At 71.6% G+C, this 57671-nt stretch carries 44 protein-coding genes (2 of these 44 only partly in view); 24 read left to right on the forward strand and 20 right to left on the reverse strand.

Annotated elements, in window-relative coordinates; genetic code table 11:
• From OH768_RS01590 to OH768_RS01645, 12 genes are all read right to left on the reverse strand, one after another.
• Window positions 1–406: the 5' portion of a GNAT family N-acetyltransferase gene (locus OH768_RS01590; protein WP_406449201.1), read on the reverse strand. 95 nt of this gene lie to the left of the window's left edge; the window shows 406 of its 501 coding nt (coding positions 1–406); the start codon lies at window positions 404–406; its stop codon lies off the left edge, out of view.
• A gap of 43 nt (window positions 407–449) precedes the next feature.
• A complete protein-coding gene (locus OH768_RS01595) occupies window positions 450–1370 on the reverse strand; it encodes a DUF5829 family protein (RefSeq protein WP_406465101.1) in 921 nt (306 codons plus the stop codon).
• Window positions 1371–1504: 134 nt separating this feature from the next.
• Window positions 1505–3079 carry a DUF4038 domain-containing protein gene (locus OH768_RS01600; RefSeq protein ID WP_406449203.1) on the reverse strand — a complete coding sequence of 525 codons (1575 nt, stop codon included), beginning with the start codon at window positions 3077–3079 and terminating at the stop codon, window positions 1505–1507.
• Entirely contained in the window at window positions 3076–5616 is a 2541-nt protein-coding gene (locus OH768_RS01605; protein ID WP_406449205.1) for a beta-glucosidase, read from the reverse strand. The genes OH768_RS01600 and OH768_RS01605 overlap by 4 nt, the downstream gene beginning before the upstream one ends.
• Complete coding sequence (locus OH768_RS01610; RefSeq protein ID WP_406449207.1) at window positions 5613–7793, reverse strand: beta-galactosidase; 2181 nt, start codon at window positions 7791–7793, stop codon at window positions 5613–5615. The genes OH768_RS01605 and OH768_RS01610 overlap by 4 nt, the downstream gene beginning before the upstream one ends.
• A 56-nt stretch (window positions 7794–7849) precedes the next feature.
• Complete coding sequence (locus OH768_RS01615) at window positions 7850–9343, reverse strand: glycoside hydrolase family 43 protein (protein ID WP_406449209.1); 1494 nt, start codon at window positions 9341–9343, stop codon at window positions 7850–7852.
• Window positions 9340–10260 (reverse strand): ATP-binding cassette domain-containing protein, encoded by a 921-nt coding sequence (locus OH768_RS01620; RefSeq protein WP_406449211.1) that lies wholly within the window; start codon window positions 10258–10260, stop codon window positions 9340–9342. Before OH768_RS01620 ends, OH768_RS01615 begins: the two co-directional genes overlap by 4 nt.
• The gene (locus tag OH768_RS01625; RefSeq protein ID WP_406449213.1) at window positions 10257–12113 is read right to left on the reverse strand and encodes a dipeptide/oligopeptide/nickel ABC transporter permease/ATP-binding protein; all 1857 of its coding nucleotides are present in this window, start codon (window positions 12111–12113) and stop codon (window positions 10257–10259) included. The genes OH768_RS01620 and OH768_RS01625 overlap by 4 nt, the downstream gene beginning before the upstream one ends.
• Window positions 12110–13051 (reverse strand): ABC transporter permease, encoded by a 942-nt coding sequence (locus OH768_RS01630; RefSeq protein ID WP_406449215.1) that lies wholly within the window; start codon window positions 13049–13051, stop codon window positions 12110–12112. Before OH768_RS01630 ends, OH768_RS01625 begins: the two co-directional genes overlap by 4 nt.
• 93 nt (window positions 13052–13144) lie before the next feature.
• Window positions 13145–14674, reverse strand: a complete 1530-nt coding sequence (locus OH768_RS01635) for an ABC transporter substrate-binding protein (protein WP_406449217.1) — start codon at window positions 14672–14674, stop codon at window positions 13145–13147.
• Window positions 14675–15012: 338 nt separating this feature from the next.
• On the reverse strand, window positions 15013–16008 hold the full coding sequence (locus tag OH768_RS01640; RefSeq protein WP_406449219.1) for a LacI family DNA-binding transcriptional regulator: 996 nt from the start codon (window positions 16006–16008) through the stop codon (window positions 15013–15015).
• Window positions 16009–16164: 156 nt separating this feature from the next.
• Complete coding sequence (locus OH768_RS01645) at window positions 16165–16770, reverse strand: TetR/AcrR family transcriptional regulator (RefSeq protein WP_406449221.1); 606 nt, start codon at window positions 16768–16770, stop codon at window positions 16165–16167.
• A gap of 142 nt (window positions 16771–16912) precedes the next feature.
• Between OH768_RS01645 and OH768_RS01650 the strand changes: the two genes are divergently transcribed.
• Window positions 16913–17836, forward strand: a complete 924-nt coding sequence (locus OH768_RS01650; RefSeq protein WP_406449223.1) for an NAD(P)-dependent oxidoreductase — start codon at window positions 16913–16915, stop codon at window positions 17834–17836.
• Between the two features lie 63 nt (window positions 17837–17899).
• Here OH768_RS01650 and OH768_RS01655 read toward each other — a convergent pair whose 3' ends face one another.
• From OH768_RS01655 to OH768_RS01665, 3 genes are all read right to left on the reverse strand, one after another.
• On the reverse strand, window positions 17900–18751 hold the full coding sequence (locus OH768_RS01655; protein WP_406449225.1) for an MHYT domain-containing protein: 852 nt from the start codon (window positions 18749–18751) through the stop codon (window positions 17900–17902).
• Between the two features lie 422 nt (window positions 18752–19173).
• Complete coding sequence (locus OH768_RS01660) at window positions 19174–20556, reverse strand: dihydrolipoyl dehydrogenase family protein (protein ID WP_406449227.1); 1383 nt, start codon at window positions 20554–20556, stop codon at window positions 19174–19176.
• A gap of 41 nt (window positions 20557–20597) precedes the next feature.
• Window positions 20598–21215 (reverse strand): VOC family protein, encoded by a 618-nt coding sequence (locus tag OH768_RS01665; RefSeq protein WP_406449229.1) that lies wholly within the window; start codon window positions 21213–21215, stop codon window positions 20598–20600.
• Between the two features lie 291 nt (window positions 21216–21506).
• On the opposite strand from OH768_RS01665, the gene OH768_RS01670 reads away from it, so the two are divergent.
• The 3 genes from OH768_RS01670 to OH768_RS01680 are packed head-to-tail and all read left to right on the forward strand — an operon-like array spanning window position 21507 to window position 26674.
• Window positions 21507–22340 (forward strand): hypothetical protein, encoded by an 834-nt coding sequence (locus tag OH768_RS01670; protein WP_406449231.1) that lies wholly within the window; start codon window positions 21507–21509, stop codon window positions 22338–22340.
• Window positions 22337–24514, forward strand: a complete 2178-nt coding sequence (locus OH768_RS01675; protein WP_406449233.1) for a bifunctional serine/threonine-protein kinase/ABC transporter substrate-binding protein — start codon at window positions 22337–22339, stop codon at window positions 24512–24514. Before OH768_RS01670 ends, OH768_RS01675 begins: the two co-directional genes overlap by 4 nt.
• A 51-nt stretch (window positions 24515–24565) precedes the next feature.
• Complete coding sequence (locus OH768_RS01680) at window positions 24566–26674, forward strand: bifunctional serine/threonine-protein kinase/ABC transporter substrate-binding protein (RefSeq protein ID WP_406449235.1); 2109 nt, start codon at window positions 24566–24568, stop codon at window positions 26672–26674.
• A gap of 45 nt (window positions 26675–26719) precedes the next feature.
• Here OH768_RS01680 and OH768_RS01685 read toward each other — a convergent pair whose 3' ends face one another.
• Window positions 26720–29110, reverse strand: a complete 2391-nt coding sequence (locus tag OH768_RS01685) for an ATP-binding cassette domain-containing protein (RefSeq protein ID WP_406449237.1) — start codon at window positions 29108–29110, stop codon at window positions 26720–26722.
• Window positions 29111–29235: 125 nt separating this feature from the next.
• Window positions 29236–30468 carry an MFS transporter gene (locus OH768_RS01690; protein ID WP_406449239.1) on the reverse strand — a complete coding sequence of 411 codons (1233 nt, stop codon included), beginning with the start codon at window positions 30466–30468 and terminating at the stop codon, window positions 29236–29238.
• A gap of 100 nt (window positions 30469–30568) precedes the next feature.
• Between OH768_RS01690 and OH768_RS01695 the strand changes: the two genes are divergently transcribed.
• The 13 genes from OH768_RS01695 (at window position 30569) to solA (ending at window position 44594) form a co-directional block, all read left to right on the forward strand.
• The gene (locus OH768_RS01695) at window positions 30569–31117 is read left to right on the forward strand and encodes a CGNR zinc finger domain-containing protein (RefSeq protein ID WP_406449241.1); all 549 of its coding nucleotides are present in this window, start codon (window positions 30569–30571) and stop codon (window positions 31115–31117) included.
• Window positions 31118–31283: 166 nt separating this feature from the next.
• Window positions 31284–32087 (forward strand): N-acyl homoserine lactonase family protein, encoded by an 804-nt coding sequence (locus OH768_RS01700; protein ID WP_406449243.1) that lies wholly within the window; start codon window positions 31284–31286, stop codon window positions 32085–32087.
• A 152-nt stretch (window positions 32088–32239) separates the two neighbouring features.
• Window positions 32240–33895: an ABC transporter substrate-binding protein gene (locus OH768_RS01705; RefSeq protein ID WP_406449245.1), complete on the forward strand. Its 1656-nt coding sequence runs from the start codon at window positions 32240–32242 to the stop codon at window positions 33893–33895.
• Window positions 33888–34799: an ABC transporter permease gene (locus OH768_RS01710; protein ID WP_406449247.1), complete on the forward strand. Its 912-nt coding sequence runs from the start codon at window positions 33888–33890 to the stop codon at window positions 34797–34799. The genes OH768_RS01705 and OH768_RS01710 overlap by 8 nt, the downstream gene beginning before the upstream one ends.
• A complete protein-coding gene (locus OH768_RS01715) occupies window positions 34796–35866 on the forward strand; it encodes an ABC transporter permease (RefSeq protein ID WP_406449249.1) in 1071 nt (356 codons plus the stop codon). The genes OH768_RS01710 and OH768_RS01715 overlap by 4 nt, the downstream gene beginning before the upstream one ends.
• Before the next feature lie 5 nt (window positions 35867–35871).
• Complete coding sequence (locus tag OH768_RS01720) at window positions 35872–36561, forward strand: alpha/beta hydrolase (protein WP_406449251.1); 690 nt, start codon at window positions 35872–35874, stop codon at window positions 36559–36561.
• Window positions 36558–37571: an ABC transporter ATP-binding protein gene (locus OH768_RS01725; protein WP_406449253.1), complete on the forward strand. Its 1014-nt coding sequence runs from the start codon at window positions 36558–36560 to the stop codon at window positions 37569–37571. Before OH768_RS01720 ends, OH768_RS01725 begins: the two co-directional genes overlap by 4 nt.
• Entirely contained in the window at window positions 37568–38530 is a 963-nt protein-coding gene (locus tag OH768_RS01730; RefSeq protein ID WP_406449255.1) for an ABC transporter ATP-binding protein, read from the forward strand. Before OH768_RS01725 ends, OH768_RS01730 begins: the two co-directional genes overlap by 4 nt.
• A 26-nt stretch (window positions 38531–38556) precedes the next feature.
• The gene (locus tag OH768_RS01735; RefSeq protein WP_406449257.1) at window positions 38557–39321 is read left to right on the forward strand and encodes an amidohydrolase family protein; all 765 of its coding nucleotides are present in this window, start codon (window positions 38557–38559) and stop codon (window positions 39319–39321) included.
• Complete coding sequence (locus tag OH768_RS01740; protein ID WP_406449259.1) at window positions 39318–39776, forward strand: cytidine deaminase; 459 nt, start codon at window positions 39318–39320, stop codon at window positions 39774–39776. Before OH768_RS01735 ends, OH768_RS01740 begins: the two co-directional genes overlap by 4 nt.
• A 29-nt stretch (window positions 39777–39805) precedes the next feature.
• The gene (locus tag OH768_RS01745) at window positions 39806–40657 is read left to right on the forward strand and encodes a creatininase family protein (RefSeq protein WP_406449261.1); all 852 of its coding nucleotides are present in this window, start codon (window positions 39806–39808) and stop codon (window positions 40655–40657) included.
• 11 nt (window positions 40658–40668) lie between these two features.
• On the forward strand, window positions 40669–42126 hold the full coding sequence (locus OH768_RS01750) for an aldehyde dehydrogenase family protein (protein ID WP_406449263.1): 1458 nt from the start codon (window positions 40669–40671) through the stop codon (window positions 42124–42126).
• Complete coding sequence (solA, locus tag OH768_RS01755) at window positions 42123–44594, forward strand: N-methyl-L-tryptophan oxidase (RefSeq protein WP_406449265.1); 2472 nt, start codon at window positions 42123–42125, stop codon at window positions 44592–44594. The genes OH768_RS01750 and solA overlap by 4 nt, the downstream gene beginning before the upstream one ends.
• Window positions 44595–44614: 20 nt before the next feature.
• On the opposite strand, the gene OH768_RS01760 is transcribed toward solA, so the two are convergent.
• Window positions 44615–45319 (reverse strand): GntR family transcriptional regulator, encoded by a 705-nt coding sequence (locus OH768_RS01760; protein WP_406449267.1) that lies wholly within the window; start codon window positions 45317–45319, stop codon window positions 44615–44617.
• Between the two features lie 137 nt (window positions 45320–45456).
• Between OH768_RS01760 and OH768_RS01765 the strand changes: the two genes are divergently transcribed.
• The 6 genes from OH768_RS01765 to OH768_RS01790 are packed head-to-tail and all read left to right on the forward strand — an operon-like array spanning window position 45457 to window position 53398.
• The gene (locus OH768_RS01765) at window positions 45457–46110 is read left to right on the forward strand and encodes a cyclase family protein (protein WP_406449269.1); all 654 of its coding nucleotides are present in this window, start codon (window positions 45457–45459) and stop codon (window positions 46108–46110) included.
• A complete protein-coding gene (locus tag OH768_RS01770; RefSeq protein WP_406449271.1) occupies window positions 46107–47654 on the forward strand; it encodes a gamma-glutamyltransferase in 1548 nt (515 codons plus the stop codon). The genes OH768_RS01765 and OH768_RS01770 overlap by 4 nt, the downstream gene beginning before the upstream one ends.
• Window positions 47651–49597 carry a primary-amine oxidase gene (locus OH768_RS01775; RefSeq protein ID WP_406449273.1) on the forward strand — a complete coding sequence of 649 codons (1947 nt, stop codon included), beginning with the start codon at window positions 47651–47653 and terminating at the stop codon, window positions 49595–49597. Before OH768_RS01770 ends, OH768_RS01775 begins: the two co-directional genes overlap by 4 nt.
• A 30-nt stretch (window positions 49598–49627) precedes the next feature.
• The gene (locus OH768_RS01780; RefSeq protein ID WP_406449275.1) at window positions 49628–50980 is read left to right on the forward strand and encodes a Rieske 2Fe-2S domain-containing protein; all 1353 of its coding nucleotides are present in this window, start codon (window positions 49628–49630) and stop codon (window positions 50978–50980) included.
• Window positions 50981–50985: 5 nt separating this feature from the next.
• Window positions 50986–52422, forward strand: a complete 1437-nt coding sequence (locus OH768_RS01785) for a glutamine synthetase family protein (RefSeq protein ID WP_406449277.1) — start codon at window positions 50986–50988, stop codon at window positions 52420–52422.
• Window positions 52412–53398 carry a PDR/VanB family oxidoreductase gene (locus OH768_RS01790; RefSeq protein ID WP_406449279.1) on the forward strand — a complete coding sequence of 329 codons (987 nt, stop codon included), beginning with the start codon at window positions 52412–52414 and terminating at the stop codon, window positions 53396–53398. Before OH768_RS01785 ends, OH768_RS01790 begins: the two co-directional genes overlap by 11 nt.
• On the opposite strand, the gene OH768_RS01795 is transcribed toward OH768_RS01790, so the two are convergent.
• On the reverse strand, window positions 53395–53862 hold the full coding sequence (locus tag OH768_RS01795; protein WP_406449281.1) for an Lrp/AsnC family transcriptional regulator: 468 nt from the start codon (window positions 53860–53862) through the stop codon (window positions 53395–53397). The two genes, OH768_RS01790 and OH768_RS01795, sit on opposite strands and share 4 nt — an antisense overlap.
• A gap of 147 nt (window positions 53863–54009) precedes the next feature.
• Between OH768_RS01795 and OH768_RS01800 the strand changes: the two genes are divergently transcribed.
• Window positions 54010–55254: a CynX/NimT family MFS transporter gene (locus OH768_RS01800; RefSeq protein ID WP_406449283.1), complete on the forward strand. Its 1245-nt coding sequence runs from the start codon at window positions 54010–54012 to the stop codon at window positions 55252–55254.
• On the opposite strand, the gene OH768_RS01805 is transcribed toward OH768_RS01800, so the two are convergent.
• Window positions 55232–57671 carry the 3' portion of an AfsR/SARP family transcriptional regulator gene (locus OH768_RS01805; protein WP_406449284.1) on the reverse strand. Its footprint extends 404 nt past the window's final position, so 2440 of the gene's 2844 nt are visible here — the last part of the coding sequence; its start codon lies beyond the right edge, outside the window; it ends in the stop codon at window positions 55232–55234. The two genes, OH768_RS01800 and OH768_RS01805, sit on opposite strands and share 23 nt — an antisense overlap.

Raw genomic sequence — 57671 nt, forward strand, 5'->3', positions numbered from 1 at the left:
TCCGCCATTTCCACACCGACAGCCGCACGGTCCCCGCGTCGCTTTCCGCGGCATGCGCGAGTGCGGCACGGAGCAGGTCCGACGCGATGCCCCGGCCCCGGAATGCCGGGTCCGTCCAGAGCCTCTTGATCTCCGACCGTCCGTCGGCGGGGGCGGTCACCACCAGACAGCCCACCGGGGTGCTCCCGCTGAGCGCCAGGAGCACCACGTCGCCGGCGAACGCGGTCCGCGGGTCCGAGATCTCCGCGCGGTAGCGGTCCGGCAGGCCGTCCGCATCGGCGACGGCACGGCCCTTCTCGGCCTCCGTGCGCAGATGGTAGGCCGTCAGCAGCGCGGCGGTGCCGTCCTCGGCGGAGAGATCTCCTTCTGACCTGCGGACGACGGAAACCTGGTCTTGAGCAGTCATGACGTCAGCATCACACGCCACGAGCCGGGCTCCGTCCGAGCCCCTACCGGGTGCCGTTGCGGGCGAACGTCCACACGGCCCGGCTGCCGGGGCCGACGGTGAGGGTCGAGTGTCCGATCTGCTCCACATGCCGGTCTTTCACGGGCCGGTTGAGTGCGAAGTCGACCCGCTGCATCCCCGCGTTCTCGCGCGGTACGACGTCGAGGTGGATCGTGGTACCCCCGCCCTCCGCGACGACGCCACCGCCCGCGACGGTCCGGACGGTGAACCCGCCGGCCCGCAGCAGTGGCACGGTGTCGGCGAGATCGCCCTCGGTCACCGCGATGCGGACGGAGGTCACGTCACGCATCAGGTGGGTGCGGTAGTCGTCGGAGAGGTAGCGCTCCCGGCCGACGTCACCGGGATGACTCGGCGGTTCGGTGTTGCCGCGAGGGTCGGCGAAGTACTCCGGCCGGTACTCCATCGCCCACGCGCCGAAGGCGTCGTACTCGGTGGTGGTGAGAATGGCGTCGAACCAGGGCACGGGCACACCATCACCGAAGTCCCGGGTCTGGAGGAACGCGATCGGGTCGGCAACCCCTTCGTCCTTCAGCCGTGCGGTGACCGTCGCGAGGTCACCCGCCCGCTCGGTCGACAGGCCCAGTCCGGCGGAGCCGAGGGTGCCGTCCTGGCCGGCGACGTCACCGACTCCGAACAGTTCCAAGTAGGTCTCACGGCCCATCAGGTAGCGGCCCGTCCAGGTCTGTCCGCCGGTGCCGGTCGTGGTGCGGACCTGGAAGTTCGCGAAGTCGCGCAGGTAGTCGGAGTGTTCGACGGCGTCGGCGGTCTCCCGGTCGAAGACGCCGTAGGAGTGGTTGTAGAACAACAGCTGCCGATCGTACGAGGACCGGGCTCCCCCGGCCTGTGCCGTTCCCGCACCACCCCCGATCGCTCCGGCCAGGGCCACGGCGAGCACGATGATCAACCGAAATGTCCGACGCATCAGCATGCGCGCGATCGTAGGGCGGCGAGGGGACGGCTGCCGTGCTGTGTGAACGAGGTCGAAATGCTTGACACACGGCCTTCGACGGGATTCCGCACGGCAGCCTCCCCCAGGGGTCAACTCCCCCTAGGGTCATGGCAGATGTACACCCTGGGCGCACCTCCCTCGTCGGGCACGGGATCCCCGGCGGTGGCGCGCACGCCCTCGCGGACGGTGGCTCCGGTGCGGGGGTCCACGACGCGGTAGGGAAGCGGGACGTTCCGCGGGTCGGTGATGATCAGTGGGCCGCCCTCCTCCGCGTAGCAGAGGTACAGCTCGCCGGGGACGGACAGGCCCCGGGGTGCCAGGGTGGAGCGCCAGTCCGGGCGCATGTCCGTGAGCGGGAGGCCGTCGAGGATGCGGGAGATGCGGCCGACGTGGTGCGAGCCCTCGAAGTCGAGCGCCTCGCGCCAGCCCGCGTCCTTCGCGAGGAAGTAGTCCTCGTGGCCGGGTTCGTCGGCGTGCAGTCGCCACTGCCACAGACTCGCCGCGCCGTACACGACGCCCATCGTGCCGCCGGCGCAGAGGTTGCTCCAGGCCTCGTGTCCCTGCCACCAGCCCGCGGCACGGCCGGGGCGGCCGGTGTTCTCGTAGGTCGGTTCGCCGTTGGCGACCGCCTTGGGCGGGGTGTTGCGCCACATGTCGGCGACCCGTTCCTGGACGTGGCCGCCCATGTGGCCGGTCTGGCACCACTGGAAGTGCAGCCAACTCTCGCTCTGGTGGGCGCGGTTGGCGGAGTGCGGCCGGTAGTGGATGCCGCAGGGCTGGCCGTAGCCGTCCCAGCGGCCGATCTCCGCGCCGCCCGCCGCGATCTGCGGTTCGCCGCCCTCGCCGTCGGCACCGACCAGGTAGACGGTGGGGGCGGCGCCGTAGCGGGCGACCAGGTAGCGGCAGTAGCGCGCGTACTCCTGCGGTGGGACCACCGGGCCCGCCACGCGCAGGCCCTTCCAGCCGAAGCCGTGGAAGAGCGGCTGGAGGACGGGCACGATCCCGTGGTCCCGGAGGATGCCGGTCAGCCGGTCGAGGTACTGGAAGTACGCCGGGTTCAGCACGTTGACGTGCCCCGTGGGCAGGTCCTCGAAGCCGACGTCGAATCCCTCGTCGGCGGTGCGGTCGCGGGGGCCGCGCGCGTCCATGTCGGGCTGGACGCTCATCAGCAGGGCCGCGTTGAAGCCCTTGGCGCGCCGGTCGGCCGCGTACTGCGTCACCTGTTCTTCCGTGGCTCGCCAGGGCAGGGCCCAGGCGGTGTCGGCGACCAGCAGCGCGGGCGTTCCGTCGGCGTGCACCAGGCTGCGTCCGCCGGGCGACATCCGCCAGAAGCCGTGCCGGTGGAAGGAGTCGGCGTCGTCCGTGACGGGGCGGACGTCGAGGGTTCCGCTCCGCCCGGAGAGCCCTTCGTCCGTGAGGCAGTTGCTGTCGCTGCGCCAGGTCCAGCGGCCGGCCGGCTCCGGGGCGGCGAACCGGATCTTCCAGACCCGGCCGCCGTCCCAGAAGGCCGGGCGCCGCAGGACCGTCCCGGACTCGTGGGTGAAGTCGGCCCATACGTCGACGTCCGTGTAGGGGTTGGCATGGTCGCGGACCCCGATGAGGGTGATCTCGGTCTGCCGCCAGGGGGCGGTCACCGGGTCCGCTTCCGGTCGTGCACGGTTCATGACCGGCCGACGGCGATGTCGGCGGTGAGGGGCAGGGTCGTGGAGGACGGGCCCGCTTCCAGCCGGAAGGTTCCCGGCTCGACCGTCCAGCCGCCCGTCCTGGTGTCCCAGTGCCGCAAGGCCCGCGCGTCCACCGTCACCGTCGCGACGGTTTCCTCGCCGGGCGCGGCCTCGACCACGGCGAACCCGGCCAGCCAGCGGACGGGGCGTTCGACCTCACTTCCGGGGCGGCCGGCGTAGATCTGCACGACCTCCTTGCCGTGCCGCGTACCCGTGTTGCGGATGCGCACCTGCGCCGTGAAGTCGGCGCCGGGCGGCGCCTCACCGGGAACGTCGAGCGAGACGTACTCCCAGGTGGTGTAGCCGAGTCCGTGACCGAAGTCGTAGCGGGGCGGCTGCCATTCGGGACGGCCGGCGCCCCGGTGGCCGATGAACAGTCCCTCGTCGTAGGTGAGGACGCCGTCGGTCGGCTCGGTGGTGGGCAGTCCGTGTTCGGACGCGGGCCAGACCGTCGGCAGCCGTCCGCCCGGCTCCGCCGTGCCGAGCAGGACGTCGGCGAGCGCATTGCCGAACTCCTGGCCCGGGAACCAGGCGAGCAGCACCGCGGCCACGTCGTCGGCCCAGGGAAGCAGCACCGGCGCCCCGGAGTTGACCACCACGACCGTACGGGGGTTGGCCTCGGCGACCCGGCGGACGAGTTCGTCCTGCCGCCCGGGCAGGGCGAGGCTGGTGCGGTCGAAGCCCTCGCTCTCGACCTCCTCGGTGGTGCCGACCACGACCACGGCGACCTCGGCGTCGCGGGCGAGTGCCACGGCCCGCTCGATCTCCTCGTCGTCGCTGCCGTGCGGGGGCTGCAGATTGAGCTGGAACATGGTGACCGCGTCACCGATGGCCTCGCCCGTCGAACCGGAGGCCGCGTCGGCATCGATGTCGATGTCGTGGGTGAGGACGATCTCGGTCTCCTCGCCGTCCGCCAACTCGACGGTGTGCAGCCGCTGGGGCGGAGTCATCAGCCCCTCCACCAGGTCGGCGCCCGGCGGGAGTTGGAGCCGCACGTCGAAGGCCTGCGCCCCCGCGACGGACAGCCGGAAGCGGCCGATGCCCGAACCGCCGATCGCATAGCGGCCGCCCTCGGTCGCGCGCACGACGGTGCGCACCTCCACCCGGGTGACCTCGCCGACGGGCACTCCGGGGCCGTAGGAACCCATCCAGGTGTAGGCGGCTCCGGCGCGGAGCTCGGAGCCCAGGATGGTCCCGTCGGCGGCGAGGAAGCGGACCTCGGTGCCCTCGCCGGTGCCGTCGGGGAGGCGGAGGTGGGACAGCGGCGCCACGGGGGTGCGGGTCTGCGGGGTGACGCCGATGCCGTGGGTGATCTCGACGCCGTCGCCGAGGGCGGCGCGGATGCCGTCGAGCGGGGAGACGGTGTACGGCGGGAAGACGGTGGCGCTGCCGCCGCCGAGGGTGCGGGCGACGGAGGCGTTGGGGCCGAGGACGGCGATACGGGTCAGGGCCCCGCGGTCCAGCGGGAGTACGGCGTTCTCGTTGCGGACGAGGACGAATCCGGCGGCGGCGGACTCGCGCAGCCGGGCCGCCACCGAAGCCGCGTCCTGCTCGGGCGGCCGGGTGTCGGCGGGTATGCCGTCCAGCGCGCCGACCCGGGCGGCGAGACGCAGCAGCCGCAGCACCTTGTCGTCCACGAGCGCCTCGTCGACCTTGCCCTTGCGTACGGCGGCCACCAGCGCGTCGCCCCACGGGCCGATCGGGCCGGGCATCACCAGATCGAGCGCGGCACGTGCGGAGGGTTCGATGGTGCGGGCGGCGAACCAGTCCGACATCACCAGCCCGTCGAAGTTCCAGTCGTCGTGCAGGACTTCGCGCAGCAGCGGGCTCTCGGTCATCGGGTGTCCGTTGACCCCGTTGTAGGCGGCCATCACCGCCCATACGCGGCCTTCGCCGACGATCGCCTCGAACGGCGTCAAGTACAGCTCCCGCAAGGCGCGTTCGCCGATACGGGCGTCGAGCGTCATCCGCTGCGTCTCCGAGTCGTTGCCGACGAAGTGCTTCACGGTGGCCGCCACGCCGCCGCCCTGCACCCCCTTCACATAGGCGACGCCGATCCGGGAAGTGAGCAGCGGGTCCTCGCTGAAGCACTCGAAGTGCCGTCCGCCGTAAGGGGTCCGGTGCAGGTTCACGGTGGGGGCGAGGAGGACGTCGACGCCCTTGGCGCGCGCCTCGTGGGCGAGCAACCCGCCCAGTTGCTCGACGAGTTGCTCGTCCCAGGTGGCGGCGAGGGCGGTGGGCGAGGGCACGTTGGCGGAGGGGCTGCGCTCGTCCCACAGTTCGCCGCGGACTCCGGCGGGGCCGTCCGAGACGACCAACCTCCGTAGTCCTACGGCGGGTTCGGGGTGGAGGGACCAGAAGTCCGCGCCGGTCAGCAGCCGCACCTTCTGCTCCAGGGTGAGCGCGCCGAGGCGCCTGGCGAGCTCGGCCTCGTCGGCCGCGGGCGGGGCGTCGGTGGGGGTGGGCTGCCGGGTCACGGCGTCCTCCTCGGAGAAGTGGGGTCGACGGGCGAAGGGGGTGTCGCGAGGGGGTCGCGTGTGTGCTCGACGAGCACGCGGACGTCCCAGGGCCCGAGCGGGAGCGCGCGGCCGGCGGCGAGGGGCTCGCCGGTGAGCAGGTCGCGGACGTCTTCCGGCAGGCGGTAATCGACAGGCTCCCAGGCCCAGTTGTGGACGAAGCGCAGGATCGCGCCGTCGGCGGTGGTGGCCGAGGTGCAGGTGACGGCTGCCGGTCGGGCCGCGCGCCAGGCGTCGGGCGGCAGCGAGGTCGCGGCGATCCAGTCGGCGAGGCTGTGCGAGAGTTCGCGGTCCGGGACGGTGCCGACGTACGTCACCCGGCCGGCGCCGTACTCGTGGGTGGTGACGGCGGCGAACTCGCCCAGGTGCGGATGGTCGTACCCGGCGAGGACGGTCGCGCCGTCCGGGATCAGCCCATCCGCCCATGCGGTGGCCTGCCCGTGCAGGGCGGGGCCGTCCGGCGTCCCCTCGCCCTTGGTGACCGTGACCGGGGTCAGCACATTGGTGAACTCCTGGTAGTACGCGCCCGCGGCGGGGAGCAGCACTCCGGGCATGACCGTGTGGCGGGCCACGGCCTCCGCGTCGGCGTAGCCGGTGCGGGGAGTGAGGACGAGATGGCCGCCGGCTTCGGCGTACCGGCGCAGCAGGTCGAGAGTCGTGTCGTCCGCGATGTACAGCGCCGGGACGACCAGCACCGGCCAGCGGTCCACCAAGTCCTCAGGGCTGGACGGGAGTTGTTCCGGGGCAACGATGTCGACGGACAGTCCGGCGTCGAACAGCCCCCGGTAGTGGGCGGCGACGATCCGGTCGTAGGACTGCGGGTCGCCGAACCAGGCAGGGGCACCGCCCCGGAGCGGTGCCATGAACTCCATGGCCCAGCGGCTGTCGGCGGACAGCAGCATCGCCACGTCGCTGCGGGGGCGCAGGCCGTCGAGCGCGGGGCCCGCCTGCTCCAACTCTCCTGCTATCAGGGAGAGTTCCCGGTATGTCCGGCCGGGCTCCAGGCTGTGGCCGAGGATGCCGCCCCAGTAGGTCTCGGCGCCGTAGTGCAGGGAGTGCCAGTGCCAGTACTCGATCATTCGGGCGCCGCGCGCGACCATGCTCCACACGGCCTGGCGGGCCTGGCCCCGGTAGAGGGGGAAGTTGTCGGCGGAGCCGCCGATGGAGGTGGCGTTGGTCTCCATGACGAGGAAGGGTTCCTGGCGGATGCCGCGCGCCAGGTCGTTCTGGAGGGAGAGCCAGGCGGGCCCCGACCAGGGGACGAAGAACGGGTGCAGTCCGCCGGTGGGCTCGTCGGGGCCCGGCAGGGCCAGTCCGTCCTGGGTGGCGTAGTAGATGTTGGCCCCGGCAACGTCGAGGGGCCGGCCGATGGCGGAGATGTCCAGGCCCTGCTGGCCGAGGGCGACGCAGGTGGTGATGAAGTGGTGCTCCGGGACGAGGCCGCGGACCAGTTCGGCGTGCCAGGTGATGTACTCCTGCGTCAGCCGGGACTGGTAGCGGCGCCAGGCCAGGTCGTACGACGGGGTGGTGTTGCCGTCGGGGGTCCAGAGGTCCGCCCAGTCCTGGAGGCGGTGGGACCAATAGGTGAGCCCCCAGCGGCGGTTGAGGGTCTCGACGTCGCCGTAGCGGTCGCGGAGGTGGTCGAGGAAGCCCTGGAACACCGAGTCGTTGTGGAAGAGGCGCAGTCCCGGCTCGTTGTCGACCTGCCAGCCGATGACCGCGGGATGGTCGGCGTAGCGCCCGACGACCTTGCGGACCAGCCGCTCGGCGAGATGCCGGAAGGCGGGGTGCGAGTAGTCCGCGTCCTGTCGCATGCCGTACGGGATCGGCTCCCCGGTGCGTGAACGGGCCGCCGTTTCGGGGTACTTGCGGCGCAGCCAGGGCGGGACGGCATAGGTCGGGGTGCCCAAGATCGCCTTGATGCCTCGGTCGTGGGCGGCGTCGAGCACGGGCTGCAGCCAGTCGAGCTCGAACTGTCCCTCGCGGGGTTCCCAGGTCGACCAGACCGACTCGCCGACCCGGATGACGTTGAACCCGGCCTCGGCCATCAGATCGAGGTCCTGCGCGAGTCTCTCGTAGGGCTGGTACTCGGTGTAGTAGGCGGCTCCGAAGAGCATGCGCGGGAAGAAGGTGCCCATGCGGTGCTGGTGACTTTCTGTCAGGTGCCGGTCGGGTGTCTCGGGCGGCGCGGGCGTCAGTCCTCGCCCCGGTAGCCGAACTCGTCGAAGGCGACGGTTCCTTGGGCGGCGTACATGCCCACGACTCGGCCGGTGAAGGACGCGGCGGTCTCGGCGGAGACGTAACGGCCGTCCAGCGCGGCGAGTTCGACCGGTCCGGTGTCGGTGCCTGTGTCGACGGACAGTCGCACGAGGTCCGGGCCCAGGGCGTCGAGGCCCATGCCCGCGACCGGTTCGGTCTCGATGCGTACGGTCGCCGGGCCCGGGGGGATCGGCTGCTCCCAGGTCTGGTGGAGCCCGCCCACCCGGGCGTGGGCCCGGGCGGTGCCGGCGCCCACCTCGATGTCGTAGTGGTGGCGTTCGTCGATGCGCAGGCTCAGGCCGCCGATTCCGTCGGTGCTGTCCACGCGGACGGAGAAGACGGTCGACCGGTGCTGCTGGCGGCGGCCGACGAAACGGGGTTGCGGATCGTCCATGGTGGAGCCGTCGGCGTGGAGGACGAGGTGGCCCGGGTGCTCGGTGAGGGAGGACCAGTCGGTGGCCGGGGTCCGGATCGAGAGCCATTCCGGGCCGAGTTCGGGGCCGGTGAAGTCGTCGTGGTGCTCAACTGGTGCGGTGGGCGGGGCCAGTTGGACCGGTTGCACGACCGGCCAGCCGTCGACCCATTCCAGCGTGGTGCTGAACGTCTCGCGGCCCATGGGCGAGAAGGCCCTCGTGAGTCCGCCGGGCCGCATGCCCAGCAGGAACAGCGCCCAGCCGCCGTCCGGGGTGCGTACGAGGTCGGCGTGGCCGGTGTTCTGGACCGGGCGGTCGGTGCTGCGGGCGCTGAGCACGGGATTGGCGGGGCAGCTCTCGAAGGGGCCGTCCGGACGGCTGCCGCGGGCGATGCTCACGGCGTGTCCGCGTTCGGTGCCGCCCTCGGCGATCAGGAGGTACCAGGTGCCGTCGATCTCGTACAGGTGCGGCGCCTCGGGAAACATCAGGCCCGTGCCCGACCACAACGACCTTGGTTCTTCTAGGGCTTGGCCGGTTTCGAGATCCATCCGGACCTGCTGGATGCCCAGGTGTTCGCCGGCGCGGTCGCCGTCGAGCTGGAGCCCCGAGTAGGTGACGAAGCAGGTGCCGTCGCTGTCCCAGGCGAGGTCCGGGTCGATGCCGGGCATGCCCTGCATGACGACGCCGTCCGACCACGGTCCCTCGGCCCGCTCGGCGGTGAAGACGAGACTGCCGCGCCCCATCGCGTCGGTGACGACCAGCCAGAAGCGGCCGTCGTGGAACCGGATGGTGGGCGCCCAGGCGCCGCCGAGCGTGGGCACCTTCTCCACCGCCAACTGCCCAGGACGTGTAACCACGTTGCCGATCTGCTCCCACTGCACCAGGTCGCGGCTGTGGTAGAGCGGCAGGCCCGGGAGGTACTCGAAGCTCGAACAGGCGAGGTAGTAGTCGTCGCCGACGCGGGTGATGCTGGGGTCCGGGTGGAAGCCGGGGAGGACGGGGTTGGGCAGGGTCATGCTCGGTCTCCCGACGTGGAGGCGGTGACTGACGTGGGGGTGGGGGCGTCCATGGCCGCCGCCAGGCGGTGCCGTTCGGCCCGGCGCTCCGCCTGACGTGCCGGGTCCGGCACCGGCGCGGCGAGCAACAGCCGCTTCGTGTAGGGGTGTTGGGGTGTCGTGGTGATCGTCGCCGCGTCACCGGTCTCGACGATCTCGCCGCCGCGCATGACGGCGACCCGGTGGCTGATGTGCCGGACCACGGACAGGTCGTGGGTGACGAAGAGATAGGCGACGCCGGTGCGTTCCTGGATCTCCACGAACAGGTCGAGGACCCGGGCCTGGGTCGACAGGTCCAGTGCGCTGACCGGTTCGTCGCAGACGATGACCCGCGGGTCCCGGGACAACGCCCTTGCGATGGCGATGCGTTGGCGCTGGCCACCGGAGAACTCCCGGGGCAGCCGCTCCCCGGCGTCGGCGGGCAGCCGGACCTGGTCGAGCAGGTCCCGCACCCGCTTCTCGGCCTCTGCGCGAGGGGTGCCCGCGACGCGGAGCGGTTCGCTGAGGATGTCGTTCACGGTCATCGCCGGGTTGAGGGAGGTGTACGGGTCCTGGAACACCACCTGGATGTCGCTGCTGAGTGCCCGGCGTTCCTGCGCGCCCAGGCCCGAGATGACCCTGCCGTCGTAGCGGACGGTGCCGGAGGCTACCGGGGCAAGGCCGAGGACGGCCCGGCCCAGCGTGGTCTTGCCGGAGCCCGACTCGCCGACCAGCCCGAGCGTCTCGCCCGCGCCGATGGTGATCGACACCTCTTTCAGCACCCGGAACGGCCGCTTGCGCCAGCCCTTCGACGGGTACTCCACGACCAAGTCGTCGACTGCCAGCAGGGGTTCGGCCGGGACTTCCTTGCGCGGTGTCCCGTTCATGGTCGCGGTCATGCCGGACCCTCCTGATGTGCGGAGTTCGTGATCACTGCGGTGTCCGCGACGCCCGCGGCCTTCGTGGCTCCCGCGACACTCGCCGGCACGACGCGGCTGAGCGGCGACCTCGGCTCGGCGTCCTCCAGCGTGGAGGCCAGGAGCATGCGCGTGTACGGGTGGCGCGGGCCGGCGAACAACTCCCGTACGGGGGCGGACTCCACCACGGTGCCGGTCTGCATCACCGTCACGCGGTCGCAGATGTCGGCCACCACACCGAAGTCGTGGGTCACCAGGATCACGCCCATGTTCCGCTCGCGCTGAAGGGACCGGATCAGGTCGAGCACCTCGGCCTGCACGGTCACATCGAGCGCCGTGGTCGGCTCGTCGGCGATCAGCAGGTCCGGTTCGCAGGAGACAGCGCCGGCGATGAGGACGCGCTGTGCCATGCCGCCGGAGATCTGGTGGGGATAGGCGCTGAAGACCCGCTCGGGGTCGGCGATCCCGACCCGCTCCAGCAGCGCGAGGGTCTTGGCCTTCGCCTCGGCGGCCGACAACTTCAGGTGTCTGCGCACCGGTTCGACAAGTTGGGCACCGATACGGAAGGAGGGGTCGAGGTTGGACATCGGCTCCTGTGGCACGTAGGCGATCCGGCGGCCCCGGTACCGGTTCATCTCCGCGCGGCCGAGGCTTCCCAACTCCGTGCCGTCGAAGACCAGTTGACCGGTGGTGACGCGGGCCTCCGGGGGCAGGAGACCGAGGAGGGCGAAGGCGGTCTGGCTCTTGCCCGAGCCCGACTCCCCCACCAGTCCGAGGACTTCGCCCCGGCGCACGGTGAGCGAGACGCCGTCCACGACGGTCTTCTCCCCCTCGGCCGTCGGATAGGAGACCGTCAGGCCTTCGAGGGCGAGCAGCGCGTCCGCCGCCTCGGGCGGTACGGAGTGCTTCACCACCACCGGCTTGCGGGGCGTTGTGCCGCCCGGTTTCCGTCCGCGCGTCGCGGTCCCGTCCAGCGCGTCCCGCAGGGCGTTGCCGAGCAGGCCGAACGCGGCGACGGTCACCGCGAGCGCCGCTCCGGGCCAGACCATCAGCTCCGGCTTGTTGTAGATGTTGGCGAAGGCGTCGTTGAGCATGGAGCCCCAGCTCGCCTGGGTCGCCGAGCCCAGGCCGAGGAACTCCAGACCGGACTGGATGACGATGCCGAGACCGAGCATCTGGGCGGCCTGGATGATGGTCGGCGCCTGGACGACGGGCAGGATGTGGCGGCGGATGATCCGGGAGTCCGACAGGCCGGACACCCGTGCCGCGTCGACGTACAGCTCCTCGCGTACGGAGATCACCGAGGCTCGGATCAGCCGGAAGACGCCCGGTGACATCAGCACGCCGAAGACCGCCATGGCGAGGTACGTGTTCTGGCCCACCGCGGACATCACGACGAGGAGCACGATGATCGCCGGTACGGCCATCAGCAGGTTGGACACCCAACTGCTCACGGCGTCGAACCACTTGCGGTAGTAGCCGGCGACCAGACCGGCGGGAACACCGATCACCAGGGCGACGACCACCGCGAGCAGGGCGCCCAGCAGGCTGGTGCGCCCGCCGTAGAGCAGCCGGGCCAGGACGTCACGGCCGACACCGTCACCGCCCAGGGGGTGCTTGCCGCTCATCGGGGCGAGGCTCTCGGTCAGCGAGGTGTGCGCCGGGTCCTGGCTGGTCAGGAGCGGTGCGAACAGGCTGGCCAGTGAGATGAGGGCGAGGAGGACCAGACAGGTCACGGCCACCGGGCTGCGCAGCAGCCGGCGCAGGAGTCCGGCCCTTCCGTGTGCGGCGACGGCCGGGGCGAGCGCTGTTTCTTCGGACTGAGGCAGCGTCATCCGACACGCACCTTCGGGTTGAGCCAGCCGTACGCGAGGTCCATCAGGATGTTGACCACCACGACGAGGGCGACCATGACCACGACGACGCCCATGACCACCGGGGTGTCGCCCTGGGATCCCGCGCTCGTCGCCTCGCTGCCGATCCCGTTGAGGCCGAAGACCTTCTCGACGACCACCGCGCCGCCGACCAGGCCGATGAACTGCAGGGCCAGCACGGTCAGCGCGGCCGGGGCCGCGTTGCGCAGCGCGTGCCGGAACAGCAGGCTCCGCTCGCTGATGCCACGGCTGCGGAGGGTCCGTACGTAGTCCGCGCGCAGGACGTCGACCATGGAGCCGCGTACCTGCTGGGCGGTGGCGGCGATCGCTCCGACGGAGAGCGACAGCGCCGGGAGGGTGATCGACTTCAGCCAGCCGTCAGCCGAGTCCGCGAGTGGGACATAGCCGGTGGCGGGCAGCCAGCCCAGGTCGACGCCGATCACCACGGCGAACACCAGGGCGACCAGGAAGCTGGGCACGGCGAACCCGAGGACCGCGAGCAGCTGCACCACCTGGTCCAGCGCTCCCCGGCGGACCGCCGCGGCCACTCCGAGCACCGTGCTCAGTACCGCCGACAGCAGCAGTGCCGCCAGCACGATCGACAGCGTCACCGGCAGCTTGTTCTCCAGCGAGGTCGTCACGGACTCACCGCTGAACCACGAGCTGCCGAGGTTGCCGTGCACCGCGTCCGCGAGCCAGTGGCCGTAGCGGACCACGAAGGGCTGGTCGAGCCCGAGTTCGGCGGACTTCGCGGTCACCTGCCGCTGGGTGGCGGTCTGTCCCACGATCTGGCGCACCGGATCGGAGCCGGTGAGGCCCATCAGCGCGAAGGTCGTGGTCGCGATGACCAGGACCAGGACCAGCCCGGCGGCGATGCGCCGGACCAAGAAGACAATCATCAGTCTCTCCACCTTGCCTTTCCTCGGCCGTTGTGGGGCGGCGGCGGCCGGGCGGGATCGGTGTCACCGTGCCCGCCCGGTCCGCCGTCCTGGTCAGCCGGCGGGCTTGAAGTTGTAGATCGGGGGCACCGCGGCGAACGTCTGCGGTGTGAAGGTGACGCCCTTGGTCGTCGCGTAGACGGCCTCGACGGAGTCCCAGGGCGCGTTCCACGCCTGGTCGACGAGGTAGGTGTTGAGCTGCTTGAACAGGGCGTCCTGGGCGGCGCCGGTCGCCGACCGGGCCTTGGTGATGAGGTCGGTGACCTTGGGGTCCTCGGTGTGCAGCGGGTTCCACAGCGCGCTCTTGCCGACCTCGATCTGGATGGTGTCCCAGGGGCGGAAGGAGGCCAGCGTCATGTACGACAGCGGGTACTTGCCGGCGAGGAGGGCGCTGATGAACTGGGTGACCGGGATCTTGTCGACCTTGACCTTGATCCCGATGTCCTCCAACTGCTGGACCATGGCGGCCTGTTGGTCCGGGAAGACCGACGACACGTCCGGCACGGTGACCGAGAAGCCGTGCGGGTAACCCGCCTCGGCCAGCAACTGCTTGGCCTTGGCCGGGTCGTAGGAGTACTTGGAGTTCAGCGAGCTGTCGAAGGCCGAACCGGCCGGGTTGAAGATCTGGGTGGTTGCCTTGCCGAGCCCCTGCTTCGCCGTCTTGACGATCGTGGAGCGGTCGAAGGCGTAGTTCAGGGCCTGGCGGACCCGGACGTCGCCGAGCGCCTTGACGATCTTTCCGGCGCGGTCCCAGATGTAGACGCCCTCGACGTCACCGGAGGTGAACTTGGTGACGGTCAGCCCGCTGCTCTTGGCCGGCGCGATGCTCTTGGCGCTGGCCAGCAGCGCGCCGTTGACCTGGCCCGAGCGCAGCGCGTTGAGCACGGCGGTCGGGTCGGTGAGCGGCTTGAGGACGATCTTGTCGAAGGGGAAGGCGGCCTTGTTCCAGTACCCCGGGTTGCGGACGAAGGTGTAGGTGCTGCCCGCCGTGGTGGCGGACTTGTCCAGGGTGTAGGGGCCGGAACCCACCGGGGTGTTCTTGATCGTGCCCGCGGCGATGGCCTTGGGACCGGCGATCATGCCGGCCACGTTGCCGAGGTTCGGCACCAGCGAGGGATCGGGGGCCGAGAGCCTGATCCTGACCGAGGTGGCGCTGACGACGTCGACGCCGCTGATGCTGGCCAGTTGGCCCGCCGCCTCGCTGGTGCCGCCCTTGGTGTGCAGCAGGTTGGTCTTGACCGCGGTCGCGTCCAGTGGGGTGCCGTCGGTGAACTTGACGCCGCTGCGCAGGGTCAGCGTGAGTACCGTGCGGGCCGCGTCGTAGGACCACTTGGTCGCCAGGTTGGGTTCGACCTCGGCCGTCGGGGACAGCCGGAACAGCGAGTCGTATACGGGCTGGTAGTACTGCGCGTTGTTGCCGAGTCCGGCGTCGGCCAGGTCCCACGGCTGCGCCGCGACGAGCGGGGCCAGGGTCAGGGTGCCACCGGTGGCCGCTTTGCCGGAACCGGAACCTGAACCCGAGCCGCACGCGGCCGCGGACAGCATCAGGGCCGCGGATACGGCCGTCAGCGCGATTCTTCGCATGGGTACTCCGCTGGTGAGTGGATGACCGGGCGGCATCAGGCGTCGAGCCGCCCTCAAGAGCCTCGGAGGTGAGGGGAGAACCAGGTCCTGACGCGGCGTCGACCGTTCTTGGCGGTCAGCCGTCCCTGGCCGGAGGGGGTTTGTTCGCCACCGTTTTCGGTGGGTGAGAACCAGCCACTGATACGTACAAGTGAAACGTATGCGTAACGTAAGCCCAGCCCTCGGCGGGCCACAAGACCCGTGCGTCACTGTTTTCCGGAAAGCCGGAATCAACCGGCGCGGCGCGTCAGTGCGCGCCCGGGGCCGGAACGGCTGTTGTCAGGTTGGGCCGACGGCTGTCAGGCCGACTCGCGCACGACCAGGCTCAGCGGGGTCACCTGGGGCGAGGACGGCAGCGCCCGGCCGGTCACGCCGCTGACGATCATCCGGGCCGCGCGGCCCACGACGACGTCGAGGTTGTTGTCGATCGTCGTCAGCGGCGGCATCGCGAAGGGCGCCAGTTTGTCGTTGTCGACGCCGATCACGGCCAGGTCGCCGGGGGCGGACAGGCCCACCCTGCGCATGCCCGCGAGGAGGGCGAAAGCCGTCTCGTCGTTGTAGGCGCACACGCCCGTGACGGCAGGGACGGCGGAGTGCCACTGCTCGGCCGCTGCGGCGGCCGCCGCGATGTCGAGGGGCACGTCCAGCAGGACGGGCGGCTCAAGTCCGCGCTGCGCACAGGCCGTTCGGGCGCCTTCGAGCCGCAGCGCCAGGAAGTCGCGGAGCCGGGGGTCCCCCGGTGCGGCGTAGCCGATGCGTACGTGCCCGGTGTCGGCCAGCCGCTCCACCTGCATCGCGCCGATGACGGTCTGGGGGATGGTCAGCACGCCCGGTGCGGCGTCGGGGCCCATTCCGGCGCTGACCACGTGGATGCCGGCCGCCCGCATGCCGGCCACGTCCTCGTCGGAGACCTCGAAGGCCGACATCACGGCCGCCGGCATGAGTTCCTGCCACAGCGACTTGAGCGGGGCGTGGTGTTCGCGCCGGGTGACGAGGTTCAGGCCGTGGCGCTCCAGCTCGTCGCCGAGCATTTCGACGAGGGCGGTGATCGTGCCGCCGACGGGGACGTCCGGGAGGAACATCAGCACCAGGTCGCTGCGGCCCAGGCGGAGGGCGCGTGCGGCGGCGGAGGGTTTGTAGCCCAGCTTGGCCACCGCGTCGAGGACCTTGCGTCGGGTCTGCTCGGAGATTTTCTGGTGCGGCACGTCGTTCAGCACATAGCTGACCGTGGTCTGCGAAACTCCCGCTTCCTTGGCGACGTCGGTCGCCGTCACGCGGCCGGTCCTGCTCGCCATGGGAGCCTCCTGGGAACATCTCGGACATGCCGGTATCGTGCGCCCGGCCGGGGTGGCGTGCGTCACTGAATCGTAACAGTGAGGGTGCCACACGTCCGACGTGTCGGACAGGATGGCCTGTTACCAGTGGTGCGAATGATGCCCGTCGACCTCGGATCAGCCGTCCTCGCGCACCGCTGCGTCGAGGAGGGGGCCGAGTTCCCGGGCCGCGGTCGTCAGGGCACGGACGTCCCGCTCGGCCCGGGCGACGAGGATCGCGCCCTCCAGGGCACTGATCATGAGGGTGGCCAGCGCTCCGGCCCGCTCCTCCGGCACACCCATCCCGATGAGGGCGCGGGCGACCGAGCCGCTCCAGGCGGTGAAGGCGGCGGAAGCGGCTTCACGCGTGGCCGCGCCGGTCTCCGCGCAGTCCACCGTGGCGGCGGCCACCGGACACCCGCCCGCGAAGCCGACGGCCGCGTACTCGTCGGTCCACTGGCGGACCATCTCGCCGAACAGCCCGCTCGGCGTCGGCTCGGACAGCGCGGCGAGGAAACGGTCGACGCGCTTGCCCGCGTACCGGCCGGCCCAGCCGACGGCCTCGTTGACCAACTGCTCCTTGCCGCCGGGGAAGTAGTGCTGGAGCGAGCCGCGCGGCGCGTGCGCGTGGACGGCGACCTCGCGCATTCCGGTGGCGGCGACCCCGTCGCGCCGGATGAGCTGCGCCGCGCTGAAGACCATCCGCTCGCGCGCCCCGTACCGGGACTCCCCTGCCGCTGCCATCCCCGACCTCCGTCACCGTCGCGCGGGCTCTCCGCACTCCACTCTATGACCGCTGTCATAGGGTGAACTACTATGACCGCTGTCATAGCAACGGCGATGGTGGCGGTCCGGCCTCGCCGGGGGACGGAAACGGCGGTGCATCGTGGCGTACGTGGGTTTCATCGGCCTCGGGGTCATGGGGCAGCCCATGGCGCTCAACCTCGCCCGTGCCGGAACACCCCTCGTGGTGTGGAACCGCACGCCCGGCCGGTCCGAACCCCTGCGTGCCGCCGGGGCCGAGGTCGCGGCAAGCCCCGCCGAGGTCTTCGACCGCTCCGACGACGACGTGTTCCTGATGCTGGCCGACGAGACGGCCGTCGACGCGGTGCTGGGCCGTGGCACCCCGGACTTCGCCGCGCGGGTCGCCGGACACACCGTCGTCCACATGGGCACGACCTCGGCCGAGTACTCGGCCGGCCTCCAGGACGACATCCGGATCGCGGGCGGGAGATACGTCGAGGCCCCGGTCTCCGGGTCCCGAGTCCCGGCGGAGCAGGGCAAGTTGGTGGGCATGCTGGCCGGGGACGCCGCTGCCGTGGCGGCCGTACGACCGCTGCTCGCTCCGGTGTGCCAGGAGACGTTCGGCTGCGGTGCGGTTCCGGGCGCCCTGCTGATGAAGTTCTCGGTGAACCTGTTCCTGATCACGCTGGTCACCGGGCTCGCGGAGGCGTTCCACTTCGCCGACCGGCACGGGCTCGACCAGCGTCTGCTGCGGGAGGTGCTGGACGCGGGGCCGATGGCCAGTTCCGTCTCCCGGATGAAGGCGCCCAAGCTGGTGAGCCGTGACTTCGGTGTGCAGGCGGCGGCCACGGACGTACTGAAGAACAACCGGCTGATCGCGGAGGCCGCCCGCAAGGCCGGGCTGGCCTCCCCGCTCCTCGACATCTGCCACGCCCTCTACGACGAGACCGTGGCACGGGGTCACGGCGGCGAGGACATGGTGGCCGTAGTGCGCGCGTTGGAGGCCAGGACCGGGGGCGCGGCATCGTCCGGCGCCCGCACTCCCCCTGCGGAGAACGGCATGTGAGCGCGGGTGGCCGCCCGGGAGTGGGCTCGGACGGCCGCGTGTGCTCGGGGTGCCGGGATCAGATCACCACGAGGTGCGCGTCGGCGACTGCTGTACCGGCTGCTGCGCCGGGAACACGGAGTCACCGCCGAACAGCGGCGCGGGCGCGGGCGCGTGCTCGCTCGTCTCGTCGTCGCCGAGCATCATGTCGGGGTCGAACATGACGATCACGGCGGCGATCAGCAGGACGACGAGCGGGCCGGCGAGCATGACCAGGAGGAACGCGACCAGGTCGGCCGAGGACTGCGCGGACGCCGCCTGGTGGGTGAGGTGCACGGAGACCGCGGCCATGCCGGTGTAGTGCATGCCGGTCACGGCCACACCCATGACCAGGCTCGCGCCGAGGCTCGCCCACAGCGCGTGGATGGAAACCGCTGCCCAAAGCGCCGCGGTGGCCGCCCCCACGGCGATCACCACGGACAGCACGACGGTCAGCGGGTTGTAGTGAAGGGTGCCGTTCGTCTGAATGGCGGCCATCCCGAGGTAGTGCATGGCCGCCACGCCGAGCCCGGTGACCGCGCCCGCGACACCGAGGTTGAGCGGTGAGCCGCCCCGGTAGCCGACCAGGAACACTCCTATGGCGACCACCACGATCGCCACGAGGAGGCTCAGAAGCGTCTTCGTCGTGTCGTAGTTGACCAGCGCGCCCTGGACGCTGAAGCCGATCATGGCGATGAAGTGCATGGTCCATATGCCGCAGCCGATCGACACCGCGCCCGTGGCCAGCCACCGGGCTCTGTGCTGCGGGCGGCGCAGCGAACGGGTCGTGCAGCGGAGCCCGAGGGCCGCTCCCATGCATGCCATCAGGTAGGCGGCGACAGGTGTCACTGCGCCGTAGTAGAAGTCGGAGACGGTGGCGGTGGCGGTGGCGGTCATCGAGGGTTCCCTTCACGTACGTGACGGCAGGCGGCACCGCAGTCGCGGTGGGCCGGCACGGTGACGTGTGCACGCTCCCGTCCGGCGGGCCGCGGAGACCGCCGGGCCGCGCCGGGCGCGTGCCTCCGGTCGGGAGACGCGCGGGGACACAGGGTGCGCCACGGCAGGGGTACGCGCGGATCGACCACTCCCACCCCTGCCGCACGTTCGTACCGGCTCGGCCGGGCGGACGTGTACGAGCGCGCGGACATCCTGCGAACGGGGACAGGACACGGGGAACCGAACGGTCGATTTCAAGCCACCAGGCCGAGCTGCACATGATTCAATCACGCGGCACACACATTTCCTGCACAACCTGGATGGGTGTTAGCCGAATCGATACATCGCCACCAGTGCCCATAAAGCCTGCCAATGTGGCGAGTTCACCCTCCGGCAGACCGCGTCGCCGTTCCGTCCGCAGCCCGGATCCGATCGTGCAGGTCCTTCAGCGCGGCGACGTAGATCTCCGAGAACGTGGGGAACGGCTGGATCGTGTCGCGCAACACGTCCAGCGGGAGGCGGGCGCGCACGGCGAGGGTGGCCTGCTGCAGCCACTCCCCCGCCTCGGGGCCGAGGGCGTGGGCGCCGGTGAGCACCCGGCCGTCGCTGAGCAGCGTGAGGAACCCGTTGGCGTCGGCGTAGGCGCGGGTGTAGGCCGCGGTCTTGGCCACCCCCGAGATCGGGACGGTGGCGCTGAACCGTGCCTCGTTCGCGCCGACCGACGCCGCCTGCGGGTCGGTGTAGACCACGCGGGGCACGGCCGTGTGGTCGGCCTCTCGGGGTTCGCCGAGGATGTTGGCCGCGACGATCTCGCCCTGGTACTTGCCGACATGGGTGAGCATCCAGAGCCCGGTGGCGTCGCCGACGACCCACAGCCGCTCGGCGGCGCGCAGGCGCGCGTCGACCGGAATGCCGTGCCCGTCGGCCTTCACGCCCACCGTGTCCAGGCCGATGTCGTCGACGCGCGGGCGGCGTCCGGTGGCCACGAGGAGGTGGTCGCCGCGCAGTTCCTGTCCGTCGTCGAGCGTCAGGACGTAGTCCTCGCCCTCGCGCCGGGCGGCGACCGTCCGCGGCCCGAGCACCAGCTCGACCCCGTCGCGGCGCAGCACCTCGCCGAGCGCCTCGCCCAGTGGCCGGGGCTCGCGGGGCAGGACGTACGGGCCGTGGGCCGTGAGGACCACCTCGCCGCCGAGCCGGCGTACGGCCTGGGCCATCTCGACGCCGACGGGGCCCGCGCCGAGCACGATCAGCCGGCGCGGGACCGCCTTCATGCCCGTCACCTCGCGGTTGGTCCACACGCCCGTGAGCTCGGCCAGGCCCGGGACCGGCGGCATGATCGGTGCCGCCCCGGTGGCCACGACGACGTGCTCGGCGGTATGGCGGGCTCCGGCCACCTCCACGACACCCGGTCCGGCCAGGCGGCCGGTGCCGCGCAGCAGGTCGATGCCGTTGTCGGCCAGCCAGCGTTCCTGGCCGGCGTCGGAGTAGTCCGACACCATGAAGTCCCGCCAGGCCAGGGCCTGTTCGACGTCGACCTGGGCGCTCCCCGCGGCCTCCCGTGCGCCGTGCACGGCCTCGCCCGGGCGCAGCAGGGTCTTCGACGGGATACAGGCCCAGTACGAGCACTCCCCGCCGACCAGTTCGCGCTCCACCAGGGCGACCCGGAGTCCGCCGTCGGCCAGGGCTCCGGCGCAGTGCTCGCCGGGCGATCCCCCGCCGATCACGATGACGTCGTAGTCGTAGTCATGATCGCGGTCGTGGCTCATCCGTTCGTCCTCCTCGCCCGGGGGCCGCCCTCGCTCGGGTGTCAGGACGGCAGCTCGGTACCGGCCTGTTCACTCACCATGTACCGCGCGTACCAGTCGGGCCAGTCCGGGTCCTGCGCGCCGGTGCGCGCCTCGTGCTCACCGTGTGCCGCGGCGGCGCGGCGCAGTGCGCTCGCCAGGTCCCCGGCCGAGGCGAACGTCGTGGCCGCGGGGTCCAGCCGGCCCGGGAGCCGGGTGGTGATCTCCTGGAGGACCCAGCCGTTGCCGTCCGGGTCGCTGAAGGACACGAACGAGCCGTAGCTGCTGCGCTTCGGGTCCGGTCCGGGCACCCGGGCGTCGGTCCCGGCGCGGTGGAAGACGCCGCCCTCGTCGTGGAAGACGTCGCTCGGGTCGGCGCCGATCCGCTTGAGTTCGTCGTGGGCGGCGCCGATGTCGTCCACGATCAGGTGCAGGCCCTGGGCCGAGCCCGGCGCCTGGGTCGTGACGGAGGTGCCGAAGATGACGGAGGCGGGCGATCCCGGCGGGGTGACCTGCACGACCCGGAAGTCCTCGCCGGTGGCGACGTCGGCGTCGAGCCGCCAGCCGAGCGCCGTGTAGAAGTTCTTGGCCCGGTCCACGTCCCCGACCGGTACCACGACGACTTCGAGCTTCATGTCCATGAGCTGCGTCTCCGTTCTCGGACGAACTGGCCGACTCCTCCAGAATCGCCGCTACGGCCCCGATGCGCGCCGGGGAGTCGGGCCGGCCCGCGCATTCAGAGACGATCGGCGTTCAGAACCGCGCGGGCGAACGCCTCCGAGGACCGCGGACGCAACAGCTGCAACCGGAACGCCGTACGCCGTCGTCAGAATCCCTAACTACTCATGTTCCTAAGGGTAGTTGGCAACCAAGACCGTCAACGTGCGCCACACTCGTCACAAGGGTTGCGGGCACAGGGGTGGGAGTGATGCATGGCCGGGTGGAGACCAGTCTTAGCGGCGACGACGGGGGCGCTTCTGCTGGCGGGGTGCAGCGGCGGGGCGAGCGACGACGAGCCGAAAGCGGAGGGGACGCCGAAGAAGAGCTCCGGCGCGTCGCCCTCGGCGTCGCCCGCGAACGAGCCGTACACGCTCGCCGAGGACCGGGCGCCGAAAACGCGGGCCGAGGCGGTCGCGTTCGTTCGTGAACTCACCGTGCGCCCCGACTACTTCGGCACCGGGTACCGCACACGAGATCCCTTCGAGAGCGATCCGGCCGAGTGGGCGGTGCTCGGCGAGGACTGCCTGTGGCGGCGCGAGGCGCTGCCCGGCACCGTGCTGGCCAGTCTCACGCGGATGTACGAGCTGCCGGCGAAGGACGGCAAGGGGCCGGTGTACGTGTCGTTGACCGTCACCGTGCACCAGGACGTCGTGTCGGCGCGGCGCGACATGGCCGGGTCGATGGAGGAGGCGCTGCGCTGTCCCGAGCAGCAGTTGAACGCCACGGACCGGGTGAGCGGCCTGTTCTCCCGGGTCGACGCGTTCACCGAGGGGCGGTCCGTGATCTCCGACGACGACCTGACGGAGAGCGGGAACTGGGCCGCCGACGGCGGCAAGGCGCATCCCTTCGACTGGTACAAGTTCCGGATGGGGCCGGTCACCGTGGCCGCGACCGCGCGGCACGGCTCGGGCCGGACCGAGGCCGAGGACTCCACCGTCACCACCGACACGGGCAAGGGAATGACCTTCGTCGCGGCGAGCATCGACGGCAAGGGCAAGGCCGGCGACGCCGCCGAACCGACCGAGTCGAAGGGGGCGGGGCAGTGAGCGAACCGCTGCGGTCCTCCGACCCGTCCCGCATCGCGGGGTTCCGGCTGCTGCGGCGGCTCGGCGCGGGCGGCATGGGCGTCGTCTACCTCGGGCGCACCGACTCCGGGGCACTCGCCGCGGTCAAGGTGATCCGGGGCGAGGGCGCCGGGGACGAGGACTTCCGGGCCCGGTTCGCGCGGGAGGTGGAGCTGGCGCGGCGGGTGGACAGCCCCTGGGTGGTTCCCGTCCTGGACGCGGACGCCGAGACGCGCGAGCCGTGGCTGGCCACCGCGTTCGTGCCCGGGCCCTCCATCGCCGAAGCGGTCGACGCGCACAGCCCGCTGCCGTCGCAGGCCGTACGTGTCCTGGGCGGGCTGCTGGCCGAGGCGTTGGACGCCGTGCACACGGCCGGGCTCGTGCACCGGGACGTCAAGCCGGGCAACGTGCTGCTCGCCCTGGACGGGCCGCGTCTGATCGACTTCGGCATCGCGCGCGCTGCCGACGACACGGCGCTGACCGCGTCCGGGCTCGTGGTCGGCACCCCCGGTTTCCTCGCCCCGGAGCAGGCCGAGGGGCAGCCCGCCACGTCCGCGAGCGATGTCTTCGCGCTGGGCTGCGTGCTGGCGTACGCCTCGACCGGTGCTCCGCCCTTCGGCACCGGGACGCCGGACGCCCTGCTGTACCGCACGGTCCACGACGAGCCCGAACTCGCCGGTGTGGAGGGTGAGTTGCGGACCCTGGTGGAGCGCTGCCTGGCCAAGGACCCGTCCGAGCGGCCCACGGCCGAGGACATACGGGGCGTGTTCACCGATGACGCTCCGGACGCCTCCGGCGGCTGGCTCCCCGACCCCGTCGCCCGCATGGTCGCCGCACGGGCCGCCGAGAGCCTCGCCTTCCCGGACGTCGAGCCCACGGTCGTGGACGAACCGGCCGACCCCGCCCGGCACCCGGGACGGCGCCGTCTGCTGCTGGCCGGCGGTGCGCTGCTGCTCGCGGGCGGCGGGACCGGGGCGGCGGTGTGGGCGTCGGGGGACGACGAGAAGCCGGCCGCGAGCCCCGCGCGTCCCGTGTACGTCCTCGGCGTGCACACGACCACCGGCACGGCCGAGGCCGCCGTCAGCAGGGCCTCCGAACGCGCCGCCCGCCTTGCCGTCGCCGAGCACAACGCCACACCGAAGCGCTCCTACGACCTGAAGGTGAAGGTCCTCGCCGACCGGGGCGACACGGACACCGCACGGGAGGTGGCCCGCCGGTTCACCGCCGACCGGAACGTCGTCGCCGTACTGGGACCGGTCGCGGAGATCCCCATGCGGACGGCACCGGCCGTCTACGGTGCGGCCGGGCTGACCCACGTCTCCAGCACCACGGGCCAGCAGGACTACTTCCTGACGTCGCCGAAGTCCTCGTTCCAGAGCGGCCCCGCCCACGGCGCGCTCGGCGGCTGGATCGCACTGCACGCCTACATCACCCGACAGGTGGTGCCGGCCGGCGTCGTGATCGACCGGGCCGGGGGCTCGGCCATGCAGGACGAGGGCACCCAGGTGGTCAGCAACTGGCGCAACGTCCTCAAGAGCGAGGTCGTGCCCCGCGTCGTCGCGGAGGACACGGACGACGGCCCGAAGGCGGTGCGCGACGTGCTCGCCGCCGGTGTGAAGGCCTTCGTGTATCTGGGCGCCCTGGACGCCACCGTCCGCACGGCCCAGGCCCTGGCCTCGGCCGGCTTCACCGGGCCGCGCTGGATGCAGCACCAGCTCTACGGCTCCGACTTCCCGCGCCTTGCGGGCGCGGCCGGCGAGGGCTGGTACGTGGTGACGGACGCCGTGGACCCCTCCGTCCTGACGACGAAGCCGGCCAAGGACTTCACCGCGGCCTGGCGGAAGCACTACGGCAGCACTCCGGAGCCGTACGCGACCGAGGCGTACGACAGTGCGAAAATGCTGCTCGCCGAGTTCGCCCGCACGGTCCCGGCCGGGGCGCGTCGACGGCCGGTGCGGGCCGATCTCGCCGTACGGCTGGCGAAGGTGAAGTACCAGGGCATCGCCCGCACGTATGCCTTCGGTGACTTCCACCAGTACGACAACAGCTCGACGGGCTGGGCGGACGAGACCTTCGTCCACGAGGTCCGCGGCGGGCGGTTCCGGCAACTGGGATCGCTCGGCGATCTGAACCGCGCGGCGCAGAGCCAGGGCTGACCAGGGCTCCGGGCCGACGGAGGGGACGACTGCGAAAGGGAGGCGGCTGTCTTGGAACGGCTCCTGCCCGCCGATCCGTCCGTGATCGGCGGGCACCGGCTCGCCGGGCGGCTCGGCGCGGGCGGCATGGGCGTCGTCTATCTGGCGCGCTCGCCGCACGGCGCCTGGTGTGCGCTGAAGGTGATCCGCGCCGAGTACGCCGACGACCCCGGCTTCCGCGCCCGTTTCCGCCGCGAGGCCGAACTCGCCTCGCGCCTCACGAGCCGGTGGACCGTGCCGGTGGTCGCGGCCGACGCGGACGCCCGCTCCCCGTGGCTGGCCACCGCGTATGTGCCCGGCCCGTCCCTCGCCGAGGCGGTGGCGCTGCGCGGACCGTGGCCCGAGGCGCAGCTGCGCGGGCTCGGTGCCGTGCTGGCCGAGGCGCTGGACGGGGTGCACGCGGCCGGGCTGGTCCACCGGGACGTCAAGCCCGCGAACGTACTGCTGGCCGCGGACGGGCCGCGGCTGATCGACTTCGGGATCGCGCGGGCCGTCGGCGCGACGGCGCTCACCACGGACGGTTCCGTCGTCGGCTCCCCCGGTTACCTCTCCCCCGAGCAGGCGCGCGGGCACACCGTCGGCCCGCCCAGCGACGTCTTCTCGCTCGGCTGCGTCCTCGCCTACACGGCCACCGGCCGCCCGCCGTTCGGCACCGGCGGCCCGGCGGCCGTGCTGTTCCGGACCGTCGGCGAGGAACCGGACCTGGACGGCATCCCGGAGAACCTCGGCGGGACCGTACGGCGATGTCTGGCGAAGGACCCGGAGCGCCGCCCGAGCGCCCGTGAACTCCGCGACGTCTTCGGCGAGTTCGCCGTGGCCGAGTGGCTGCCCGAAGGGCTGCCGGCCCTGGTCGCCGCCCGTGCCGCACGCGTCCTCGACCTGCCCGTGCCCGACCCGACCATGCTCGCCGGACCCTTGCCGGTGGACGCGTCGCCCTCGCCCACCCGACGGCGTCTGCTCGTCGCGGGGGCCGCGCTCGGTGTCGCCGCGGTGGCCGGGGCGGGCGCGTGGTGGGAGTGGGGCCGGTCCGCCGCGTCGGCGAACACCGGTTCCGTACGGCGCTCCCGCCATGTCGTCGCCTTGCTCGGCAGCCCGCACGACCCCTTCTTCACCGACCATGAGCGCGGCGCGCTCCTCGCCGTCGAGCAGCACAACCGGGACGCCAAGCGCTCCGTGGACCTCGCCCTGCGCACCGCCGACGACGTCGGCACCGCGAAGGGCTCCGCCGCTGCGGCCACCCGGCTGGCCGCCGACCCGGACGTGTCCGTGGTGATCGCGGCGGGATCGAACGTTACCGTGCCGGCGGCCCTCCCGCCGTGTACGAAGGCCCGGCTGACCCTGCTGGTGACTCGCGCCGACACCGGAGCCCTCGACGTCGTCAACACCACCAGCGCCCTCGTGCTGCGCGCCACCCAGATCGTCGGCCCGTTCGCGGCGGTGATCTATCTGAACCGGGTCGTCAAACCCGCCCGCACGGTGGTCGTGCACGACCTGGCCACCGAGGTGGAGAGTCTGACCACGGTCCGCAACATCACCGTCAACGGCGTGCTCGACGGCGGGACGACGGTGGAGGAGGTAGCCGCGGACGCGGACTTCACCGGGGCCGCCCGCCGTATCTCCGCCCGCCCCCGCGACGCCGTCTTCTTCAGCGGGGTGAGCCCCGACCGCGCCGCCGCCTGCGCCCACGCCTTGCGGGAGTCGGGCCACCAGGGCGCCAGGGTCGCGGGCGAGCACGTCCTCGGCGCCCCCTTCCTCGCCGCCGGCGAGGACTGGAGGATCGCTACGGGCTACACCGACGCGAACGCCGACACCCGTACCAAGGCGTTCGCCGCCGCGTTCCGCGCCCGCCACGGACACGCGCCGGGCCCCTGGGCGGCCGAAGCGTACGACGCCGTCCGGTTCGCCGCCCACGGCCTGGCCTCCGTCGGCGACGACGGCCGCACCGCCCTGCGCTCGGAACTCCTGCGCCGCCCCTGGCAGGGCATCACGCGCCTCATGGGCTTCGACGCCTCCACGCAGTTCTTCCAGGCCGGCGACGACGGCGGAGGGTTCCTGTTCCGGGTGACCGGCGGAGCCGCCCGCTTCGTGGCGCGGTCCGCCGACATCGGCAAGAAGACGTGAGCTGTCATACAACCCCCTTTGAGCGCAAGGGAGTTGCAAGACGGGTCACGCGCCGACATACGCCGCCAGGTGCTCCCCCGTGAGCGTCGACCGCGCGTCGACCAGGTCGGCCGGTGTCCCCTCGAAGACGATCTTTCCGCCGTCGTGTCCGGCGCCGGGGCCGAGGTCGATGATCCAGTCGGCGTGGGCCATGACGGCCTGGTGGTGTTCCACGACGATGACCGACTTGCCGGAGTCGACCAACCGGTCCAGCAGGCCGAGGAGTTGCTCGACGTCGGCGAGGTGGAGGCCGGCGGTGGGCTCGTCGAGGACGTAGACGCCGCCTTTTTCGGACATGTGGGTGGCGAGCTTGAGGCGCTGGCGTTCGCCGCCGGAGAGGGTGGTGAGCGGCTGGCCGAGGCTGAGGTAGCCGAGGCCCACGTCGGCGAGGCGGGTAAGGATCTTGTGCGCGGCCGGAGTCGCCGCCTCGCCCGCGCCGAAGAACTCCTCGGCCTCGGTCACCGACATCGCGAGCACCTCGCTGATGTCACGCCCGCCGAAGTGGTACTCCAGCACCGATGCGTCGAACCGTTTCCCCTCGCACTCCTCGCAGGTGGTGGCCACGCCCGCCATCATCGCCAGGTCGGTGTAGATGACGCCGGCGCCGTTGCAAGTGGGGCAGGCGCCCTCGGAGTTGGCACTGAACAGGGCCGGCTTCACACCGTTGGCCTTGGCGAAGGCCTTGCGGATCGGTTCGAGGAGTCCGGTGTACGTCGCCGGGTTGCTGCGGCGTGAGCCCCGGATGGCACCCTGGTCGACCGACACGACGTTCTCGCCGGCCGGGATCGATCCGTGGACCAGCGAGCTCTTGCCGGACCCCGCGACTCCGGTGATGACGGCGAGGACGCCGAGCGGGATGTCGACGTCGACGTCCTGGAGGTTGTTGGTCGCGGCGCCCCGGATCTCCAGGGTGCCGGTGGGCTTACGCGTCGACTCCTTGAGCTTGGCCCGGTCGTCGAAGTGCCGGCCGGTGATGGTGCCGCCGGTGCGCAGTCCCTCGACGGTGCCCTCGAAGCAGACGGTGCCGCCCGCCGTACCGGCGCCCGGGCCGAGGTCGACGACGTGGTCGGCGATGGCGATGGTCTCCGGCTTGTGCTCGACGACGAGCACGGTGTTGCCCTTGTCGCGCAGCCGCAGCAGCAGGTCGTTCATGCGCTGGATGTCGTGCGGGTGCAGGCCGATGGTCGGCTCGTCGAAGACGTAGGTGACGTCGGTGAGGGAGGAGCCGAGGTGGCGGATCATCTTGACGCGCTGCGCCTCGCCGCCCGACAGCGTGCCGGCCGGCCGGTTAAGCGAGAGATAGCCGAGACCGATCTCGACGAACGAGTCGAGGGCCTGCCGCAGCGCGGTGAGCAGCGGCGCGACCGACGGCTCGTCGAGGCCGCGCACCCATTCGGCCAGGTCGCTGATCTGCATCGCGCAGGCGTCCGCGATGCTGATCCCCTTGATCTTCGACGAGCGGGCGCCCTCGTTGAGGCGGGTGCCGTCGCAGTCGGGGCAGGTGGTGAAGGTGACGGCCCGGTCCACGAACTCCCGGATGTGGGGCTGCATGCCCTCCCGGTCCTTGGCGAGCATCGACTTCTGGATGCGCGGGATCAGACCCTCGTAGGTCATGTTGATGCCCGCGATCTTCATCCGGGTCGGCTCGCGGTGCAGGAAGTCCTGCAGTTCCTTCTTCGTGAACCTGCGGATCGGCTTGTCCGGGTCGAAGAAACCGGACTCGGTGTAGAGGCGCGAGTTCCAGCCGCCGCCCGTGTAGCCGGGCACCGTGATCGCGCCCTCCGCAAGGGACTTGGAGTCGTCGTAGAGCTGGGTGAGGTCGAGGTCGGTGACCGAGCCGCGGCCCTCGCAGCGCGGGCACATGCCGCCGGTGATGCTGAAGCTGCGGCGCTCCTTGACCTTCTGTCCGCCGCGTTCCATGGTGACCGCCCCCGCGCCGCTGATCGAGGCGACGTTGAAGGAGAACGCCTTGGGCGAGCCGAGGTACGGCTTCCCGAGCCTGCTGAAGAGGATGCGCAGCATGGCGTTGGCGTCGGTGGCGGTGCCGACCGTGGAGCGGGGGTCGGCGCCCAGCCGCTGCTGGTCGACGATGATCGCGGTGGTCAGTCCGTCGAGGACGTCGACCTCGGGGCGGGCCAGCGTCGGCATGAAGCCCTGCACGAAGGCGCTGTACGTCTCGTTGATCAGCCGCTGCGACTCCGCGGCGATCGTGTCGAACACGAGTGAGCTCTTGCCCGAGCCGGAGACACCGGTGAACACCGTCAGCCGGCGCTTCGGGATCTCGATGCTGACGTCCTTGAGATTGTTCTCGCGCGCGCCGTGCACGCGGATCAGGTCGTGGCTGTCGGCAGCGTGCAGCCCGGACGACTGCGTGTCCGTCCTCATGGCCTTGCTCATCGTGCGTTCCCTCCGTTTGCGCCAGGCCGCCGACAGTCGCTCGGCGGACATCGCCTGGCCCGATCCAACCAGGCTTCGAGCGGTACGTCCGCTCCCGGTGCACGGTGCTCCACCTGGCAGTCACGCTAGGGGGAACGCGTGGCCTCGCGCTTCTCGAATCCTGACCGGCCTGGTCGGCTCTTGCCCTGCTGCGCCCGGCGTACGTGGCGCAGATGCCGGCCCAGCGCCACCACGGCCAGGGTGGCGACCAGGCCGGTCACGCCCCGCCAGCCGAACCGGTCGTACGTGCGCACCCCCAGCCAGGAACCCGCGCTGCCGCCGAGGAACGCGCAGGTCATGTACGCGGTGTTGATACGGGCCCGGGCCTCGGGCCGTAGCGCGAAGATGCGGGCCTGGTTGGCGACCTGGCCGGACTGGACGGCGACGTCGAGCAGCAGCATGCCGGCGGCCAGGGTCAGCAGGCCGGCCGTGCCGCCCCCGGCGGCCGGCACGAGGAGCGCCGCCGAGGCGATCGTGCCGAGCATGGCGAGGAGGCTGACGGTGTCGGGTCCTCTGCGGTCGGCCAGGCGCCCGGCGAGGGGCGTGCTGAACATGCTGGCCGCGCCGACCAGTCCCAGGATGCCCACAGCCTGGGCGCCCATGCCGTACGTCGGTCCGGTGACGAGCAGGGTGAGCGTGGTCCAGGCGGCGCTGAAGCCGGCGAAGACCATGGCCTGGTAGAGGCAGGAGCGGCGGAGGTCCGGTTCGGTGCGCAGCAGCCGCAGCGGGGCGGCTATCAGGGCCGGGTAGCCGTGCCGGGTGGACGGTGTGGTCGGCGGGACGGCCCGGGAGAGGACCGCTGCCAGCGCCAGGACGATGACCGCCGCCACGATGTACGGCGCCCGCCAGCCGAACCGTTCGCCGAGGGTGCCGCTGAAGGTGCGGGCCAGGAGGATGCCGCCGATCAGGCCGCTGAGGAGGGTGCCGGTGACGGCTCCGCGGCGTTCGGCGGGTACGAGTCCTGCGGCCATCGGGATGATGATCTGGGGCACGACGGTCGTCACGCCGGTGACCGCGCTCGCGGCGACGAGCAGCGGGAGCGAGGGCGCGGCGCTCGCGGCGAGCAGTCCGGCGGCGGTGAGCACGAGCAGGGTGACGATCAGGGGGCGGTGCGGGAGCCGGTCGCCGAGGGGGACGAGGAGGAAGATCCCGGCCGCGTACCCGAATTGGGCCGCCGTGACGACGAGGGCGGCCGAGCCGACGGAGACGTCCAGGTCGGCGGCGACGAGCGAGCTGATCGCCTGCGGGAAGTAGATGGTCGAGACGCCCACACCGCAGGCGAGGGACAGGACGAGGATCACCCAGCGGGGCACGGACACACCTCACGCGAGAACCGGTTTGACTGGTTCGGCTGACGGTAGCAGGAGTGCCGTCCTCCTGGCACCACTTAAACCGGTTCTACGGAGGTACAGTGGGCGCGTGTCATCGACTCCGCGCTTCCGCCAGGGCGCCGGGCGCCTCTGCCTGGACTTCATCCGCACCCTGCGCCACCGTGGTTCGCCCGACGTGGTGGAGGAACTCCCCGACGCCGAGGCCTTGTCGGCGTGGGTGCGGCAGTGCGGCCCCTGCACGGCAGAAGGGGACGCCGATGCGGCTGGGGCACGCGACCTGCGCGAGGCCGTCCACACGCTGATCACCGCCGCCCGGGCCGGCCTGATGCCCGACGCGCACTCGCTCGCCCTGGTCAACGAGGCCGCCGCACACCCCGTCCCGGTGCCGCGCCTGAACCGCACGGGGCGGCTCGACTGGCAGGCCGAGGATCCTGTCCAGGCCACTCTCGCCCTCGTCGCCCGTGACGCCCTGGACCTCGCGATCTCCCCGTCGCTCACCCGCGTCCGCGACTGCGCGGGCCCGACCTGCGGCGCCCTGTTCCTCGACATCTCACGCCCGGGGAACCGCCGTTGGTGCTCCATGGGCACCTGCGGAAACCGCGCCAAGAAGGAGACACTGCGCGGCAGGACGGCATGACCGGCTCGGCGGAGAGGACTTGTTCACCTCTCCGCAACCGCCTTTGGGATCCACATACTTAAAGTGTGGATCCCCCCCCCAGCACCCGATCCTGATCCCCCGAACATAGCCCCTGACCCTCCCGGAACGGATCGCCCATGCGCCTCCCGCCCCACCCCCGCACTCCATGACACGCCAAGGCGTCCGCAGGATCGTGCCCCTGCTGCTGGGCTGGGAGGAACTCCCCAAGTCCGTCTCCGTGCACGGCGCCCCGTACGAGGAACGGCTGCGTGAACCCGTACCGGCGGTCCTCCTGGAGTGCGACGGCGGCTGGCTGTTGCTCGACACGGGCTTCAACACGGCGCTGATCCGGGACCCCGCCCTGCGCCGCCGCTTCTACGGCTCCCCCAACTACCGGCCGATCCTCCCGGGCCCGGGCGAACCCCTGGAGGAGGCCCTCGACGCGGCCGGCATCGCGATGGACGCGATCCACGCGGTGGCCGTCAGCCATCTGCACGCCGACCACGCGGGCGGACTCAAGCACTTCGCGGGCCGGGTGCCGGTGCACGTACAGCGCGAGGAGCTGGCCTACGGCCTGTCCGGGCAGCCCGAGGTCGAGCGCCACTCCATCTTCCGCGTCGACTTCGACGACCCGCGCATCGACTGGCGACAGGCCGACGGCGACGTGGAGATCGCCCCCGGCGTGACCGCCGTACTGACCGCCGGGCACACCCCCGGACACCAGAGCTTCGTCGTCGACCTCGTGGACGGCGGCGGTTTCGTGTTCGCCTTCGACGCCGCCGACCTCACCGAGAACATCGAGCACGAGCGTCCGATCGGCGCCTCGATCGGTGTCGACCCGGAGAGCACGGTGGAGCCCATCCGCCGGCTCAAGCGCATCGCCGCCGAACGCGGCTACGAACTCGTCCCCGGTCATGACCCCGTGATCTGGCCCGAGTTGATCCGGCGCCGGGGCACGCCGGGCGCGTAGCCGGTACTGGCCGGATCACGCCCACAGCCCGGTTCACACGCCTTTAACACCCGGGACACGAGAGGGACTCTGTGGCCCGTGAACATGCTATTGGATCCAATCTTGACACTTTGAGATCCATTATCCGAGGATCGGTGCCCAAGGAGGCCCACATGCCGGACCAGTCAGCTGGATCGTCCTCACCCGGCTCCACCCCGTCGACGGCGTCGCGCCGCACCATGCTCCGGGGCGCGGGACTCCTCGGAGTGGGCGTCGGCTTCGGGCTGCCCGCCCTGCTCAGCGCCTGCGGTGCGGCGGCCGACGACGCCAAGGGGAGCAGCAAGGGCGGCACGCTGACCCTCGCCATCGACGCCACGAGCGCGGTCAACGACCCGTCGTTCTACACCTCGTTGGGCGACTGGATGGCCGTCGACTGCATCTGCCGGGGCCTGACCTTCATCTCCTTCGAGACCAACGAGCCCACGCCCGACCTGGCCAAGAGCTGGACGATCTCCGACGACCAGCTCACGTACACCTTCGCGCTGCGCGAGGGCGTGAAGTTCCACGACGGCACCACACTGACCTCTGCGGACGTACTGGCAAGCCTGGGGCGGCAGTTCGACGAGAAGGACAAGACGCTCCCCAAGGGCGCCACCCGCCCGCTGTCCGACCTCGGCGCGAACGTCGCCTCGCTGACCGCTCCGGACGACCTGACCGTCAAGATGGTCCTGAAGAAGCCGGACCGGACCACCCTCGGCCAGCTGTCCGACATCGGCGGTCGCATCATCTCCAAGGCCGCGCTGAAGAAGTACGGCGCGGACATCGGCAAGCACCTCGTCGGCACCGGCCCGTTCGCCTTCTCCGCCGCCACCTCCGGCCAGTCCATCACCCTCACGGCCTTCGACGACTTCCGCCTCGGCAGACCGCCCGTCGACCGGCTGGTGCTGCGCCAGGTCCAGGATCCCTCGACGATCGTCAGTTCACTGCTGAGCGGCGACATCTCGGCCACCCAGTTCACCCCGTACTCGGCCGCCGCGCAGCTGCGCAAGGACGACTCGGTGACGGTCTACAAGACGCCGTACAACGCCAACGCGATCCTGATGATCGACGCCCGCCGGGTCCCCGAGCTCAAGGTCCGCCAGGCCATCAACCTCGCGATCGACCGCAAGGCCATCCTCGACCAGGCCTTCTACGGCGTCGGCGCGCTGCCCGGGGGCTACGCCATCCCGCCCGCGCAGAGCGGCTACGACACCAGCCTCGCCGACCTCAGCACCCAGGACACGGCGAAGGCGAAGAAGCTCGTCGCCGAGGCGGGCGCGGGCGGCCGGCGGATCCGGCTCATGGCGGCCAGCGACGCCTGGCACCCGAAGGCCGCGCAGATCGTCGCCCAGAACCTCACCGACGTCGGCTTCAAGGTGGTCACCACCTCCGTCGACCCGGCCACCTACTTCACCCGGCTCCTCGACGGCAAGGACGACTACCACGACCTGATGATCTGGGAGCGCAACACCTACGTCCCGGACGCCAACGACATGGTCGGTGCCATGGCCAGTCCCACCGGGCTCTACGGCGCGACGATCACCGGCATGGACACGCTCAAGGACGCCCCCTCGCTCCAGGCGGAGCTGGACACGGCCAAGAACCTGCCCCTCGGTGCGCAGCGCACGGCTGCCTACACAAAGATCCAACGCCGTTGGGCCGAGGACTACATGGTCCTGTCGATGCTCGCCTGCTTCGCCAACCTGGTGGTCAGCGGCTCTCACGTGAAGCACATGAACACGGCGGCGCTGGCCAACCACCGCTGTTACATGGAGAAGGCCAGTGTCTGACACCACGACCGCTCCACCACCCGTGGCGACCGCACGACCCCCTTCGTCGACCTTCACCGGGCGGCGCGTCCTCGCCGTATGGCGTCGGCGCCGGTTGGCACGGTCCTGGCCGGCCGTGCTGTCGTGGCTGGTACTGGTCGCACTGGTCCTGGTGGCCGTCGTGGGTCCGCTGTTCGTCCAGGCGGACCCGCTGCGTCAGACGTCGTCGGCGCTGCTGCCCATGGGCTCCTCCGGCCATCTGTTCGGGACGGACGACCTGGGCCGCGACGAACTGGCCCGACTGGTGCACGGCGCCCGGCCGTTGCTGCTGGTGGCGTTCGCGGCGACGGCGCTGGCAGCCGTCGTAGGAACCGGCATCGGACTCGTCGCCGGGTACGCCGGTGGTGTCGTCGAGCAGGTCCTGATGCGGATCGTCGACCTCGCCCTCGCCTTCCCCTCCATCCTGCTCGTCATCCTCCTCGTGGCGGCCGCAGGACCGGGCACGGTCAGTCTGGTCTTCGGCATCGGGGTGTCCCTCGCGCCCGGTCTGGCCCGGCTGGCCCGCGCCCTGACCGCGCGCGAGGCGGCCCATGACTACGTCGTCGCCGCCAAGTTGGGCGGCACCCGCACCTCGCGCATCCTCGCCCGCGAACTCCTCCCGAACATCGCCGGACCGATGCTCGCCCAGGTCGTCATGACGCTGTCGATCGCGGCCGGTTTCGCCGCCGGCCTGTCCTACCTCGGCCTCGGCATCCAACCCCCGCAGCCCGACTGGGGCTACATGGTGCAGGCGGGCCAGGAGTTCCTCTACACGGCGCCCCGACTGGTCGTCCTGCCCGCGACGTTCACCCTGCTGTTCGTCGTCGCCTGCAACTTCGTGGGCGACGACCTGCGCGACGCGCTCGACGTGAAGGGGCCCGCGTGACCACCGCACTGCTCCCCCTCCGCAGGCCCAAGTGGGCGGCAGGACCAACCCTGTTGGTCCTACGGCGGCTCGCGGTCATCCCCGTCGTGCTGTTCGCGCTGGCCAGCCTGGTGTTCCTCGCGATGCGGCTGCTGCCCGGCTCACCGGCGACCTCGCTCGCGGCCGGCGGCAACAACCTCTCCGCCGCCGAACTGGCCGCCAACGAGGAGCGCGTCAACAAGGCACTCGGCCTCGACCGGCCGCTCATCGCCCAATACGGCACCTTCCTCAACGACTTGGTGCACCTGCGGCTCGGCACCTCGTTCTACGGCTCCAACAGCGTCCTCGGTCTGCTCGGCGACGCGCTCCCCGCCACGATCGAGTTGACGCTCGCGGCGATGACGATCGCGGTGCTGCTCGGTGTCGTCACCGGTGTCGTCGCCGCGCTGCGCAAAGGGAGTTGGATCGACCACTCGACCCGGGCCGTGGCCACGGTGAGCTTCTCGCTGCCCTGGTTCGCGCTCGGCGTCCTCGGCATCGTCGTGTTCGGCGTGTGGCTGCGCTGGCTCCCGGTCCTCGGCCGGCTGCCCAGCTCGCTTGACTACAACCCGACCACCAACTTCGTTCTCCTGGACGCGATTCTGCAGAACCGCCCCGAGCTGGTGTGGCCCTGGATCCAGCATCTGATCCTGCCCGCCGTCACGTTGGCGCTGTCGATGGCCGGGTTCATCACCCGCATCGTGCGCGCCTCGGTGCTGGAAGTCCTCGACGACGACTTCGTGCGGACCGCCCGTATGAAGGGCCTGAGCGATGGCGTGGTGATCCGCCACCACGTGCTGCGCAACTCCTGGCTGCCCATCGTGACCGTCCTCGGGCTCCAATTCGGTTCCCTGCTGGGCGGTTCGGTCATCACCGAGACGGTCTTCTCGTACGCCGGTGTCGGCCGCCTGCTCGTGCAGGGCGTCCTGCAACGCGACTACCCCGTCGTGCAGGGCGCCGCCCTCGCCATCGCGCTCCTCTTCACCCTGGTCAACCACGCGGTGGACGTGCTCTACACGGTCCTCGATCCGCGGCTACGGAAAGGATGACCCGCATGGACATCGTGCTCGTCCACGGTGCCGGCGGACGGCCGACGACCTGGTCGGCCGTCCAGCCCCTGCTGGCCGCCCGCGGTCACCGGTTGTTCGTCGTCACCAACCCGATGACCTCACTGGAGGACGATGTCGCCAACACGGCGGCCGTGTTGGCGGAGACGACGGGCCCGGTGCTGCTCGCCGGGCACTCCTACGGCGGCGCGGTCATCAGCAATGTCGGGCGCGATCCGAGGGTCAAAGGGCTTGTCTACATAGCCGCGTTCGGGCCGGACGAGGGCGAGACGGTCAACGAGATCGTCGAGCGGTACGAGGAGGCCGAGATCTCCAAGTACATGCGGCGCGGCCCGAACGGCGAGTGGAAGTCCGAGACGAGCGAGGAGTTCTGGGCGGAGATAGGTCCCGATCTCTCGCCGGAGCAGCGGGCCGTCGTCGAGGCGGAGGGGCGCAAGGCGGAGAACCTCATCTTCAGGCAGCCGACCGGCACACCGGCCTGGCGCACGCTGCCCAGTTGGTATCTGGTCGCCGACGACGACCGCACGCTGCGCCCGGAGATCCAGAACGACATGGCGGCCCGCATGAAGGCCACCGTCGAGCACGTTCCGGGCAGCCACTACACGACCCTCGTCTGGCCCGAGCGCGTCGCCGATCTGATCCACACGGCGGCGCTGGCCGTGGGCGACGGCTCATGACGTCCGCGCCCGTGCTCGAAGTCCGGGACCTGCGCGTCCAGTTCGACGTTCCGGCGGGCCGGCTGCCCGCCGTGGACGGTGTGGACCTCACCCTCCGCCAGGGCGAAGTCCTCGCGCTGGTCGGCGAGTCGGGGTCCGGGAAGTCCGCCCTGTCGATGAGCCTGGTCGGCCTCAACCGCGGTCCGCGCACCCACATCAGCGGCGAGGCGGTCTTCAAGGGCCATGACCTCGTCGCGGCGTCGGAACGGGAGTTGCGCGGGGTGCGCGGCAAGGACATCGCGGTCGTCTTCCAGGACGCGCTGGCCGCGCTCAACCCGCTCCACCGCGCGGGCGCCCAGGTCTCCGAGATGATCCGCGCCCACCGTGATGTGACACGGGGTCAGGCGAGGGCCCGGGCAGTGGAGTTGCTCGGCGAGGTCGGCATCGCAGGCCCGGACCGCACGGCACGCGCCTACCCGCACCAACTCTCCGGGGGCATGCGCCAACGCGTGATGATCGCGATGGGCCTGGCCAACGACCCCGCCGTACTGATCGCCGACGAGCCCACCACCGCCCTCGACGTCACGATCCAGGCCCAGGTACTCGCCGTCCTCAAAGGCGTCCAGCGCGACCACGGCACCTCCGTGCTGCTGATCACCCATGACCTGGGCGTCGTGGCCGAGGTCGCGGACCGGGTGGCGGTGATGTACGCGGGCCGGATCGTGGAGCAGGGGCTGCGCGAGGAGGTGCTGTTCCACCCCCAACACCCCTACACAATGGGGCTGTTGGGCTCCGTCCCGCCGATCGACGGTCCTGTCGTACGACGGCTGCCGACCATCGCGGGCAGCCCGCTGACCGGGGTGGACCGACCGTCCGGCTGCGCGTTCGCGCCGCGGTGTCCGTTCGTGCACGACGCGTGTTCCGAACGGCCCGTGCTGCGCCGGCGGCACGGCGACGACGGACACCTCGACGCCTGTGTGCTGCCCTCCCCCGCCCGTGCCACGGCCCGTTCCCAGGGAGGCATCGCATGACCGCCGCGCTCATCCAGGCCCGCGAGCTGCGTGTCGAGTACCCGGGACGGGCGGGCGGCCGGGTCAGGGCGCTGCGGGACGTCGACCTCGACATCCTCCGGGGCGAGACCCTCGGCCTGGTCGGTGAGTCGGGCTGCGGGAAGTCCACGCTCGGCCGGGCCCTGTTGCGGGTCATCGAACCCGCCTCGGGCCGCATCGAGTTCGACGGCACCGATCTCACCCGGTTGCGCGGGCGCCAACTACGCCGCACCCGGGCCGAGTTGCAGATGGTCTTCCAGGACCCCTTCGGTTCGCTGAATCCGCGCCGCAGGATCGCGGACATCGTCGCCGAACCCTTGTTGCGGGCACGCGGCGCCACCCGCGCCGAGGCCGCGAAGGCGGTGGCCGAGCTGCTCGACCTGGTCGGCCTGGGTGCGGAGGCCGGCGGGCGCAGGCCGCACGAGTTCTCCGGCGGACAGCGCCAACGCATCGGCATCGCACGGGCGTTGGCCTCGTCACCGCAGTTCGTGGTGGCCGACGAGGCGGTCTCCGCGCTGGACGTGTCGATCCAGGCACAGGTGCTGAACCTGCTGTCGGACCTGGTCCGCGACCGGGGCCTGACGATGCTGTTCATCTCGCACGACCTGGGCGTCGTACGGCACATCGCCGACCGGATCGCGGTCATGTACCTCGGCCAGATCATCGAGATCGCCTCCCGCGACGCCTTCTTCGCCGCCCCCGCGCACCCCTACAGCCGGGCGCTGCTGTCCTCCGTTCCGGTGCTGCGTCCCGGGGAGAAACGTGAACAGGAGGTTCTGGAAGGCGAGTTGCCCGATCCGGCGAACCCTCCCGAGGGCTGTCTGTTCCGTACCCGGTGCCCGATCGCCACGGAGGAGTGCCGCACCACGGCCCCCGAGCTGCGAGAGATCACGCCGGGCCGCAGTGTGCGCTGCCACCTTCCCCTGGTCACCAGCGAGTAGCCAGTAGCGAGTAAGGACGAACCGCCTTGATCATCGACGCGTACAACACCACCCAGGACGTCCGCGGCCGTTCCGACTACCTCACCGGCGCCCGCAAGGGCCAGGCCCCGCCGCCGTACAAACCCTTCGAGCCGCGCCGCATCCTCGACCGGATGGACGCGGCCGGGGTGGACATGGCGATGGTGTGCTCGCTCGCGCAGCGCATCGAGAACGACTTCATCGCCTCGCTGGTGGCCACGTACCCGGACCGGTTCTTCGGCTTCGGGCAGGTGATGCCGCAGGCCGACGACGCGTTCGACGAGATCGACCGGATGGCCGACGCGGGTCTGGTGGGCCTGAAGCTCCACCCGAGCCTGCACGGCTATCACGTCGCCGACCACGGCCTGCTGGACCCGGTCTTCGAGGCGTGTGCGCGGCGCGGACTGCTGGTGCTGATCAACGCCCTCGACGACGCGTTCTGCGCGCCGCTCGCCATCGAGGAGATCGCCCGGGACCACCCCCAAGTGCCCACGATCATCGCCCACATGGGGGCGGTGTGGAACGTGCCGGAGGCGATCATCGTGGCCGAGCGGCAGCCGCATGTGTACCTGGAGACGTCGGCGACGCTGATGAGCGACGTGAAGCGCGCCTACGCGCGGCTCGGACCGGAGAAGATCCTGATGGGCAGCGAGTGGCCCGGCTCCGACTTCGACCTGGAACGCATGAAGATCGCCAAGGCGGTCGAGGACGAGAAGGACCGGGCGCTGGTCGAAGGCGGCAACATGGCCCGGCTGCTGGGGCTGACGGTATGAGCGCCGTGAACGTGCGGCCGGTGGCCGTACCGCCGTCGATGCACGAGGACGACGTCGAACTCCTCGCCACCGCACAGCACTTGCTCGCCCGGGTGTGGCAGTCGGGCCGGCACGAGGTCGCGACCGCGCTGCGCACGGCGGACGGCCGGGTCCACACCGGGGTCCATGTGGAGGGTTCCTGCCGGCGCAGTTCGATCTGTGCCGAGGGGGTGGCCATGGGTACCGCCCGGGGCGCCCTGCCCGCCGGTGCGGAGTTGAGCATCACGTCGATGGTGTCGGTGCAGATCAAACCGGCGGGCTGGTTCCGGATCATCGCCCCGTGCGGGGTGTGCCGCGAGCTGATCAGCGACTACTGCCCGGACGCCACCGTGTGGGTCACCACGGTCGACGGGGACGAGCCCCTCGCGCTGCGTGCCCTGGACCTGCTGCCCGAGAAGAGCCGACGCCGATGGTGAGCGCCACCGGCCCCGAGGAGAGGAGAGCCATGTCGTCCGTCTTCGTCACCGGTCCGTCCGGACGAACCGTCCCCACAGGGCTCGAAGTCCCTGAACTCGCCGCGCAGTTGGGCGGGTCCGGATCGCCGGTGCTGTGGGAGGAGTTGACCTGGCCGGAGGCGGAGTCCACGGCTGCCGCCCAGGACGCCGTCATCATCCCGGTCGGCGCCACCGAGCAGCACGGCCCGCATCTCCCTCTCGCCGTGGACACCCGGATCTGCGAGGCGGTCGCCCTCGGGGTCTCCGCTCTGACCGGCGTGCCCGTCGTCCCGCCCCTGAGCTTCGGGGTGTCCGCGTCCCACGGTGACTTCGCGGGGACGGTGGCACTGCGGCCGGAGACCATGATCGCCGTCGTCGAGGACGTCATCGACTCCCTGTACGCCTCCGGAGTACGGCAGTTCATCCTGCTCAACGGGCACATCTGGAACAACGGCGCGCTCGACGTGTCGGCCGAGAAGCTGAGGGTTCGTCACCGGGACGCGCGGGTGCGGGCGTTGGGGTACGTGACGATGTACCCGGGGCCCGAGGTCGACGGACACGTCACCTACGGGCGGGCGTTGATGCACGCCAACTTCTTCGAGACGTCCGTGATGCTGCACCTCGCACCCGAGCTGGTGCGGATGGAGCGCGCCACCTCCCATGTCGACGTCGACTCGTTCTGGGACTACCGCATGGACCAGGTCAGCGAGACCGGGGTGTGGGGCCGGGACGTGACCGACGCCAACTCCAAGCACGGCGAGGCGGAGTTCGACCGCTGCGTCCTGACCACAGCCCGGGCGGTGTCCACGGCGGTGCGCGAACCGTGGCCCGACCCCACTCACCGTCCCGGACGCCAGGCGTGAAGGAGAACCAGGTGGACCCCAGCATCGTGATTCCCCAGTTGCCGGACTGCGAGCCCATGCTCATCGGCGGCGAGTGGACCACCGGCACCGCGACGGAACGCATCCCGGTGCTCGACCCCGCCACCCAGGAGCAGCTCACCACCGTCGTCCAGGCGGGCTCCGCAGAGGTGGCGGCGGCGGTCGAGGCAGCCAACGCCGCCCACCGGGACGGCCGTTGGCGCGGGCTGCTCCCCCGGCAGCGCCGTGACGTCCTGCTGCGCCTCGCGGATCTGGTGGAGCGCGACGCCGAGCAACTGGCCGTGCTGGACACTCTGGACAACGGCAAGGCCATCGAACGCGCCCGCGGCGATGTGGAGTTGGGCCTGCAAGCCATCCGCCACTTCGCGGGCACGCCGACCCGGCTGTCCGGCACCGTGCACGCGGCCGGTCCCGACCGGCATGTGTACAGCGTCCGTGAACCGGTGGGCGTGGTGGCCGCCGTACTCCCGTGGAACTTCCCCTTCATGATCGCCGCGTGGAAGCTCGCCCCCGCCCTGGCGGCGGGTTGCACGATCGTCGTCAAGCCGGCCGAGCAGACCCCCCTCACCGCACTGCGGCTGGCCGCGCTCTGCCTGGAGGCGGGCGTGCCCGAGGGCGTGGTCAACGTGCTGACCGGTGACGGTCGTACGGGTGCGGAACTGGTCGCCCATCCCGGCGTGGCCAAGGTGTCCTTCACCGGGTCGACGGAGGTCGGGCGGCACATCATGGCCGCGGCGGCGCCGTCGTTGAAGCGGCTCACCCTCGAACTGGGCGGCAAGTCCCCCAACATCGTCTTCGCCGACGCGGATCTCGACGCGGCCGTGCCGAACGCAGTGCGCGCGGTGTTCGGGCACTCCGGGCAGATGTGCACGGCGGGCAGCAGGCTGCTGGTGGAGCGCACGATCGTCAAGGAGTTCCTGGACCGGCTGGTTCCGGCCGTGGAGGCGCTGCGGATCGGCCCGGGTCTCGCGGGTGGCATCAACATCGGCCCGCTGGTCTCGCAGGAGCAGTACGACCGGGTCACCGGCTATGTCGCGCTGGGCCGCGCCGAGGGCGCCGACGTGGCGGTAGGCGGTGAACCACTGCCCGGTCCGGGCTGGTTCGTGCCGCCGACCGTGTTCACAGAGGTCACCCCCGACATGCGCATCGCCCGGGAGGAGATCTTCGGCCCGGTCGCCGCCATCCTGCCCTTCGACACCGAGGAGGAGGCGATCGCCCTGGCCAACGACAGCGAGTACGGGCTCGCCGCCGGGGTGTGGACCGGCAGTCTGGCCCGTGCCCATCGCACCGCCGCCGCGCTGGAGGCGGGAACCGTGTGGGTCAACACGTACAACGAGTTCGACCCCGCCGTGGCCTTCGGCGGGATGAAGCAGTCCGGCCTCGGCAGGGACCTCGGCGACGCCGCCGTCGACGGGTTCACCGAGCTCAAGAGCGTGACGATCGCCCTGTGAGCGCGCCCGTGACGGCCGGTACGGCCGCTTCGCCCCCGAATCCCCCACCCCCACGCACCCTGAACGTCGCGGCCGAACGCGCCCGCACACCGGGCTCGTTCACCGGTCATCACTTCAACTCGGCGGGTGCTGCCCTGCTCGCCAACGGCACCGTCGAGGCGGTCATCGACCACCTCCGCGCGGAGAGCCTGTCCGGCGGCTACGAGGCAGCGAAGCACGCGGCTCCCGCTCTGGAGGCCGTCTACGCGCGTACTGCCGAACTCCTCGGCGCCCGGCTGGAGGAGGTCGCCCTCGTCGAGAGCGCGACGGCCGGCTGGCAGCGCGCTGTGTCGGCGCTTCGACTGCGCCCCGGGGACCGGGTGTTGGCGGCCCGTTCCAGTTACGTCAGCAGCGCGCTGCACCTGCTGTCGGTCGAGCGCGATCACGGTGTCCAGGTCGAGCTGCTGCCCAACGGCCCTGACGGGGCCGTGGACCTGGAGGCTCTGGAGGCGGCGCTGCGGGCGGGTCCTGCGGCTCTGGTGACGGCCGCCCAGGTGCCGACCTCCTCGGGACTGGTCGAACCCGCCGCCGCGATCGGCGCGTTGGCCGGTGCCCACGGCGTGCCGTTCCTGCTGGACGCGACCCAGTCGCTCGGCCAGTTGCCGGTGGACATGGGTGCCATCGGCTGCGACCTGCTCATCGGCACCGGCCGCAAGTTCCTGCGCGGCCCGCGTGGCACAGGCCTGCTCGCGGTCCGGCGCCCGCTCCTGGACCGGCTCGCCCCCGAGGCACCCGACGTCCGGGGCGCCCGGTGGACCGCCGAGCGCAGCTGGGAACTGGTGCCGGACGCCAAACGCTTCGAACTCTGGGAAGCCGCACACGCCCTGCGTCTCGGCCTCGGCGCCGCGCTGACCGATATCGCCGCACTCGGCGTGGACACCGTCGCCCGGCACCTGGCGGCCCTCGCCACCTCTCTTCGGGAACGCCTCTCCGCACTGCCGGGCGTCCACGTCACCGATCCGCCGGCCGCGGGCGGCGCGATCGTCACCTTCGTGGTCGACGGGCTGGACGCCTCGGACGTCCAGCGCCAACTCGCCCACCGTCGCGTCCACTTGATCGCCGTACCGGCGGGACACGGCCGCTGGGACATGGACCACCGGGGCCTGACCAAGGTGGTCCGGGCGTCCGTCCACGTCTACAACGACGAGGACGATCTGCACGCCCTGGTGGAGGCGGTGCGCGAGATCGTGTGCCTGAACGGGCGGGGTACGGGTCGGCGGGACGCGAGTGTGGAGACGCGGGCCGGGATCGAGCCCGCAACGCCCGCGCCGTCACACATCACACCCACGGCCCCCAAGCCCGCCCCGCGCGCCACTCGCCCCGACTCCCGTCGCCACGACGCGATCGTGGTCGGTCTCGGCGTCCACGGCAGTGCCACCCTGCGTCACCTCGCCGCACGCGGACTCGACGTCCTGGGACTCGAACAGTACGGCCTGGGCCATGACTTGGGCTCCTCGCACGGGGCGACCCGGATGATCCGCCGCGCCTACCCGCACCCCGACTGGGACGCCCTGGTCGACACCGCCTACCGAGCGTGGACGGAGCTGGAGGGCGCCTCGAAGACCCAACTGCTCGACATCACCGGCGGGTTGTACGCGGCGCCGCAGGACCGCCCCGACCCGCTGCGCGGCCCGGGCTGCCGACAGGTCGACGGCGAGGAAGCGGCACGGATCTTCCCGGGAGTGCGGCTGCCCACCGGCTTCACGGCCGTACACGACCCGCGCGCCGGCATCATCGACGCACAGGAGACACTGCGCGCCCAACTGACCCTCGCCGAACGCTCAGGCGCGCACATCCACGACCACGCCCGTGTCCTCGGCTGGGAACCGGACGGCGACGAGGTCGTGGTCCGCACCGGCAAGGCCGTCCTACGCACCCGGCGCCTGGTGCTGTGCACCGGCCCCTGGATCGCCGCCCAAGTCCCGTCCCTGGCCCGACTTCTGACGGTCACTCGCATCGTCAACGCCTATTTCGCCGCCGACCCCACCGGCCCGCTCGGCCGGTCCGGCCTGGGCAGCTTCTCCGTCGATCTGCCGCAGGGCCTGCTCTACGGGTTTCCCGCGACCGACGGCCGCGGCCTCAAGGCAGGGCTGGACAGCGGTCCGCCCTGGGACCCGCAGGCACCCCGCCCCGAGGCGACCGACGACGAACTCGCCCTGCTCGCCGAGGCGGTGGCCCAGGTGCTGCCCGGCGCCGGGCCGGTGACCGAGAGCCTGACGTGCCTCTACACGATGACTGCCGACCGGCGTTTCCTGGTCGGCGAGGTACCGGGTGTACCTCAGGTGCTGGTGGCGTCTGCGTGTTCGGGACACGGGTTCAAGTTCGGGCCGGCGATCGGCGAGGCGCTGGCCGACCTCGTGTGCGGGATCGCCCGCCCGGACCTGGACTTCCTGTCGCCGGCCCGACTCTTCCCCGGCGGGATCTCATGAAGCAGCGCCACCAGGCCCACTCAGCCGTGGAACAGCGTCTGGGACCGGCGCTCGTACCACGCCGTCAGATGCTCCCCCGAACTGATGACGTGCTCGCGCATCAGCGCATCCGCGCGGTCGGCGTCGTGCGCGGCCAACGCGTCGATCACGGCCTCGTGTTCACGGATGTTGAGCTGCCGGTGGCGCTCGTCGCCGGCGAGGGCGAGGGAGGAGACGTTGCGCGGGAAGCTCTCGTTGATCCGGTCGATCATCCGGGTCAGCCAAGGGTTGTCGGCCGCTTCGCAGATGACCGTGTGGAAGCAGTCGTTCGCCGCCGTGGTGGCGCTGCTGCCGCCCCCGGTCCCCTCTCCGGCGGCCCGCGCCACCGCCTCGCGCAGGACGGCGTTGTGCTCGCGCAGTGCGGCGAGCCCACGTTCCGTGATGCGGGAGGCGGCACGCCGGGCGGCCATGCCCTCCAGCTCGGCGCGCACCTCGTACGCCTGCCGCACCTCCCAGGGCGCGGGCACCCGGACCACCGCACCGCGGTTCGGCTGCATCTCGATCAGTCCGCCGTTCTGGAGCTGACGCAGCGCCTCGCGCACCGGTGTGCGGCTGACCCCGAACTCGGTGGCCAGCGCCGCCTGGCGCAGCGGTTTGCCGATCGCCAGCTCGCCGTTCATGATCCGCGCGCGGATACGGGCCGCGATGTCGTCGACGAGGGGTTCGTCGTCAGTCTGGGGGGTCATGGGAGTCGGTCAAACCCTTCTCGGGGGCGGTCGGGGGGTGCGCGGTGGTGGAGCAGTTTCCCACGCGGCCCGGGGCGTCCACAGCCACACACTTTTGGATCCACTTCCATGATATCCGCATCCAATAGGAGGGCCGCATGAATCTGGACTTCGCCAAGGCGATCGACGTGTCCGTTCCCATCCATCCCGGCATGCTCCACTGGGGCCGCCGCCCCGAGGTGGAGATCGTCGAGTCCCGCACCGCGGGCGATCCCTCCAATGTGAGCCGCTGGCGGATCGGGGCCCACACCGGCACCCACATCGACGCTCCGGCCCACTTCATCGACGGCGGAAAGACCGTCGACCGGCTCGACCTGTCCGCCCTCAACGGCACCGCCCGCGTCCTCGATCTGACCCACGTCAGGGAGCAGATCACCGCCGCCGATCTCGACGCGGCCGGCCTCGGCACCGAGGAACGCGTGCTGCTGCGCACCAGCAACTCGGAAGGCGTACTGCGCAGCCCGTGGAAGGCCCGGCAGTGGGTCGGACTGGCCCCCGACGGAGCGGAACGCCTCATCGAGGCCGGTGTGCGCACCGCGGGCATCGACTACCTGAGCATCGAGGCGGTCGCCTACACGACCCACTGGGAGACCCACCAACTCCTGTGCGCGGCCGAGGTGTTGATCCTGGAAGTGGTGGATCTCCTGTACACACCGGCCGGGGTCTACGACATGATCTCCCTCCCCCTGCCCCTGCAGGGCGCCGAGGCCGCTCCCTCCCGAACCGTGCTGTTCCCCAGGGACGAGACATGACAGCCGCCTCCCCGCTGATCCTCGCCGCACCGCACCCGGCGGCGCTGACGGCGGCCCGGCGTGCGGCGGAGCGGGGCGGCAACGCCGTGGACGCGGCGCTTGCGGCAGCCGCCGCTCTCACCGTCGTCTACCCCCACCAGTGTTCCCTGGGCGGCGACTTGATCGCCCTCGTCCACGCCCCCGGCGGCTCGGTGCGCGCGGTGATCTCGGCGGGGGCCGCCGCACAGGCCGTGGACGTCGACGCGTTGCGCGCGGCCGACGAGCGGATGCCCCCGCAGGGCCCGCAGACGGTGACGGTGCCCGGCGTGGTGGCGGGCTGGGCCGCACTCGCCGAGGCCCACGGCACGCCCGGCGCCCTGGCCTCCGCACTGCGGGACGCCGCCGAACTGGCCGAGGGCGGGGCCACCGTATCGGTGGGTCTGGCCCGCGCCATCCGTGAGCGGGCCCCGCAGATCGCCGCGGACCCCGGACTCACCGCACTGCTGACCAGCCCCGGCGACGCACTGCTCGCCGAGGGCGACCCACTTCCGCAGCCGCGCTTGGCCGCCGTACTGCGCACGCTCGCCGACGATCCGTCGTCTTTCTACCGGGGCGCGATCGCCGAGGCATTGGTCAACGGACTGCGCCGGGCCGGGAGTTCACTCGCCGCGGACGATCTCTCGGCCCATCAGGCGGCGAACGTGGAGCCGTTGACGCTGGACGCGGCCGGTACGCGGTGGTGGACCGCGCCGCCGCCGAGTCAGGGAGCGAGCCTGCTGGCCGTACTGGAGACTGCGGCTTCCGTGGCGAAGCTGCCCGAACCCGAGCGCATCGGTCTGCTGGCCACCCGCTGCCAAGACGCGTCCGCCGCACGGGACTTGCTGCTGGGTGATCCGCTCGGTCCCTCGCCCGTCGACCTTGATGGGCTCCTGCGCCCGGCTGCGCTCGCCGGCGCGCGACCGCCCGAGCCGGCCTTCCGGCCCGCCGGTGACACCGTCGCGATCACGGCCGTAGACGCGTCCGGGCTGGCCGTCTCCCTGATCCAGAGCGTGTACCAGACCTTCGGTTCCGGCCTCTGCGACCCGGAGACGGGCATCGTGCTGCACAACCGCGGCTCGGCGTTCAGCCTGCTGCCCGGCCATCCGGCCCTCATCGGCCCCGGTCTGCGGCCCCCGCACACCCTCTGTCCCGTGCTCGGCCGGTCCGCCGACCTGCTGATCGCGGCCGGTTGCCAGGGCGGCCGGGCGCAGCCGCAGATCCTCGCCCAGACCGTGCCCGATCTGATGGACCCCGCCGCCGATCCGGCCGCCGTACTGGACCGTCCGCGCTGGGTGATCGGCACCCGCGACATCGGTCACGAGTCACCCACCCTGCTGGCCGAGCCGGGGTCCGTCCCGGCGGCCACGAGCGCGTTCCCGTCGGTGGTTCCGGTCGTCGTGGCGCCGGGCCGTACCGATCTGGCCGGTCACACCCAGGCCGTACGGCTGTCCGCCGGCGGTTGGCTGGACGGCGCCTCCGATCCCCGCGCCGACGGCGGCACCACCTTGGAAGGAAGTTCCCTGTGAGCACTCTCGCCCCCGAACCCGTACCGGCCGGCGCACCGCATCCGCTGGACCCCCTCACCGTCGCCGAACTCGCCACAGCCGCAGGGGTGTTGAGGGCGGACACCCGGGTCCCCGGGGACGCGCGGTTCTGGGGTGTGGCGCTGGACGAGGACCACGCCCGCCGCGCCGCGCCCGGGGACACCCGGCGGGCCCGCGCGGTGGTGTTCTCCCCCTCCGCCCGTCACGCCTTCGAGGTCGACCTCGAACTCGGCGACAAGCCGCAGACCACCGCCTGGCGGGAGTTGGACGTCCGCAGTCCGGGCTGTTCCTCGGAGGAAGCACGGCAGGCCGCTGCCGCGTGCCGGGCCGACCCGCGTTTCCGGGAGGCACTCGCACTGCGCGGTATCCACGACGTGTCGCTGGTGATGGTGGACCCGGAGTCGATCGGCGGCTTCGAGCCGCCCGAGTACGCGGGCCGCCGGCTGACCTGGGGCAGCGTCTGGCACCGCGTCTCCGAGGACGACAACGGCTACGCCCGCCCGGTGCAGGGGGTCGTGCCGATCATCGACATGGAGACGATGGAGATCCTGCACATCGAGGACCACGGGGTGGTGCCTCTGTCGGAGGAGTCCGGCGTGTTCGCGGCCGGGACGGTGGCCGAGCGCCCGGGACTGAAGCCGCTGGAGGTCGTCCAGCCGGACGGTCCGAGCTTCACCGTCACCGGGCAGCGGATCGACTGGCAGGGGTGGTCGGTGCGGGTCGGCTTCAGCCATCGCGAGGGGCTGGTGCTGCACGACCTCGCCTTCGCGGCGGCCGGGAAGGGTCCTCGGCAGGTGATCCGGCGTGCGGCCGTCAACGAGATGTACGTCCCCTACTTCGACACCGCCTCCACCCAGTACCGGAAGAACTTCTTCGACTGGGGCGAGTACGGCGCCGGTCCGCTCACCAACTCCCTTGCCCTGGGCTGTGATTGTCTCGGTGTCATCCAGTACTTCGACGCGGCCGTGCTCGGCGGCGACGGCGTGCCCCGGCTGATTCCCAACGCCGTGTGTGTGCACGAGGAGGACGACGGCATCCTCTGGAAGCACCACGACGGCCGCACCGGCCGTACGGAGGTGCGCCGTTCCCGCCGCCTGATCATCTCGGCGTTCGCGACCGTCGCCAACTACGACTACGGCTTCTACTGGTCGCTGTACCAGGACGGTTCGGTGATGCTGGAGATCAAGATGACCGGCATCCTCTCCGCCACCGGCGTCGAGGAGGACGAGGCGACGCCGTACGCGCGCCGGGTCGCGCCGAATGTCGCGGTCACCAACCACCAGCACTTCTTCAGCGTCCGGCTCGACATGGCGGTGGACGGCGATCCCAACCGGCTGGTGGAGGTCACCGCCGAGCACGAGCCGGACCCCGTCCTCGACCCGTACGGCAACGCGGCCCGGACCGTGCTGCGGCCGATCCTCAGCGAGTCGGAGGGCGCCCGGCGCACCGACCCGTCGCGCGCGCTGCACTGGCGGGTGGAGAGCACCGAGTCCCGCAACCGCATGGGCGAACCGACCGCGTACCGCGTGCACTTGGAGAACACGGCGGTGCTGCCGGTGCGCGAGGACAGTGTGTGCGCCCGTCGAGCGCCGTTCGTGGGGCGGCAGTTGTGGGCGACGGCCTACGACGCGGAGCGGCGGTTCGTCGGCGGCGAGTACCCGAACCAGGCCGAGCCGGGCGCGGACGGCGTCCACAAGTGGCAGGAGGAGAACCGGTCGTTGGACGGCACGGATCTCGTGCTGTGGGCGACCGTCGGCTCGCACCACTTCCCGCGTCCCGAGGAGTGGCCGGTGATGCCGGTGGCCAAGGCGCGGCTGCGCCTGGAGCCCGACGGCTTCTTCGACCGCAATCCGGCCCTGGACGTGCCCGCCCCCGTCTCCTGTCACACGCCGAGCCCCTCGGCCCCGGACCACTGCTGCGGCTGACCGCGCCATCCCTCCCCCGAAAGGCGTCCCATGCGCGAGGAAGAGAACACCCGGCTCACCCGGACCGGTCCCGGCACCCCGGCCGGTGAGTGGATGCGCCGCTACTGGCAGCCGATCGCCCTCAGCGAGGAACTCGACGGCGTACGGCCGCTGGTGGCCCCCAAGGTGATGGGACAGGACCTGGTCCTGTTCCGCGACGAGCAGGGCGGACTCGGTCTCGTCGGCCGGGGCTGCCCGCACCGGGGCGCCGATCTGGCGCTCGGCCGGCTGGAGGACGGCGGACTGCGCTGCTGCTTCCACGGCTGGCTCTTCGCCCGCGACGGCTCGTGCCTCGACACACCCGCCGAGCCCGTCGACAGCCCGCTCAAGTCCCGGGTCCGGCTGGGCAGTTACCGGGTCCGTGAGATCAACGGCATCATTTGGGGCTACCTCGGCCCCGGCGAACCGCCCGAACTCCCCGCCCTGGACTGCTACCAGGCACCCGCCGACCACGCCTTCGCCTGGAAAGGGCTGCTGGAGTGCAACTGGCTCCAGGCCCTGGAGGTCGGCATCGACCCCGCCCACGCCTCCTACCTCCACCGCTTCTTCCAGGACGAGGACCCCGCCGACAGCTACGGCAAACAGTTCCGCGCCGCCTCCCAGGGCACCGGCCTCCCGATGACGAAGATCCTGCGCGAGTACGGCCGCCCCGACATCGACGCCGTCCGCACCCCGTACGGCATCCGCATCACCGCCCGGCGCACGCTCGACGGCACGGACACCCAGGGCCTGCCGATGGACGGCAGCCGTACCCATGTCCGCATCACCCACCAGGTGTTCCCGCACGCCTTCCACATCCCGCTGGACGCGGAGACGGCGATCACCCAGTGGCACGTCCCGATCGACGACAACTCCAGCTATTGGTATGCCCTGTTCACCAGTGTCGGCGGTCCGGTCGACCAGGCGGAGATGCGCCGCCAGCGGGTCGGCGCGGTCACCCTGCCCGACTACCAGCCGCGCTTCGGCCGCGAAAACGGCTACGGCTACGACCCGGTGGAGCAGCGGACGACGACGTACACCGGGCTCGGCTTCGACATCAACGTGCACGACCAGTGGGCGGTGGAGGGGCAGGGGTCCGTGCAGGACCGTACCCGTGAGCATCTGGGCCGCTCCGACAAGGCCATCGTGATGTACCGCCGGATGCTCGGTGAGGCCATCGGCGCGGTCGAGCGCGGGGAGGACCCGCCGCTGGTGCTGCCGGCCGAGGAGGCGGGGCGGTTGCACGGGCCGGTCGCCCTGGACGGGATCGGCCCCACCGAGGGCTGGCTGGAGCACTGGACGGCCGTCACCGACAAGCAGCGCGCCGACAGCAGTTGGGCGCGTCCGCTGGGAACGGACGGCTGAGCCGCGTGGGATTCATCGAACGCCACGGCCTGTGGAACCCCGAACAGGCCGCCGCCGCACGGGAGATACTCGGCCGCGCCGAGAGCGGCGGCATGACGGTGGTGCGGCTGGTCTTCGCCGACCAGCACGGTCTGCTGCGCGGCAAGACCGTCACCGTGGGCGAACTGCCCAACGTACTGCGCGACGGCACCGGCATCGCCTCGTCCCTGCTCGCCAAGGACACCTCCGGGCGGACCGTCTTCCCCCTCTTCACCAAGGAGACGCCGCTCGGGCTGCCCGAACTGCGGGGCGCCGCCGACATGGTGATGGTGCCCGACCCGTCGACGTTCCGGATGCTGCCGTGGTCGCCGGGCACGGGCTGGCTGCTGTGCGACCTGCGCTTCACCTCCGGCACGCCGGTTCCGCTGTGCACGCGCGGACTGCTGCGCTCGGTCCTCGACCAGGCCGACGGGCTGACCTACCGCACCGGACTGGAGGTGGAGTTCCACCTCTTCCGGCTCGACGACCCCCGGCTGGGCCCGGGCGACCAGGGCCAGCCGGGCGCGGCACCCGAGGTCGGCATGCTCAACCACGGCTACCAGTACCTCAGCGAGCTGCGCTACGACGAACTCGATCCCATCCTCGACGTCCTGCGCGCGAACATCGAGGGTCTGGGGCTGCCGTTGCGCAGCCTGGAGGTCGAATTCGGCCCGAGCCAGGTGGAGTTGACGCTCCAGCCCGCCGACGGCCTGGGCACGGCCGATGCGATGGTCCTGCTGCGTAGCGCCGTCAAACAGGTCGCCGCCCGCCACGGGCACCACGCCACCTTCATGTGCCGCCCCCATCTGCCCGGCGTGTTCTCCAGTGGCTGGCATCTGCACCAGAGCATGGTGCGGGACGGCGTGGGTGTCTTCGCACCGGAGGGCGGCGAACTCACCGCGTCCGGGCCGCCGTTGTCGCCGTACGGGACCGCCTTTCTCGGCGGGCTGCTGCGGCACGCGCGGGCCACGAGCGCGTTCTCGACCCCAACTCTCAATGGCTTCAAGCGCTTTCGCTCACTGTCGCTGGCGCCGGACCGTGCGGTGTGGGGGCGGGACAATCGCGGGGCGATGGTGCGGGTGCTGGGTGACGGGCCCTCGTCCACCCGGCTGGAGAACCGGATCGGTGAGCCGGCCGCCAACCCCTACCTCTACCTCGCCTCCCAACTCGCCGCCGGACTGGAGGGCGTGGCGAGCGGACTGGAACCGGGACCGGCCGCCGACGAGCCGTACGCGGCCCGCGCCGAACCGCTCCCCCGCTCGCTGGGCGAGGCCCTGGACGCGCTGGAGTCCGACCGCATGCTCGCCGACCGGCTCGGCAAGGACTTCGTGGCGTATTACACGAGCATCAAGCGGGCCGAGATCGACCGCTTCAGCCAAGAGGTGACCGACTGGGAACAGCGGGAGTACTTCCGTGTCTTCTGACCTCGACTCCCCTCGTACGACGACCGAACGGCTCCTGGTCCGGCAGGCCCGCTGGGTCGCCCATGACGTGGTGGAACTGCGGCTGACCCGGGCCACCGGCGGCGCCCTGCCTGCATGGGAGCCAGGAGCACACGTGGAGTTGGTCCTGCCCTCGGGGCTGCGGCGGGCCTACTCGCTGTGCGGTGAGGTGACGGATGCAGAGGCGTGGACCGTCGCCGTGCACCGCGTGCCCGACGGGCGGGGCGGCTCGCGGGAGATCCATGAAACCGCTCTGGTGGGACGGGAGTTGGAGGTCCGCGGGCCGGTCAACCGCTTCCCGCTGGTGCCTGCGGAGGGATACCTGCTGCTGGCCGGCGGCATCGGCGTCACCCCGCTGCTGCCGATGGCCCGCGAACTCACCGCACGCGGTCTGCCCTGGCGGCTGGTCCTCGGCGCCCGCGACCGGTCCCGGCTCGTGTACGCCGAGGAGTTGGTGGAGCTGGGCGGGGACCGGGTGCTGCTCGTCCCGCAGGACGAGGCGGGTCTGCCGGACCTGGCCGCCGAACTCGCCGCCACCCCGACCGCGTACGCCGTCTACGCCTGCGGCCCGCAGCCGATGCTCGACGCGGTGACAGCGCTGTGCCGCACGGCCGACTCCGCGCGGGCGCTTCACCTGGAGCGCTTCGCCTCGGCCGACGACGCAATCCCGGACCAACTCGGCGCTGTGGACGGGGAGTTCGAGGTGGTGTTGAGCCGTTCGGGGCTGCGGCTGACCGTACCCGACGACCGTTCCGTGCTGGACGTCGTACGGGAGAAGCTCCCGGAGATCCCCTACTCCTGCGAGGAGGGCTACTGCGGCAGCTGCGAGACGGCGGTCCTGGCCGGGCTCCCGGACCACCGCGACTCGGTGATCGAGCCGTGCGAACGCCCCACCGCCACCACGATGATGATCTGCGTGAGCCGCTGCGACTCCCCGGTGCTGGAGCTGGATCTCTAAGTGCGGCCTTTCGCAAGGCGGTTGAGGAGCGAGCGGGGTCGGTACGGGATGACCTCGGCCAGTGAGATGGCGGTGCTGGTGCGGTCGACTCCGTCGATGGCGAGGATCGCCTTGGTGATGCGGTGCAGGTCCGTGGTGTCCTTGGCGACGACCTGGGCGAGGAGGTCTGCGTCGCCGGTGGTGTAGTGGACCTCGATGACTTCCGGGAGGTCGAGCAGGCCCTCGTGGACACTCTCGGGCTCGGCCTGGCTCACCGCGAGCGACATGAACGCGACCAGGCCGTAGCCGAGGGCGGCGGGGTCGACGCGTCGGCTGAAGGGTTTGAGCGCGCCCTCTGCCGCCATTCTCCGCAGCCGGGCGTGCACGGTGTTGCGGGCCACTCCCAGGGTCTGCGCCAGGGCCAGGATCGTGGCGTCCGGGTCGTCGTCCAGGGCCAGGACGATCCGGGCGTCCAAGGAGTCCATTGGTGTCATGGTGCGCATTCTGACACTCGGATCTCCTTTCATTGAGCATCTGTCGCACTGACAAAGGCCTGTGTTGCGCGCATGCCCCGGCACATGGTCTAGGTGGTGGACCGTCTCCCGCCTCCGTTCCGTCGAAGGACCGCCGCCATGGTCTCGAAGTCGTACCCCGCCGGTGCCGGCGGCTCCTGGATCGTCGTCGTGTCCGCCGGGGTCGCCGCCGGGCTCCAGGTGTGGAAGGTGCCGCCCGCGCTGCCGGCCCTGCGGCACGATCTGTCGCTGAGTCTGGTCCAGGCCGGGACCCTGCTGGGAATCGTCCAACTGGCCGGGATGCTCGGGGGACTTGCCGTCTCGCTGCTGGCCGAGCTGATCGGTGAGCGGCGCTGTCTGAGCGGGGGGCTTGTGCTGCTGTTCCTCGGTTCGGCCTGCGGTGGTTTCGCCGGGTCGGCGGCTCCGCTGCTGGCCTCGCGGGCGGTGGAGGGGGCCGGTTTCATCCTGGTGGCGGTGACAGGACCGGGGCTGGTCCGGCGCACCGCCCCGCCGGGCCGCTTCACCACGGCCATGGGCTTCTGGGGCGCCTACCAGGGCATCTCCACCTTCGCCGGGCTGATGGTCGGCGCGCTGGCGCTCCAGGTGGTGTCGTGGCGGGTGTGGTGGTGGGGCATGGCTGTGGTCGCGCTGGCGCCGCTGCCGTGGGTGTCGGCCCGGGTTCCGCGTGACGACGCGGGCGGTGCGCGGGGCGCGGCTGCTGCCCTCGCCCGCATCGGCCGTACCGTCCGGGCTCCCGCTCCCTGGGCCGCCGGACTCGTCTTCGCCTGCTACACGCTGCCGTGGATGGCCGTGGTCGGGTTCCTGCCGACCGTCTACCGCGACGGTGGGATGACGGGCAGTTGGCCGGGTGTGCTGAGCGCCGTGGTCGGTGCGGTGAACGCCGTCGGCTCGATCGCCACTGCGACGCTGTTGAAGCGCGGCCTGGCCGTGCGCGCCGTCGTCGTGCCCGCCTTCGCGCTGATGGCCTCGACCTCCCTGCCGGCCTTCGCCGTCGACTGGCACCGTGTCCCGGCGGGTACCGCCTGGCAGTTCCTGTGTGTCGTCGCCTTCTCGCTGACCGGTGGGGCGATACCCGCGACGCTGCTGCGGATGATCGGTGGGCTGACGCCGGCGGGTGGTTCGGCCCCGGCCACCATGGGGCTGATCCAGCAGCTCTTCAACGCGGGCAGTTTCGTGGGTCCCACCGTCGCCGCGTGGCTGGCCACCCGCACCGGTGGCTGGCACTCCACCTGGTGGATCACCTGCGTATGCGCGGCCATCGGTGCCGTCCTCGGTCTCGGGCTCGGCAACGGGGGCGCGCCCTCGCGGGTCGCGGAGTCCGCTACGACAGGGGCGGTTCGCTGATGCGGTCGTGGAGATCGGTGCGGAGGGGATCGTCGTCGGGCAGACCGAGTTCGTCCGTGAGGGCGAGGGCACGGGCCCAGACCTTGTGGGCCGCGGCGGGCTGGCCGGCGCTGTGGTGGCTGTCGCCGAGGCAGAGCAGACAGTCGGCCTCGCTGCGGCGTTCCCCGGTGGCGCGGAACAGGGCCGCCGCCTCCCGGTAGCGGACGACGGCCTGTTGGTGGCGGCCGAGTTGGTGGTGGATGTAGCCGAGGCTGTCGGAGATGTGGGCCTGTCCGTTCACGTCGCCGGCCGCCCGGGCGAGTTCCAGTGCCTGCTCGCAGTGCGCCAACGCGCTGTGGTGTTCGCCGAGATGGGCCTCCAGCCAGCCGATGTGGTTGAGCGCCGCGGCCTGGCCGGCCGGGTCGTCGGCCCTCCGGTAGTGCTCCAGGCTCCGGTGGGCGTGTTCCAGTGCCAGTCCGGAGTCGCCCTGGGCTCCCGACATCCGCGAGAGATGCTGATGGGTTCGGGCCTGCCCCGCGTCGCTGCCCAGCTCGGCGAAGAGTTCCAGTGCCCGTAAGTAGTGCTCCCGGGCCGGTTCCGGGCGCTTGAGGCGGTCCAGGGCCAGGCCGAGTCCGCGGTGGGCGCCCGCTCTTCCGACCAGGTCGCCGTCCCGTTCGGCCGCCGCGAGCGCGCTGTGGCCTGCGGTCAGCAGCGCCTCCCAGTAGCCGTGCCGGTCCAGGAAGGTGGTCAGGACGGCGACCAGTCGCCACACATGTCCGTCGAAGCCGGGCGGTGGCTGGCGCACGATCTCCAGCAGTACCGGGTGTTCGGCGACGAGCCAGGCCAGCGCTCTGCCGTAGTCCTCGGGCTGCACCGGGTTCGCGCCCGCTCTGGGCGCGCAGGTGGCGACCGGGTTGGGCTGCGGGGTCACCAGGACGTCGGCCGCCCGTGCGGAGTGGAGGTAGTGGTCCATCATGCGGTGCAGTGCCGCCCGTCGTTCCCACTCGTCGTCGTACGCGGCCACCAACTCCCCGGCGTAGACGCGTAACAGGTCGTGGAACGCGTACCGGCCCGGAGCCTGCTCGACCAGCAGGTGCCCGCCGGTGAGCTCGGCGAGCAGTCCGCGGACGCGCTCCGGCGGGGCGCCGGCCAGGGCGGCTGCCGCGTGCTGTCCGAGGTCCGGGCCCGGGTGCAGGGCGAGCAGCCGGAACAGCCGGGCGGCGGCCGGGCTGAGCGCGCTGTAGGACCACGAGAACACGGCCCGTACCTGGCTGGCCTCCTCGCCGCCGTCGAGCGCGTCCAGTCGGCCGCCAGCTTCGCGGAGTTCTTCGGCGAGCGTGCCGAGCGGCCGTCGGGGCTGGGCGGCGGCGCGGGCCGACACGACCGCGAGGGCCAGCGGCAGTCCCGCGCACCAGGTGACGACGTCCGCGACGGCCTCCGGTTCGGCGGCCACCCGGCCCGTCCCGAGCCGCTCTGCGAGGACGTCCCGTGCCGCGTCCGGGGTCAGCGGGTCGACCGCGAGCAGATGGGCGCCCTCGGTCGCGGCCAGGCCGGTGAGCAGGTTACGGCTGGTCACCAGCGCCATGCAGCCGACCGCCCCGGGCAGCAGCGGGCGTACTTGTTCCTCGTCGCGGGCGTTGTCGAGTACGAACAGTATCCGACGCCCCGTCAGGAGACTGCGGTACAGCCCGACTTGGGCTTCCAGGCCCGGCGGCACCCGGCCCGGCCGTACACCCAGTGCGTCCAGGAACCCGCGGACCGCCTCGGTCGGGGGCATCACCGCGCCCTGCGGATCGAAGCCGTGCAGGTTCACGTACAACTGCCCGTCGGGGAAGGCGCTTTCGACCCGGCGGGCCCAGTGCACCGCGAGCGCGGTCTTGCCCACGCCCGCCATGCCCGAGACCACCGAGATCACCACCGCGGCGAACTCGCCCCGCGCCGAGGCGAGAATCTCCTCGAGCCGGGTCAGTTCCTCGTCGCGGCCGGTGAACCCCCGTACGCCCATGGGGAGTTGGGCGGGGCGTTCGGCAGGCCGGGCCGCCTCGGACGGTTTGGGCCGCTTGGCGGGGCCGGAGCGGTGGCCGCGCAGGATCGTCTGGTGCAGCTGGCGCAGTGCCGGTCCGGTGTCGGTGCCCAGTTCCTCCGCGAGGCGTTTGCGGACGGCCGCGTAGCAGTCCAGGGCCTCCGCGCTGCGGCCGGTCTCGTGCAGGGCTCGCATCAGGGCCTCGGCGAGGGGTTCGGCGAGCGGGTACTCGCCGAGCAGGCCGGTCAGCGGGCCGATGACGGTGGCGGGGTCGCTGTGGCCCAGTTCCGTGCGGGCCCAGCCCACGGCGGCGTCCTGGTGCTGGCGCCGCCAGGCCTCGCGCATCCGGGCCGCCCACTGCCCGCGCAGACCGGACAACGGCTCTCCGCGCCACAGGTCCAGCGCCTCGCGCAGC

This window comes from Streptomyces sp. NBC_01622, from assembly GCF_045209635.1.
GTDB lineage: Bacteria > Actinomycetota > Actinomycetes > Streptomycetales > Streptomycetaceae > Streptomyces.

What these genes read in the sequence shown, in the direction of transcription:
- OH768_RS01600 (WP_406449203.1), bottom strand. Translation starts at nt 3,079, where the DNA reads ATGAACCGTGCACGACCGGAAGCGGACCCGGTGACCGCCCCCTGGCGG.
- OH768_RS01610 (WP_406449207.1), bottom strand. Translation starts at nt 7,793, where the DNA reads ATGGGCACCTTCTTCCCGCGCATGCTCTTCGGAGCCGCCTACTACACC.
- OH768_RS01615 (WP_406449209.1), bottom strand. Translation starts at nt 9,343, where the DNA reads ATGACCCTGCCCAACCCCGTCCTCCCCGGCTTCCACCCGGACCCCAGC.
- OH768_RS01620 (WP_406449211.1), bottom strand. Translation starts at nt 10,260, where the DNA reads ATGACCGCGACCATGAACGGGACACCGCGCAAGGAAGTCCCGGCCGAA.
- OH768_RS01625 (WP_406449213.1), bottom strand. Translation starts at nt 12,113, where the DNA reads ATGACGCTGCCTCAGTCCGAAGAAACAGCGCTCGCCCCGGCCGTCGCC.
- OH768_RS01630 (WP_406449215.1), bottom strand. Translation starts at nt 13,051, where the DNA reads ATGATTGTCTTCTTGGTCCGGCGCATCGCCGCCGGGCTGGTCCTGGTC.
- OH768_RS01635 (WP_406449217.1), bottom strand. Translation starts at nt 14,674, where the DNA reads ATGCGAAGAATCGCGCTGACGGCCGTATCCGCGGCCCTGATGCTGTCC.
- OH768_RS01640 (WP_406449219.1), bottom strand. Translation starts at nt 16,008, where the DNA reads ATGGCGAGCAGGACCGGCCGCGTGACGGCGACCGACGTCGCCAAGGAA.
- OH768_RS01645 (WP_406449221.1), bottom strand. Translation starts at nt 16,770, where the DNA reads ATGGCAGCGGCAGGGGAGTCCCGGTACGGGGCGCGCGAGCGGATGGTC.
- OH768_RS01655 (WP_406449225.1), bottom strand. Translation starts at nt 18,751, where the DNA reads ATGACCGCCACCGCCACCGCCACCGTCTCCGACTTCTACTACGGCGCA.
- OH768_RS01660 (WP_406449227.1), bottom strand. Translation starts at nt 20,556, where the DNA reads ATGAGCCACGACCGCGATCATGACTACGACTACGACGTCATCGTGATC.
- OH768_RS01665 (WP_406449229.1), bottom strand. Translation starts at nt 21,215, where the DNA reads ATGGACATGAAGCTCGAAGTCGTCGTGGTACCGGTCGGGGACGTGGAC.
- OH768_RS01670 (WP_406449231.1), top strand. Translation starts at nt 21,507, where the DNA reads ATGGCCGGGTGGAGACCAGTCTTAGCGGCGACGACGGGGGCGCTTCTG.
- OH768_RS01685 (WP_406449237.1), bottom strand. Translation starts at nt 29,110, where the DNA reads ATGAGCAAGGCCATGAGGACGGACACGCAGTCGTCCGGGCTGCACGCT.
- OH768_RS01700 (WP_406449243.1), top strand. Translation starts at nt 31,284, where the DNA reads ATGACACGCCAAGGCGTCCGCAGGATCGTGCCCCTGCTGCTGGGCTGG.
- OH768_RS01705 (WP_406449245.1), top strand. Translation starts at nt 32,240, where the DNA reads ATGCCGGACCAGTCAGCTGGATCGTCCTCACCCGGCTCCACCCCGTCG.
- OH768_RS01720 (WP_406449251.1), top strand. Translation starts at nt 35,872, where the DNA reads ATGGACATCGTGCTCGTCCACGGTGCCGGCGGACGGCCGACGACCTGG.
- OH768_RS01725 (WP_406449253.1), top strand. Translation starts at nt 36,558, where the DNA reads ATGACGTCCGCGCCCGTGCTCGAAGTCCGGGACCTGCGCGTCCAGTTC.
- OH768_RS01730 (WP_406449255.1), top strand. Translation starts at nt 37,568, where the DNA reads ATGACCGCCGCGCTCATCCAGGCCCGCGAGCTGCGTGTCGAGTACCCG.
- OH768_RS01740 (WP_406449259.1), top strand. Translation starts at nt 39,318, where the DNA reads ATGAGCGCCGTGAACGTGCGGCCGGTGGCCGTACCGCCGTCGATGCAC.
- OH768_RS01745 (WP_406449261.1), top strand. Translation starts at nt 39,806, where the DNA reads ATGTCGTCCGTCTTCGTCACCGGTCCGTCCGGACGAACCGTCCCCACA.
- OH768_RS01760 (WP_406449267.1), bottom strand. Translation starts at nt 45,319, where the DNA reads ATGACCCCCCAGACTGACGACGAACCCCTCGTCGACGACATCGCGGCC.
- OH768_RS01765 (WP_406449269.1), top strand. Translation starts at nt 45,457, where the DNA reads ATGAATCTGGACTTCGCCAAGGCGATCGACGTGTCCGTTCCCATCCAT.
- OH768_RS01770 (WP_406449271.1), top strand. Translation starts at nt 46,107, where the DNA reads ATGACAGCCGCCTCCCCGCTGATCCTCGCCGCACCGCACCCGGCGGCG.
- OH768_RS01780 (WP_406449275.1), top strand. Translation starts at nt 49,628, where the DNA reads ATGCGCGAGGAAGAGAACACCCGGCTCACCCGGACCGGTCCCGGCACC.
- OH768_RS01795 (WP_406449281.1), bottom strand. Translation starts at nt 53,862, where the DNA reads ATGGACTCCTTGGACGCCCGGATCGTCCTGGCCCTGGACGACGACCCG.
- OH768_RS01800 (WP_406449283.1), top strand. Translation starts at nt 54,010, where the DNA reads ATGGTCTCGAAGTCGTACCCCGCCGGTGCCGGCGGCTCCTGGATCGTC.